The sequence below is a fragment of the Streptococcus sanguinis SK49 genome, assembly GCF_000212815.1.
GTDB classification, from domain to species: Bacteria; Bacillota; Bacilli; order Lactobacillales; family Streptococcaceae; genus Streptococcus; species Streptococcus sanguinis_C.
Window position 1 is genome coordinate 1,400,339 of record NZ_GL890985.1, and the last position, 57,671, is coordinate 1,458,009.

General features: G+C 43.0%; 46 protein-coding genes and 3 pseudogenes (1 of these 49 cut by a window edge). 11 read left to right on the forward strand and 38 right to left on the reverse strand.

From position 1 onward, the window contains the following. Positions 1-16: 16 nt before the first annotated feature. The 8 genes from rpmA to HMPREF9380_RS04160 all read right to left on the reverse strand — a co-directional run bounded on the left by rpmA (position 17) and on the right by HMPREF9380_RS04160 (position 7,218). Positions 17-310: a 50S ribosomal protein L27 gene (gene rpmA, locus HMPREF9380_RS04195; protein ID WP_002895619.1), complete on the reverse strand. Its 294-nt coding sequence runs from the start codon at positions 308-310 to the stop codon at positions 17-19. Positions 311-327: 17 nt separating this feature from the next. After that, positions 328-672 (reverse strand): ribosomal-processing cysteine protease Prp, encoded by a 345-nt coding sequence (locus HMPREF9380_RS04190; protein WP_002933908.1) that lies wholly within the window; start codon positions 670-672, stop codon positions 328-330. 15 nt (positions 673-687) lie between these two features. Continuing rightward, on the reverse strand, positions 688-1,002 hold the full coding sequence (rplU, locus tag HMPREF9380_RS04185; RefSeq protein ID WP_002895621.1) for a 50S ribosomal protein L21: 315 nt from the start codon (positions 1,000-1,002) through the stop codon (positions 688-690). A gap of 348 nt (positions 1,003-1,350) precedes the next feature. Further along, positions 1,351-2,565, reverse strand: a complete 1,215-nt coding sequence (gene thiI / locus HMPREF9380_RS04180; RefSeq protein ID WP_002933909.1) for a tRNA uracil 4-sulfurtransferase ThiI — start codon at positions 2,563-2,565, stop codon at positions 1,351-1,353. Positions 2,566-2,568: 3 nt separating this feature from the next. Next, the gene (locus HMPREF9380_RS04175) at positions 2,569-3,711 is read right to left on the reverse strand and encodes a cysteine desulfurase family protein (RefSeq protein ID WP_002933910.1); all 1,143 of its coding nucleotides are present in this window, start codon (positions 3,709-3,711) and stop codon (positions 2,569-2,571) included. Positions 3,712-3,811: 100 nt separating this feature from the next. After that, positions 3,812-5,722, reverse strand: coding sequence for a fructose-bisphosphatase class III (locus tag HMPREF9380_RS04170; protein ID WP_002933912.1), 1,911 nt, complete (start codon positions 5,720-5,722; stop codon positions 3,812-3,814). A 42-nt stretch (positions 5,723-5,764) separates the two neighbouring features. After that, positions 5,765-6,583 (reverse strand): pyruvate, water dikinase regulatory protein, encoded by an 819-nt coding sequence (locus HMPREF9380_RS04165; protein ID WP_080560665.1) that lies wholly within the window; start codon positions 6,581-6,583, stop codon positions 5,765-5,767. Positions 6,584-6,588: 5 nt separating this feature from the next. Further along, complete coding sequence (locus HMPREF9380_RS04160; protein WP_002933914.1) at positions 6,589-7,218, reverse strand: CBS domain-containing protein; 630 nt, start codon at positions 7,216-7,218, stop codon at positions 6,589-6,591. Between the two features lie 244 nt (positions 7,219-7,462). Here HMPREF9380_RS04160 and ppdK point away from each other — a divergent pair, with 244 nt between their 5' ends. Further along, positions 7,463-10,084, forward strand: coding sequence for a pyruvate, phosphate dikinase (gene ppdK / locus HMPREF9380_RS04155; protein ID WP_002933915.1), 2,622 nt, complete (start codon positions 7,463-7,465; stop codon positions 10,082-10,084). A 184-nt stretch (positions 10,085-10,268) separates the two neighbouring features. Continuing rightward, positions 10,269-10,685, forward strand: a complete 417-nt coding sequence (locus tag HMPREF9380_RS04150; protein WP_002921437.1) for a DUF6556 family protein — start codon at positions 10,269-10,271, stop codon at positions 10,683-10,685. A gap of 71 nt (positions 10,686-10,756) precedes the next feature. On the opposite strand, the gene HMPREF9380_RS04145 is transcribed toward HMPREF9380_RS04150, so the two are convergent. The 7 genes from HMPREF9380_RS04145 to HMPREF9380_RS04115 all read right to left on the reverse strand — a co-directional run bounded on the left by HMPREF9380_RS04145 (position 10,757) and on the right by HMPREF9380_RS04115 (position 18,114). Then, the gene (locus HMPREF9380_RS04145) at positions 10,757-11,827 is read right to left on the reverse strand and encodes an ABC transporter substrate-binding protein (RefSeq protein WP_002933916.1); all 1,071 of its coding nucleotides are present in this window, start codon (positions 11,825-11,827) and stop codon (positions 10,757-10,759) included. Then, positions 11,824-12,597, reverse strand: a complete 774-nt coding sequence (locus HMPREF9380_RS04140) for an ABC transporter permease (RefSeq protein WP_002900472.1) — start codon at positions 12,595-12,597, stop codon at positions 11,824-11,826. The genes HMPREF9380_RS04145 and HMPREF9380_RS04140 overlap by 4 nt, the downstream gene beginning before the upstream one ends. Then, the gene (locus tag HMPREF9380_RS04135) at positions 12,594-13,400 is read right to left on the reverse strand and encodes an ABC transporter permease (RefSeq protein ID WP_002933917.1); all 807 of its coding nucleotides are present in this window, start codon (positions 13,398-13,400) and stop codon (positions 12,594-12,596) included. The genes HMPREF9380_RS04140 and HMPREF9380_RS04135 overlap by 4 nt, the downstream gene beginning before the upstream one ends. Then, complete coding sequence (locus HMPREF9380_RS04130; RefSeq protein ID WP_002906676.1) at positions 13,381-14,538, reverse strand: ABC transporter ATP-binding protein; 1,158 nt, start codon at positions 14,536-14,538, stop codon at positions 13,381-13,383. Before HMPREF9380_RS04130 ends, HMPREF9380_RS04135 begins: the two co-directional genes overlap by 20 nt. 180 nt (positions 14,539-14,718) lie before the next feature. Beyond that, complete coding sequence (gene murB / locus HMPREF9380_RS04125) at positions 14,719-15,624, reverse strand: UDP-N-acetylmuramate dehydrogenase (protein WP_002933918.1); 906 nt, start codon at positions 15,622-15,624, stop codon at positions 14,719-14,721. A gap of 335 nt (positions 15,625-15,959) precedes the next feature. Then, a complete protein-coding gene (thrB, locus tag HMPREF9380_RS04120) occupies positions 15,960-16,826 on the reverse strand; it encodes a homoserine kinase (RefSeq protein WP_002933920.1) in 867 nt (288 codons plus the stop codon). Position 16,827: 1 nt separating this feature from the next. Next, positions 16,828-18,114, reverse strand: a complete 1,287-nt coding sequence (locus tag HMPREF9380_RS04115; protein ID WP_002933922.1) for a homoserine dehydrogenase — start codon at positions 18,112-18,114, stop codon at positions 16,828-16,830. 138 nt (positions 18,115-18,252) lie between these two features. On the opposite strand from HMPREF9380_RS04115, the gene HMPREF9380_RS04110 reads away from it, so the two are divergent. Further along, on the forward strand, positions 18,253-19,218 hold the full coding sequence (locus HMPREF9380_RS04110; RefSeq protein ID WP_002933923.1) for a polysaccharide deacetylase family protein: 966 nt from the start codon (positions 18,253-18,255) through the stop codon (positions 19,216-19,218). Between the two features lie 105 nt (positions 19,219-19,323). Here the strand turns inward: HMPREF9380_RS04110 and HMPREF9380_RS04105 are convergent, their stop codons facing one another. The 8 genes from HMPREF9380_RS04105 to HMPREF9380_RS04070 all read right to left on the reverse strand — a co-directional run bounded on the left by HMPREF9380_RS04105 (position 19,324) and on the right by HMPREF9380_RS04070 (position 27,049). Continuing rightward, positions 19,324-20,280, reverse strand: coding sequence for an ABC transporter permease (locus tag HMPREF9380_RS04105; RefSeq protein ID WP_002933925.1), 957 nt, complete (start codon positions 20,278-20,280; stop codon positions 19,324-19,326). Positions 20,281-20,282: 2 nt separating this feature from the next. Beyond that, the gene (locus HMPREF9380_RS04100; RefSeq protein WP_002906683.1) at positions 20,283-21,338 is read right to left on the reverse strand and encodes an ABC transporter permease; all 1,056 of its coding nucleotides are present in this window, start codon (positions 21,336-21,338) and stop codon (positions 20,283-20,285) included. Then, positions 21,331-22,863, reverse strand: a complete 1,533-nt coding sequence (locus tag HMPREF9380_RS04095; protein ID WP_002933927.1) for an ABC transporter ATP-binding protein — start codon at positions 22,861-22,863, stop codon at positions 21,331-21,333. Before HMPREF9380_RS04095 ends, HMPREF9380_RS04100 begins: the two co-directional genes overlap by 8 nt. Before the next feature lie 136 nt (positions 22,864-22,999). Continuing rightward, positions 23,000-24,055 (reverse strand): BMP family lipoprotein, encoded by a 1,056-nt coding sequence (locus HMPREF9380_RS04090; RefSeq protein ID WP_002906684.1) that lies wholly within the window; start codon positions 24,053-24,055, stop codon positions 23,000-23,002. Between the two features lie 71 nt (positions 24,056-24,126). Continuing rightward, positions 24,127-24,516 (reverse strand): cytidine deaminase, encoded by a 390-nt coding sequence (locus tag HMPREF9380_RS04085; RefSeq protein ID WP_002906685.1) that lies wholly within the window; start codon positions 24,514-24,516, stop codon positions 24,127-24,129. Continuing rightward, positions 24,503-25,165, reverse strand: a complete 663-nt coding sequence (deoC, locus tag HMPREF9380_RS04080; RefSeq protein ID WP_002933929.1) for a deoxyribose-phosphate aldolase — start codon at positions 25,163-25,165, stop codon at positions 24,503-24,505. The genes HMPREF9380_RS04085 and deoC overlap by 14 nt, the downstream gene beginning before the upstream one ends. Before the next feature lie 17 nt (positions 25,166-25,182). Next, positions 25,183-26,460, reverse strand: a complete 1,278-nt coding sequence (locus HMPREF9380_RS04075) for a pyrimidine-nucleoside phosphorylase (RefSeq protein ID WP_002933930.1) — start codon at positions 26,458-26,460, stop codon at positions 25,183-25,185. A 1-nt stretch (position 26,461) separates the two neighbouring features. Then, a complete protein-coding gene (locus tag HMPREF9380_RS04070; protein WP_002933931.1) occupies positions 26,462-27,049 on the reverse strand; it encodes a class I SAM-dependent methyltransferase in 588 nt (195 codons plus the stop codon). A 94-nt stretch (positions 27,050-27,143) separates the two neighbouring features. Here HMPREF9380_RS04070 and coaA point away from each other — a divergent pair, with 94 nt between their 5' ends. The 3 genes from coaA to HMPREF9380_RS04055 all read left to right on the forward strand — a co-directional run bounded on the left by coaA (position 27,144) and on the right by HMPREF9380_RS04055 (position 28,950). After that, positions 27,144-28,064, forward strand: coding sequence for a type I pantothenate kinase (coaA, locus tag HMPREF9380_RS04065; protein WP_002906691.1), 921 nt, complete (start codon positions 27,144-27,146; stop codon positions 28,062-28,064). A gap of 70 nt (positions 28,065-28,134) precedes the next feature. Then, a complete protein-coding gene (gene rpsT, locus HMPREF9380_RS04060; protein WP_002895661.1) occupies positions 28,135-28,371 on the forward strand; it encodes a 30S ribosomal protein S20 in 237 nt (78 codons plus the stop codon). 57 nt (positions 28,372-28,428) lie between these two features. Next, the gene (locus tag HMPREF9380_RS04055; RefSeq protein ID WP_002933935.1) at positions 28,429-28,950 is read left to right on the forward strand and encodes a DNA topology modulation protein; all 522 of its coding nucleotides are present in this window, start codon (positions 28,429-28,431) and stop codon (positions 28,948-28,950) included. A 14-nt stretch (positions 28,951-28,964) separates the two neighbouring features. Here HMPREF9380_RS04055 and HMPREF9380_RS04050 read toward each other — a convergent pair whose 3' ends face one another. Then, complete coding sequence (locus tag HMPREF9380_RS04050; RefSeq protein ID WP_002895666.1) at positions 28,965-29,540, reverse strand: TetR/AcrR family transcriptional regulator; 576 nt, start codon at positions 29,538-29,540, stop codon at positions 28,965-28,967. Between the two features lie 134 nt (positions 29,541-29,674). Between HMPREF9380_RS04050 and HMPREF9380_RS04045 the strand changes: the two genes are divergently transcribed. Continuing rightward, complete coding sequence (locus HMPREF9380_RS04045; RefSeq protein WP_002933937.1) at positions 29,675-30,517, forward strand: DegV family protein; 843 nt, start codon at positions 29,675-29,677, stop codon at positions 30,515-30,517. A gap of 104 nt (positions 30,518-30,621) precedes the next feature. Then, positions 30,622-31,395, forward strand: a complete 774-nt coding sequence (locus tag HMPREF9380_RS04040) for an XRE family transcriptional regulator (protein WP_002933938.1) — start codon at positions 30,622-30,624, stop codon at positions 31,393-31,395. A gap of 75 nt (positions 31,396-31,470) precedes the next feature. Here the strand turns inward: HMPREF9380_RS04040 and HMPREF9380_RS0111065 are convergent. Together HMPREF9380_RS0111065 and HMPREF9380_RS04035 are read right to left on the reverse strand one after the other, a co-directional pair. Further along, a pseudogene (locus tag HMPREF9380_RS0111065) lies at positions 31,471-33,108 on the reverse strand (hypothetical protein). Then, positions 33,098-33,841, reverse strand: coding sequence for an ABC transporter ATP-binding protein (locus HMPREF9380_RS04035; protein WP_002933943.1), 744 nt, complete (start codon positions 33,839-33,841; stop codon positions 33,098-33,100). Before HMPREF9380_RS04035 ends, HMPREF9380_RS0111065 begins: the two are co-directional and overlap by 11 nt. A 194-nt stretch (positions 33,842-34,035) precedes the next feature. On the opposite strand from HMPREF9380_RS04035, the gene HMPREF9380_RS04030 reads away from it, so the two are divergent. Then, positions 34,036-35,502, forward strand: a complete 1,467-nt coding sequence (locus tag HMPREF9380_RS04030) for an alpha-amylase (protein ID WP_002933945.1) — start codon at positions 34,036-34,038, stop codon at positions 35,500-35,502. A 161-nt stretch (positions 35,503-35,663) separates the two neighbouring features. On the opposite strand, the gene HMPREF9380_RS04025 is transcribed toward HMPREF9380_RS04030, so the two are convergent. From HMPREF9380_RS04025 to HMPREF9380_RS0111070, 6 genes and pseudogenes are all read right to left on the reverse strand, one after another. Next, the gene (locus HMPREF9380_RS04025; protein ID WP_002933946.1) at positions 35,664-36,701 is read right to left on the reverse strand and encodes a M42 family metallopeptidase; all 1,038 of its coding nucleotides are present in this window, start codon (positions 36,699-36,701) and stop codon (positions 35,664-35,666) included. Positions 36,702-36,916: 215 nt separating this feature from the next. Further along, positions 36,917-39,256 carry an SHIRT domain-containing protein gene (locus HMPREF9380_RS04020; protein ID WP_002933947.1) on the reverse strand — a complete coding sequence of 780 codons (2,340 nt, stop codon included), beginning with the start codon at positions 39,254-39,256 and terminating at the stop codon, positions 36,917-36,919. Between the two features lie 389 nt (positions 39,257-39,645). Then, positions 39,646-47,286: an SIALI-17 repeat-containing surface protein gene (locus tag HMPREF9380_RS04015; RefSeq protein ID WP_002933948.1), complete on the reverse strand. Its 7,641-nt coding sequence runs from the start codon at positions 47,284-47,286 to the stop codon at positions 39,646-39,648. Between the two features lie 178 nt (positions 47,287-47,464). Next, a complete protein-coding gene (gene galE / locus HMPREF9380_RS04010; protein ID WP_002933953.1) occupies positions 47,465-48,493 on the reverse strand; it encodes a UDP-glucose 4-epimerase GalE in 1,029 nt (342 codons plus the stop codon). 46 nt (positions 48,494-48,539) lie between these two features. Next, complete coding sequence (gene galT / locus HMPREF9380_RS04005) at positions 48,540-50,021, reverse strand: UDP-glucose--hexose-1-phosphate uridylyltransferase (protein ID WP_002933957.1); 1,482 nt, start codon at positions 50,019-50,021, stop codon at positions 48,540-48,542. A 219-nt stretch (positions 50,022-50,240) separates the two neighbouring features. Then, positions 50,241-51,419: pseudogene (locus HMPREF9380_RS0111070) on the reverse strand (galactokinase). A 204-nt stretch (positions 51,420-51,623) separates the two neighbouring features. Here HMPREF9380_RS0111070 and HMPREF9380_RS04000 point away from each other — a divergent pair. Together HMPREF9380_RS04000 and birA are read left to right on the forward strand one after the other, a co-directional pair. Further along, positions 51,624-52,616, forward strand: coding sequence for a LacI family DNA-binding transcriptional regulator (locus tag HMPREF9380_RS04000; protein ID WP_002933963.1), 993 nt, complete (start codon positions 51,624-51,626; stop codon positions 52,614-52,616). 16 nt (positions 52,617-52,632) lie between these two features. Next, positions 52,633-53,568, forward strand: a complete 936-nt coding sequence (birA, locus tag HMPREF9380_RS03995) for a bifunctional biotin--[acetyl-CoA-carboxylase] ligase/biotin operon repressor BirA (protein WP_002933964.1) — start codon at positions 52,633-52,635, stop codon at positions 53,566-53,568. Positions 53,569-53,620: 52 nt separating this feature from the next. On the opposite strand, the gene HMPREF9380_RS03990 is transcribed toward birA, so the two are convergent. The 6 genes and pseudogenes from HMPREF9380_RS03990 to HMPREF9380_RS03965 all read right to left on the reverse strand — a co-directional run. Next, positions 53,621-53,812, reverse strand: a complete 192-nt coding sequence (locus tag HMPREF9380_RS03990) for a DUF3272 domain-containing protein (RefSeq protein WP_002895701.1) — start codon at positions 53,810-53,812, stop codon at positions 53,621-53,623. Positions 53,813-53,849: 37 nt separating this feature from the next. Continuing rightward, positions 53,850-55,520, reverse strand: coding sequence for a DNA polymerase III subunit gamma/tau (gene dnaX / locus HMPREF9380_RS03985; RefSeq protein WP_002933967.1), 1,671 nt, complete (start codon positions 55,518-55,520; stop codon positions 53,850-53,852). Further along, the gene (locus HMPREF9380_RS03980; RefSeq protein ID WP_032907529.1) at positions 55,520-56,017 is read right to left on the reverse strand and encodes a GAF domain-containing protein; all 498 of its coding nucleotides are present in this window, start codon (positions 56,015-56,017) and stop codon (positions 55,520-55,522) included. Before HMPREF9380_RS03980 ends, dnaX begins: the two co-directional genes overlap by 1 nt. A 29-nt stretch (positions 56,018-56,046) precedes the next feature. Continuing rightward, complete coding sequence (locus tag HMPREF9380_RS03975; RefSeq protein WP_002933970.1) at positions 56,047-56,877, reverse strand: alpha/beta fold hydrolase; 831 nt, start codon at positions 56,875-56,877, stop codon at positions 56,047-56,049. Between the two features lie 104 nt (positions 56,878-56,981). After that, positions 56,982-57,605, reverse strand: a complete 624-nt coding sequence (locus tag HMPREF9380_RS03970) for a Type 1 glutamine amidotransferase-like domain-containing protein (RefSeq protein ID WP_002933973.1) — start codon at positions 57,603-57,605, stop codon at positions 56,982-56,984. A gap of 11 nt (positions 57,606-57,616) precedes the next feature. Next, positions 57,617-57,671 (reverse strand): annotated as a pseudogene (locus HMPREF9380_RS03965) (methyltransferase domain-containing protein); its annotated part runs 194 nt beyond the window's last position; the annotation flags it as partial.

Consider the following 57,671-nt stretch of genomic DNA (forward strand, 5'->3'; position numbering starts at 1 on the left):
GGGGATTTCTTATTAATTATTTAGCGATTGGGTAAACAGAAACTTGTTTCTTATCGCGACCTTTGCGTTCAAAGCGTACTACGCCTTCAACTTTTGCGAACAAAGTATCATCTCCGCCGCGTCCAACATTGACACCTGCATGGATATGAGTGCCGCGTTGACGGTAAAGGATAGAGCCGCCTGTTACGGTTTGACCGTCAGCTGCTTTAGCTCCCAGACGTTTCGCTTGTGAATCACGTCCGTTAGATGTGGAACCTCCACCTTTTTTGTGGGCGAATAGTTGCAAGTTAGCAAGATTCATTTTTAACATAATGTTTTTCCTCCGTGTTAGTTTTCTGTGATAACTCTGGTTTGGACGAACTCAGAAGAGTCCTCCGATAAGTTTGCCATTCCAAGGAAAAATGATTCAAAGAAAAGCTGAGTCATTTCTCTTTGGTGTGACGGTATATACTGAGGAATTTCAACCTTCAGATAGCCGCCTTCTATTTCGTTTAATTCTAAGTTTGGTTCGTAGCCTGCGAATTTCTCAACTGAATTGACAAAATTAATGGCGAGCGTCGAAACGGACGCACACACGACATCAAAGCCGTATTCACCACTCGCGGCGTGACCTGTGATTTCTGCACGCCTCAGTTCGCCATCTTCGGCTCTTTCAAAGACTGCTTGTATCATTTAATCTCCTTAAAATTAAGCGTTGATAGCGTTGATGACAACTTTTGTATATGGTTGACGGTGACCTTGTTTACGATGGCTGCCTTTTTTAGGTTTGTACTTGTAAGTAACAACCTTCTTTTGCTTGCCTTGTTTTTCAACAGTTCCGACAACAGTAGCTCCAGCAACAAGCGGAGTTCCGACAACAGTGTTTTCACCACCAACAAGAACAACTTCGTCAAAAGTAACGTCTTGACCAGCTTCAGCGTTCAACTTTTCAACGTAGATTGCTTGACCAACTTCAACTTTAACTTGTTTTCCGCCAGTTTTAATGATTGCGTATGTGCTCATTATGCACCTCCTATGATTTTTAGGGTTTCCCCGAATTTTGTGAAGACTCGCCTAGCATCGTGGGACGAACCACTTAAGAGAAGAGCTCTAAGTATAAACAAAGAATAAACAAGGAATTGAGCCGAAGGCATAACTTGTGTTAGGCAAGGCGACAATGACGAAGTTTAAATTTGTTATACGACGAGCAACGATGATCGTGCGGTTGCACAGGAATGTGCATAGTCAACTCTATAAGTATAGCACTTCTACCGCTCTTTAGCAAGCTTTTTCATCTCATGAAAACGGATTTTCAAGGATTATCTTTAGATTTTGTCCGCTGATGCACAAAGACTATTTCACCCTTGCTATTTACAACAGCCCCTCAATCAGCTCGTCAACTTCATCAGCCTCTGCTTGCGGTCTGATTTCTGTAATCATGATTCCTGCAACAGCGCGCTCCACCAAGCCTTCAACATCTAGGTAAGTTTCGTACTTCTCAGCATTCTTGATTTTCGGATTAGTTTTAGGTCGGTCTGGAGCAAAAATGGTACAGCAGTCTTCAAATGGTTGGATAGAGATTTGGAAAGTATCGATTTTTTCAGCAATGTCAATGATTTCCAGCTTGTCCATGGTCACGACAGGACGGATAACCGGTGTATTGGTTACAGCGTTGATAGCCTGCATACTCTCAATCGTTTGACTTGCCACCTGACCAAGACTTTCTCCGTTGATAATGACTTGAGCGCCCCGCTCCTCCCGAATCCGGTCCGTAATACGCATCATAAAGCGACGAGTCAGTGTCATGAGGTAAGCTTCTGGAGCCTTGGCCTTGATTTCCTCTTGGATCTCAGTAAAAGGCACTTCAATAAACTTGATATTACCGCCAAACTTGGTCAGTTTCCGTGTCAAATCCTGAGCTTTTTTCAAAGCACCTGGACTGGTATAAGGCGGACTGGCAAAGTGAACCGCCTCGATGTCTACACCGCGCTTTAGAGCCAAATAGCCCGCCACCGGTGAGTCAATTCCTCCCGACAGCATGAGCATACCCTTTCCTGAAGTACCGACTGGCAGCCCTCCAGCACCACGAATCGTTTCATACGAGATATAGGCCGCTTCTTCACGAATTTCGACCCGCAGCTCAATATCTGGTGCTTTCATCTTGACCTGAACATTGGGAATAGCCTCAAAAACAGCATCACCAAGCGTCTGGTTAAGCTCGCGGCTATCCAATTCAAAGCTATGGTCACTGCGCTTGCTGGTAATTTTAAAGGTCATGCCTTCCTGATAGACTTGCTTCATGATGGTTTGAACAGCTTCAATCAAGGCTGGTACAGACTTTTTAACCCTATAAGATGGTGAGAAATTCTGAATCCCAAAAATCTGCTTGAGTGATTCAGCGACCGGCTGATAATCGGTCCCTTGCAGATAGATATGAGTGCGGTCACGGTCAGCCTTGACATGGACCTGTGGATAGACTGACAAGACAGCTTGGATATTGCGTTTGAGTTTGTTGATAAAGCGCATGCGGTTCTTGCCCTTGGTTGAGAGCTCACCGTAGCGTACCATAATTTCTGAATAATGCATTGTTTACCTTACTTTTCTGGTTTTTTCGTAAATAATTTTAAAAGTTGTCAAAAACTGCTCCATCCGGCTCATATCATTGTCAAGATCCAAACTGATACGGACAGCAGTCTGAGCGAGAGATTTCTCAACGCCCATAGCGATTAGGGTTCCTGCTGGCTTACCGGCCTTAGAAGAGCAAGCACTAGTAGTCGAGATATAGATCTCGTAGTCTTCAAATGCATGGACGACAACTTCACCCCGCACTCCCTTGATACCAAAGGTTAGTATATGAGGTGCAAAATTTTCCAGGTCTGAGAAAATCACCACATCTGGATACTTCTGCAGCTCTTCAAGGAGAATCTTCTTCATCTGAGCCGTCCGCTGGGCAAATATTTCTTGCTTTTCCATGGACAGCCGCAAAGCTTTGGCTGTCGCTGCAATGCCTGCTAAATTTTCTGTTGTGGAGCGCTTATCCGACTCCTGGCCGCCACCAGTCAAGAGGGGACTGATTTTTTTGCCAGACTTGATATAGATAAATCCTACGCCCCGGACACCGTGAAATTTATGACTGGAAAATGTCGCAAAATCCACGCGATCCGTCAGATAAGCAGCTGTTGGAATCTTCGTAACAGCCTGTACAGCGTCCACATGAAAGGAAATAGTTGGTTTATCTGCTAGAAGTTCGGATATTTTCTGAATGGGCTGAATACTGCCGATTTCATTATTGACAGCCATGACAGAGATTAGAGTGGTATCTGGTCGAATCAACTCCGCTAGCTTGTCTACCTCAACAAAACCAGACTTATCGACTGGTGCAAAATCGACTTCAAATCCCTGACTCTGCAACCAGAGGGCTGATTCTTTAACAGCGGGATGCTCAATGTTGGATACGATGATGTGTTTTCCAAAGGGAACTTTTTCAAAAGCAACTCCCTTAAGCACCCAGTTGTCTCCTTCTGTTCCTCCAGACGTAAAAAAAATCTCCGATGAAGACTTGCCTAAAAGCTCTGCTATTTGCCTGCGTGAAGCTTCTAAGAGACGGGTTGCCTGACTGCCTAAACTGTGCAGACTGGATGGATTACCCCATATTTTAGAAGCCACCTCCGTGTAAGCGGCCAAAGTCTCAGGATAAGGCTTGGTTGTCGCTGAATTATCTAAATAAATCATGTTCTTTCCTCTAAATTTCAATACTCCTATTGTAACACGAAAGAGAAACTGGAACAAGAAAGAAAAAGCCCTAAATTCTGTTAAAACTTAGGGCTAAACTTCACCGGTCATAAAACTCATGCAATAAGCCAAAGAGTTCCTGTTGTTGAGCCATCAATATTTGACCGATACTAGTGGATTTAATCAGAGTTCGCTGTTCGACATTTTCAATAACTTTCTTTAAAGAAGTCTGGGCAAAAGGTGCTTCTACTACCTTTTGGGCATTTTGGAAGGGTTGGTGGGTTACCAGTTGAAAACCGTAAGAATTATTCAGCAAAGAATATCCTGCTGTTCCAGTCTTTTCTTGATAAGCTTCACACAAACCGCCATCAATGACGAAGAGCAAGCCGCCACCACGGATAGGCGACTCTCCCTTGCCCGTCTTAACCGGAGTATGACCGTTGACCATCCTAGACTCTTGAGAAAAGAGGCCAAATTCTTCCAAAATCAGCTGACAGACTTTCTCAGAATTACGATAAGAAAAATAAGAATTTTCTACTTCCTTGTGGGTGTCCTTATCTTCAATGAAATAGCGCTCCAAGGTGGTCATCTTTTCTTTGCCAAACAGGGGCGATAACTTACCTTTCCAGCAATACCAAATCAAATCAGTCGACAAATCATCGCCCACTTCCTTGTTCTTAGCCGCCTGCCGAATATGATACTCAAAGAAATCCAGCAATTCCTTGCCCGCATAATGGACTTGATTGAGAATGAAAGGCTGGAATTCTCCTGACGGCTCCAGAGGAATGCAGCCATGAAAAAGCAAGTGCTGGTTGTAAATCTTATACATAGAGCCCTTGTTCATCAGAAGGCTCATATGCTCCGCCATCTTAAGCGAACTTTGGAATGAGGCCAGCATACTCTCTACTGCTTGATTTTCTTCAGGTGTCAAAGCTGAAGGATTTTCCGGATTGATAGTTTGGAAGCAGGTATTAACCAGGGCATGTTTAGTATCGTCAATCGTAATGCTTTCTTCCCAATAGTCAATCTTGTCCAACATGACATGGTCCTGCATCTGGAATTCAGGCCGTCGTTTGATAAGTTGATTTTCCAGCTTGAACTGGATAATCGACAAGGCTTGGTGAACCTTTTCCAGTTGCAGAATTTCCTCTTCAGAAAACTCCTGCTCTCTGCCACCAAGAATAGGCCTAAACTTAGGATTAGACTGGTAAGTCTTGTCAGCAAAAAGAGTCAAGGAGCGCAGGTTTAAACCATAATCTTTCTCGATATCCCAGAGATAGCCATAGCGAGCTGCGATACGCAGCACATTTAGCAAGCAAGCCTTGGAGCCAAAAAATGCTCCCATCCAGATAATGTCGTGATTGCCCCACTGAATATCTAGCGAATGAAAATGCTGCAGTTCATCCATGACCTGAGCACTGCCAGCTCCTCGGTCAAAAATATCTCCAACCACATGCAGATGGTCAATCAACAACCGCCGGATACTTCGAGACAAGCCTAGGATAAAAGGCACAGCTTCCCGCAATTCAATCACATAAGTCAGGATATTCTCAAAATAGGACTTTTTATCAGCCAAAGCCCTGTCACTATAGAGCAGTTCCTCGATAATATAGGTATATTGTGGCGGCAAGGCTTTTCTGACCTTGGACCGACTGTATTTGGCACCTGCAAAAGCCAGCAAGTTCAAGAGCTGGGGAATGGTTTCCTGATACCAGTCTTTGCCTTTAGTTTCTTCCCCCAGCACAAGCTCAGGATAGGAAACCAGCGCTGACAGGCGGTCCTTATGAGCTTCTGACAAGGTGTCCCCAAAACAGTCCTTGATCTTCTCATTGAGGATACCTGCACAGCTTCTCAAAATATAGTCAAAAGCAGCAAACTCCCCGTGAATGTCACTGATATACAGCTCCGTTCCTTTGGGCAGGTTCAAAATTGCCTCTAGGTTGGTCAGCTCTGTAATGACTTTCTGGCGACTGTCAAATTCTTTCAGTAAAATACGCTTATATTGCTCCATCTTCAGCCCTCACTCTATAACCGCTCTTTGCAATCTTCTCTCTTATCTCAATTTCTTCAAATGATCTTCAATCAAGAAAGCCGTCTCTTCGATTGATTTATCAGTGATATTGATGACATGAGCCCGATACTTTTTAAAGACTTCTTTTGAGTAGTCTAGTTCTTCATATATCTTTTCCAGATCTGTATAGCTGGTTGACTGGGTCAATCCCAGAGAATTCAAGCGATTACTGCGTATCTTAGACAGTTTTTCTGGCTCACATAAGAGGCCGATAATCCGCTCCGGATCAACCTTATCCAAGACCTGAGGCAGAGGGACTTGTGGAATCAAAGGCAGGTTAGAAACCTTGTAGCCTTTATTAGCCAGATAAATACTGAGTGGCGTTTTGGATGTACGGGAGACGCCCAAGAGCACCAAATCCGAATCCAAAAATCCTTGCGGCGCCTTGCCATCATCGTATTTGACTGCAAACTCAATAGCGGAGATTTTATTAAAATACTCAGTGTCCAGCCGGTGCAAGGTACCCGGCACCTCTATAGGACTGGTGCCTGTCTTTTCTCTGATAATCTCAAAAAATGGATGCATCAAATCCAGATAAGCAAGGCCATTGGCCTGACTGAACTCCCTAGCTGCAGCAGCTAGCCTGCCATCAACTAGTGTACTGATGACAAGGGCATCATCCTTGATGGCATCACGCAGAATATCCAGCAATTCTTCTTCTTTGTTGATAAATGGAAAACGATAGCTGTTATTAAAAATAATATCTGGGTACTGGGCTGTCACCGCAGACAATAGCTTCTGCGAAGTCCCCCCTAAAGAATCTGAAATGCTGTAAACAATAATTTCTTTCTTCATGTTTATTCCTCTTATCTATTAACCTCAGCGCTTCTGGCCTCTTGAATAATGTAATCCAACAGAGCTGACTTGGTCACAGTTCCTAAAATTTTACGCTCATTATCCTTATCCACTACCGGCAGCGAATCAATCGCAAAATCCTGCAAAACTGCCGCCGCTTCCAAAATATTCATATTCTTGTAGCAAGTTTTAATATGGGGCATTCGGGTCATGCAGACCGCTACGGGTGTGCTGTCAATGTTGGTATTGAGCGAGGCCCGCAGCAGGTCCTTACGCGACAAAATCCCCAAGAGCAGCTTATGCTCATCAATGACATAGAGAACATCCGCATCATACATAAATAAGGTAATAATGGCATCTTGAATAAAAGAATCATGAGACACCAAAACAGGCGAAGTCATAATCTCCGCTACTTCCTTTCGAAAGGTATCGAAAAAGAAAAGCGTCTCTAAATCTGAGCCTGAGTACGTGTAACCAACTTTAGGCGTAGCCTTCAAAATCCCAACCAAAGTCAGAAAAGACAGGTCCGAGCGCAAGGTCGCCCGAGAAATATCGAGTAATTCTGAAATTTTCTCACCGCTGAGTGGCTGGTGTTCTTTTACAATTTCTACAATTTTCTTTTGCCGTTCACTTAATTTCAAATAAGTCTGACTCCTTCGTTCTTTATAATAGATGATTAGCCTGATTTCGATTAAAATTTAGGAATTATTGCTCATATTGCATTTTCAGACGTTTAAATAATCATCATTTTGTAACACATTATAACAAAAAAAGAAAAAATGTCAATAAAACTGAATGCTTTTTTCAGTTGACAAACATATGTGATGTATATTACAATGTATTTGTCTGCAATATGACATATATTTCATAATTTTGGAGGTAAATATGGCAAAATGGATTTACTCCTTCGAGGAAGGATGTGCAGAAGACAAAGCCCTGCTTGGCGGAAAAGGAGCCAACCTAGCTGAAATGACCAATTTGGGACTGCCTGTCCCTCCAGGTTTTACTATTACCACAGAAAGCTGTATCGAATATTTAGAAAATCCTTATTTCTTTGAATCTTCTTTAAAAGAAGATGTTTTGAAAGCGGTTACTGGATTAGAAGAAAAAACAGGTAAATATTTCAGCGGCAACGACTCAGCCTTGCTCTTAGTGTCTGTTCGAAGCGGAGCCAAGTTTTCCATGCCGGGCATGATGGACACTATTCTCAATCTAGGTCTGAACGATTTAAGAACCCAGACTCTGGCTGAGCAGACCAATGCTGACTTTGCCTACAACTGCTACCGACGTCTGTTGCAAATGTTTGCTGATGTGGTTTATGGCATTTCCAAAGACGAGTTCGATGACCTCTTGGGATATTTTGAAAAGAATGCTGGCAAACAGGCCAAGGATTTCACACTGGAAGAGCACCAAGCTTTGATTGAGCAGTATAAGCAGCTTTATCGTGAGCATCATCAAACCTTCCCCCAAAGCTCGAAAGAGCAGCTCTATGCTGCTATCAAGGCAGTCTTCAAGTCTTGGAATAATCCCCGAGCTGAGGTTTACCGCAACTTGAATGATATTCCTCATGATTTGGGAACAGCGGTAAATGTCCAAGCCATGGTTTTCGGAAATAGCGACCAAGCCAGCGGTACAGGAGTTGTCTTTACGAGAAACCCTGCCAGCGGTGAGCAGCAGCTATTTGGCGAGTTCTTGCTCAATGCACAAGGAGAGGATGTCGTAGCCGGCATTCGGACACCTGAGCCTATTGCTGCACTTGAGACAGCTCTCCCTCAGGCCTATTCAGCCTTCCAAGACTATGCTAAGATTCTCGAAAACCACTATAAAGACATGCAAGATATAGAATTTACTATTGAGAAAGGTAAACTCTATATTCTCCAAACTAGAAACGGTAAACGGACCGCCAAGTCATCTTTGAAAATCGCCTTAGATCTGGTAGACGAGGGCATTATCAGCAAAAAAGAAGCTCTCCAGCGCGTATCTCCTGCTACGATTAGCCAGCTCATCCATCCTGTATTTGAAGAAAAAGCTCTGCAAGATGCTCCTTTCTTGGCTCAAGGACTGCCAGCAAGCCCTGGTGCTGCAACTGGTGAGATTGTCTTTACAGCTGAGCGCGCCAAAGACTACCACTCCTTGGGTAAAAATGTCATCTTAGTACGGCAGGAAACTTCACCTGAAGACATTGAGGGCATGGTTGTCAGCCAGGCCATCGTAACCAGTCAGGGCGGTATGACCTCTCACGCAGCTGTCGTAGCTCGGGGAATGGGAACTTGCTGTGTGGTTGGCTGCGGTGAGCTGACCATCAGCGAGGAAAGCAAGACTGTTTCCTGCGGAAATCTTGTCTTGACCGAAGGTGACGTCATTTCAGTTGATGGCAGCTCTGGGCGCATTTATAGCGGTGAGATTCCGACCGTCCTTGTCGAAAATGACCAAGAACTCCAACGACTGCTTTCATGGGCAGACGAAGTCGCACAGCTCAAAGTCCGTGCCAACGCAGAGACCGTTCAAGATCTAAAAACAGCTATTAAGTTTGGGGCAAAGGGCATCGGTCTGGCTCGTACCGAACACATGTTCTTTGGCCAAGAGCGGATTCTGGAAATGCGGCGCCTGATTCTGGCCGACAACGAATTGGAAACCAGGTCCGCCCTCAAAAAACTGCTAGAGTTCCAAGAAAATGACTTCTATCAAATGTTCCAAGCAGTTCAGGACAAACCTATGATTATCCGTCTTTTGGATCCGCCGATGCATGAATTTCTACCTAAAGATTCACAGGAAATCAAGGCTTTGGCTGACAAGCTGCACAAGTCACCAGAAAAGCTGACTCGCCGCATTGAACAGCTGCAAGAAAGCAATCCTATGCTGGGCCACCGCGGCTGCCGTCTGGGGATTACGCAACCAGAGATTTACAAGATGCAGGTCGAAGCCGTCTTCAAAAGTGCTATCAAGCTGAGTCAAGAAGGATTGACTGTCAAGCCAGAAATCATGATTCCGCTGATTGCAGACAAAGCCGAGCTGGACTCTGTCAAAGCCTTTCTCACCCAACATATCAACAAACTCTTTAGGCATCAAGGTCTGGAGCTTTTCCCTTATGAAATTGGCACCATGATTGAACTTCCGCGCGCCTGTCTAGTTGCAGACCAGCTGGCTCAGGAAGCAGACTTCTTCAGCTTTGGTACTAACGATTTGACCCAGATGACCTACGGTTTCTCACGGGACGATATTGGAAAATTCATCGGCCACTACAAAGAGAAAGAAATCCTTCCTTTTGATCCTTTCCAAAGTATTGACCAGGACGGCGTTGGTGAATTGATGCGCATAGCTATCAGCAAAGGGCGTCAAGTCAAGCCTGAACTTCCTATCGGCATTTGTGGCGAGGTCGGTGGCGATCCTGCTTCCATCCCCTTCTTCCAAGAAATTGGCGTCACCTATGTCTCCTGCTCTCCTTATCGAGTTCCAGCAGCTAGGCTGGCTGTCGCTCAAGCGGCACTCCAAGATGAGAAGGCATGATTACTTTGCTATTCTAGCTCAAGAAGCTGCTCAACCAAAACTTGAGCAGCTTCTTTTCTTAACAGCAATCTTCTGTGTGCGTTTTCATAGATAAAAATTTGATTTTTTTAAGACATTTTCAGATAAAAAACGTATAATGAGAGATAAGAAATCATTGAAATTTTAAAAGGAGATTCTTTCGAGCATGGAAAACTATTCTCGCAGTAATAAAAACAAGACAAAATCATCTAAAAAACCTACTAAACAGCATATTAAAACAGGTCTTTCAGCCTTCCAAAAGACTATTGCAACGGTTGCCAGTATCTTGTCTATCATCATTGCCAGCATCACGATTATGAATCTGACTGGCCAAAAGGATGAAAAATCAAAAACTGATACCAGCAGCTCTACTGCAACGACTACCATTATCAAGGAAATCGAAAAAGAAACAAGCAGCCCTGCTTCAACAACTGCAACTGATACAACTGCTTCTAGCAGCGATACAGCAGCGGTTGAGACTAGTGTATCTAGCTCTGCGGCAGATACAGCAGCAGGCGACACTACCGCTTCTAGCCAGAGCCAAGACACGGCAACCAACACTCAGACAGAAGCTTCAAACTAAGAAAGCAGAAAACGCCCGGCTCAATGAGCCGGGCTTTTTTCTTGTATTCATCAAGTAACCTTGTTTGACTATTATTTCCGATACATCTTGACTTGAAGATAGAGGTCATTGTAGGTTCCCAACCATTTAGGGCCCAACTGCTCATAGACTTCCAGATGTTTCATCGTTTCTTCTGTCGGATAAAAAGCCTCATCTTCCTGAACTTCCTTAGGCAACATGGCCTTGGCAGGAAGATTTGGTGTCGAATAACCAACATAAAGGGCGTTTTTATAAGCATTTTCCGGTCTCAGCATAAAGTTAATAAACTGATAGGCTGCTTTTTTATTTTTGACGGTTTTGGGAATGACAATATTGTCAAACCAAAGATTGCTGGCTTCTGTTGGTACGACATAGCGCAGGTCTTCATTGGCCTCCAGCATCTGCCGAGCCTCGCCAGAAAAGGTCACACCGATAGCTGCATTGTTCTGAATCATGTATCCCTTCATCTCATCAGCCACAATGGCCTTGATATTTGGCGTCAGAGTATAGAGCTTATCGACAGCCTCCTGCAGCTGATTATCATCTTTGGAGTTGAGACTATGACCGTCTGAGTTCAGACCAATTCCCATGACTTCACGAGCTCCATCAATCATCATGATGGAGTTTTTGTATTCAGGACGCCAGAGGTCATTCCAATGCTCAGGAGCTTTATCAACCATTTTTTCATTATAGACAATACCCAGCGTTCCCCAAAAATAAGGAATTGAGTATTGATTTCCAGGATCAAAAGGCTGGTTTAAAAAATCAGATCCGATATTTTCCAAACCTTTAATCTGGCTATGATCTAGCTTCTCCACCAAGCCTTCCTTCATCATCTTGGCAATCATATATTCACTAGGAATGGCAATGTCGTAGGTTGTGCCGCCTTGCTTCACTTTCGTATACATGGCTTCATTGGAATCAAATGTATCGTACTGGATTTGGACACCAGTTTCCTTAGTAAACTCAGTCAGGAGCTCAGGATCGATATAGTCACCCCAATTGTAAATGACCAGCTTATCGCTCTCCTTGCTCTGCGTCCGACTTTCAATCTGGTAACTAACACCCCATAAGACTACGATAATCAGCAGAATCCCCGCTAAAAATGAATAGAGCTTTCTCATACAGTCTCCTCCTTCTCACGGGTGATAAAGTAATACCCAATTACCAAAGCAATGCTGAAGAGAAAGACCAAGGCTGATAGGGCATTGATTTCCAAAGAAATTCCCTGACGAGCACGGGAGTAAATCTCAACAGATAATGTAGAAAAACCATTCCCTGTAACGAAGAAGGTCACAGCAAAATCATCTAGCGAGTAGGTAAAAGCCATAAAGTATCCAGCGATGATGGCTGGAGTCAGATAAGGCAGCATGATTTCCTTCAGCATTTGCAATTGGCTGGCACCTAAATCATAGGCAGCCTTAATCATATCATCATTCATTTCTTTCAGACGCGGAAGAATCATCAACACCACAATCGGAATAGAAAAGGCCACATGGCTAGCCAGCACAGACAGGAAGCCCAGCTGGAATTTTGCAGTAGTAAAGAGAATCAGAAAACTTGCCCCAATCATGACATCCGGTGCCACCATGAGGATATTGTTGATAGACAGAAAGGCATCCTGATATTTCTTGCGGGCTTGATAAATATAGATGGCTCCAAAAGTCCCAATCAGAGTCGCAATCAATGAAGACAGGAAAGCTAGGAAGAAGGTCTGAACCAAAATCAAAATCAGACGCGAATCCTCAAAGAGATTTTGAAAATGACTGAGACTGAATCCTGTAAAACGATTCATGTCTTCCCCTGCATTAAAGGCATAAGCAATCAGGTAAAAGATGGGGATATAGAGCACCAAAAAGACAAAGGCCAGATAGAGATTTGCAATTTTTTTCATCGCCCTCTCCTTTCCTTGGTTGCCCACATGGTAAAGAGCATGGCAACAATCAGTACCACTCCGATAGTAGAGCCCATGCCCCAGTTTTGAGTAGTCAGGAAGTGCTGCTCAATGGCAGTTCCTAGAGTAATTACTCGATTACCACCGATTAAACGAGTCAGCATGAAGAGACTAAGACTAGGGATAAAGACTGACTGCACTCCACTTCTGACACCATTCAAAGACAAAGGGAAAACAACCCGACGGAAAGTCTCCCAGCGATTAGCTCCCAAGTCATAGCTGGCATTGATAAGATTAGGATCCAAATCATCCAGAACGTTGAAAATGGGCAGAATCATAAAAGGCAGCTCGATGTAGCTGGCTACAAAGATAAATGAAAAGTCCGTAAAGAGAATCTGCTGCGGTCCTACTCCGATAAAAGTCAAAAATTGATTAATTGAACCATTCTGACCAAAAATACCAATGAAAGCATAAGCTTTGAGCAGAAGATTGATCCAAGTTGGCAGGACAATCAGCATGAGCCAAAGCTGCTTGTGCTTGAGCTGAGTCAAAAAGAATGCGGTCGGATAGGAAATCAGCAGGGTTACGACAGTAATAATCCCTGCATAAAGAACCGAATTCAGGCTCATCTTGAGATAGGTCCAGTTCTGCGATGTGAAGTAGGCCTGATAATTTTCCAGCGTAAACTGACCTTCGATGTTAAAGAAGGATTTCCAGATAATCATGACAACAGGTGCTAGGACAAAAAGGAAAATCCAGAGCAGGTAAGGCAAGAGAAAGAGATTAGAGGTTGTTTTCTTCATCGCGTTCCTCCTCAATGGCATTGATCAGACCCGCTTCCTGCTCTTCTACTTCTACATATTCTTCGATACGGGCATCGAATTCTTCTTCAGTTTCATTGAGACGCATGATGTGGATATCTTCAGGCTCGAAATGCAGGCCAATTTCTTCACCAACAATGGCCTTGCGAGTTGAGTGAATCATCCATTCATTGCCCAGTTCATCATAAGCGATAATCTCATAGTGAACGCCACGGAAAAGCTGGGTGTCAACTTTAACCTGCAGCTTGCCTTCTTCTGGCAGAGTAATCCGCAAATCCTCCGGCCGAATCACCACCTCGACAGCTTCATTTGGGCGCATCCCACCATCCACTGCTTCAAAGCGCTTGCCGTTAAACTCAACCAGATAGTCTTCAATCATCTTACCTGGCAGAATATTGGACTCGCCAATGAAGGTTGCAACAAAATGATTAATAGGCTCGTCATAAATATCGACAGGCGTCCCCGACTGAACAATCTCACCGTCATTCATAACGAAAATCCAGTCACTCATAGCCAGGGCTTCCTCTTGGTCGTGCGTGACAAATACAAAGGTAATACCTAGACGCTGCTGCAATTCCCGCAGCTCATACTGCATATCTGTACGCAGCTTCAAATCCAGAGCAGACAGGGGCTCATCCAGCAAAACAACCCGCGGCTGATTAATGATTGCCCGCGCGATGGCTACACGCTGGCGCTGACCGCCCGACAGTTTGCGAATAGAACGGCGCTCAAAACCTTCTAGCTGAACCATTTTCAGCACTTCTGCAACTCGCTCTTGAATTTCTTTTTTATCAACCTTGCGTAGACGCAGCGGGAAGGCAACATTTTCAAAAACATTCATATGCGGAAACAGTGCATAGGACTGAAAAACCGTGTGAACGTCTCTTTTATTAGTCGGAATATCATTGATGCGGACGCCATCAAGAAAAATATCCCCGTCCGTCGCATCCAAAAGTCCAGCAATGATGTTCAGAATCGTTGATTTTCCAGAACCAGAAGACCCCAGCAAAGTATAGAACTTTCCTTCTTCCAGCTCGAAATTAATATCTTTCAGAACGACAGTGTTATTATCTTCAAAAACTTTTGAAACGTTTTTAAACTCGATGATTGGTTTTTTCAATTGTCATAAATTCCTTCTTTCTCGTATTAACAGATTAAGGGTTCTGTCAGACCGCTGCTACCTCGTGAGGGCTGTAAAGGCCCTTTATAAATTCCGTGTCGATAGGCTTTCACCCCCTTACTAAGTTGCAGCCAGCTGCAGTTCCTTATCCAGCATACTTCTACTGGAAATCAATCTGTCTTACAGAGATTCACCAATGATGCGGACTTCGCGCTCCAGAGTAATACCTGAATTTTCCCGCACCCTTTCAATCACATGAGCGATAAGATTTTCATAATCTTGAGCCGTTCCTTTATCAACGTTAATCATAAAGCCGGCATGTTTCTCAGATACCTCTACACCACCGATACGATGCCCCTTAAGGCCTGCCTCACTAATGAGCTGACCAGCAAAGTGACCCAAAGGACGCTTGAAAACAGATCCACAAGATGGATATTCCAAAGGCTGCTTGAGCTCCCGCAGATGGGTTAAGCGCTCCATTTCCTGACGAATCGTTCTGTGAACACCAGGTGAAAGAGCAAACTTAGCAGAAATAACGATATCGCCCGTTTCCTGAACCAGTGAATGACGATAGCCAAACTTCATATCCCGAACGTCCAGCGTTTTGACTTCCCCCTGAGGAGTCAGTACCTTGCAAGATACCAAAACATGAGCAATCTCGCCGCCATAAGCCCCAGCGTTCATAAAGACAGCTCCGCCGACACTGCCCGGAATACCACAGGCAAACTCAAAGCCTGTCAGACTATTCTGCAAGGCGATATGGGTTGTCTGAATCAGATTAGCTCCAGCCTCTGCCTCAATCATATAGCCATCTACTGCTACATTGTTGAGCTTGTCAAACATAATCACGAAACCTCGGATACCACCATCTCGCACAATGATATTACTGGCATTTCCCAGCACCATCCAAGGAATGTCTTCTTGATTAGCAAAATTGACAATACGAGCCAACTCATAACGATTGCGGGGAAAAACTAAGAAATCGGCTGCGCCCCCGACCTTTGTGTAGGTGTATTGACTCAAAGGCTCATTGAAGCGAATGTCGATTCCCTCTAATTCAGATTTTAATTTCTCTAGTTTTTGCATGATTTTCTCTCTTTTATGTAAACAAAATACACTCTATTATATCAAAAATCTATGGCATTTACGATAGATTACAAAGAAAAAGCTGAGAAAGGTCAGCTTTTTAATGCTTATAATTGTCTAGTAGTAAAACGCTGTGTTTGACTAGAAAGAGCATTCCTGATGGCGCCGAAATCTCCAGCTCACTCGCCAGAGCCTGTAATTCTAAATGATCCATAAAGTGAATTATCCTCCTTTAAGTTAGACCCATTATAGCACAGTTAGGTATAAAAAGATAGGGATATCAAATCCTTATTTTACAAAAAGAAAAAGAGGCTCATGGTGAACCTCTTGATGATTTATTTTTCTACTCGCACACCCTCTGTGTCTACCTGAAGCCGGAAGATTTTCCCTTTGAAATTCTGTTTTTGCAGAAGCTGATAAATCGTCTCCGTCTTGTGCTTAGGTGATAAGACCATAACAGTCGGCCCCGCTCCTGAGATATAGGTTGCATAAGAACCGTTTTTTCTGGCCAAGAACTTAATATCTGAAAATTCCTTGATCAAAGGCTGACGGTATTTCTCGTGGAACAAATCTGACTCGATAGCCCGACCAGCGATTTTCATATCACCTTTTAAAAGAGCAGCAATCGCAACATTGGCAATGGAGCTGGCCGCAACAGCTTCCTTGTAAGAAAGCCGATTTGGTAAGACTTGGCGGCTCTCAACCGTCCGAAGCTCATAGTCTGGGATATAGGCGATGAAGTCTGCGTCCGGAAAGTCCGCTACCACAGCAGATACCTGATTCCTAGACGAGCTAGATACGACCAAATTACCATAAATCGCCGGCGCAACATTGTCAGGATGTCCTTCAATCTTGGTAGCGATTTTCAGTTTCTGATAATCCGACAAATTAAGATGAGCCAGCTGGTTGGCTAATTCAATCCCAGCCACAATGACCGAACTAGAAGACCCAAGTCCACGAGCTAATGGAATGTCACTGGTCATTTTCAAACGGCGTGGCTGAATAGCTGGAGCCAACTGCAGGGCAATCTTAACCAGTAAATTGCGTCGGTCCTTAGGAATTCTAGGATTGAGGTCATGCTCAATCACCCACTCCTGACTTTCTTCCAAGACTTCAATATCCAGATATTTTGACAGGGCTACCCCAACAGAGTCAAAGCCAGGACCGATATTGGCACTGGTCGCTGGTACAATAATTTTCATCTTAATCTCCTAATACTTTGAAGGTATTGAGCAAGTCGAACTCAGGAACTTCTTTGAGCTTAGCAGTGACATTTTCCAGCTGTGTCTTGCTGACAGCATGGGTAATAATCACCACGCGAGCCTTCTCGCCGTCAGTACCTTCCTGCAGAATCTGCTTAAAGGAAATATCCTCAGCATTGAAAATCTCAGCCAAGTGCAGAACTTGACCTTTAGAGTCAGGTGCCAAGATAGAGAAGTAATAGCTGCTCTTCACATCTTCTGGCTTAGCCAGCACAAGCTCACGACTAAATTCATTAAAAGCCTTGCCAACTGTTCCTTCATTCAAACGTCGACTAATACGAACAATATCCGCCACGACACTAGTTGCAGTTGGTTTTTGACCAGCTCCCGGTCCGTAATACATGGATTCTCCGATGCCGATGGACTCAACAAAGACGGCGTTCATTACCCCATTGACACTAGCCAAAGGATGCGCTTTAGGCAGAAATGTTGGAGCTACTTCTGCTGCGATTCCTGACGGCGTTTCTTCGATAGAACCAACCAGCTTGACTACATATCCCAAATCTTGAGCAACAGTCACATCTTCTGGTGTGATATGACGAATTCCCTGATGCCCTACATCTTCAAATTTAACATTCATACCAAAGGCGAACTGGCTAAGAATCACCATCTTGTAAGCCGCATCAATGCCATCTACGTCATTGGTTGGGTCGCTTTCAGCAAAACCAAGACGCTGTGCTTCAGCAAGAGCATCTTCATAAGACCAACCCTCTTCCACCATCTTGGTCATCATAAAGTTAGAGGTTCCATTGACCACACCCAAGATACGGGTGATTTTGTCAGAAGCCAGTGAATTAACCAAGGTACGGAGGATTGGAATTCCGCCGGCAACAGCTGCTTCATAGTAGAGAGCCACATTTTGCTTTTGAGCAATTTCCAGCAACTCCGCTCCGTGAACAGCCAGTAAGTCCTTATTAGCTGTGACCACATGTTTGCCAGCTTCAAGAGCACGAGTGATGAACGTTTTCGCTGGCTCAATCCGTCCCATCAATTCTACAACGATAGTAATCTCAGAATCGTTCAGAATTTCTTCAACATTTGTAACAAAATTAAAGTCATTTCCAGCTGCTAAAAGACGATCTTTTTCGGCATCATCTTTGACCAAGACTTTAGCAACCTCAATCTCTGAATGAGCCGCTTGAACGATTTTTTCTCTATTTTCTTTCAGCAAAAAAGGCACACCGCTGGCCACTGTTCCAAAACCAAGTAAAGCAATTTTAATAGACATGAAGCACTCCTTGAAAATTTCTTGTATAAAAGATATTATAACAAAATTATAAAAAAATGCCTACAAAACTACTTCTTTATTTGTTATAATAGATGTAAATTTCCGCAAGGAATTGTATTTTTTTTAAAAGGAGATATTATGACAGCAAAACACCGAGGAAATCGCATGCAGCAACGCAAAGCTAGGAAAAGAGCTATTTTACTTTCTCTGACAAGTTTATTACTTTTTCTCGTCCTGATTGTAGGTGGCTTTTCTTTACTAGCCAAGCTGCAAAACTCGCACAACCAAAAAGAAGTTAATAATGTGTCAACGAACCAGGTCGATACTTCATCTAAAACTTCGTCAGCACCGACTCGGGAAAAAAAGACGGCTTCGGATGACAGCAGTAAAGACAAGGTCAAATGGGTCAAACAAGACCAGCCAGTTCAAGTTCCTATCTTGATGTATCATGCCATTCATGTCATGGATCCATCAGAAGCAGCTAATGCTGGTTTGATTGTAGATCCAGCTACATTTGAAAGCCATCTGAAAGCCTTGAAAGACGCAGGCTACTATCCACTAACACCAGAAGAAGCATACAAGGTACTGACGGAGAATGTCTTGCCAGAAAACAAAAAAGTCGTCTGGCTGACCTTCGATGATAGTTTAAGGGATTTCTATACTAATGCCTTTCCACTTCTCCAGAAATATGACATGAAAGCAACCAATAATGTCATTACTGGATTTGTTCAAGCGGGTCGTGAAGATATGCTGACGCTAGATGAGATAAAGGAAATGAAGGACAAAGGCATGTCTTTTGAAGACCATACCGTCAACCATCCCGACCTTTCAGCGACTGCAGAAGACCAACAAAAAATTGAGTTAAAAGATTCTAAGTCTTACTTAGATAAAGAATTGTCTCAAACCACAACCACCGTTGCCTATCCATCTGGACGATACAGTGATGCAACCTTGCAGATTGCTGAAAGCCTTGGCTACAAGATGGGACTGACAACCAATAACGGACTAGCTTCCCTATCAAATGGCTTGCTCTCACTCAACCGCGTACGAATTAACCCAACCACCACTGCAGAAGACCTGCTAAATGAAATTGCAACCAACTAATCTTAAAAAGCCCGCTTCACTTGAAGCAGGCTTTTTCTATTACTATGATTATAACTTCTTTCAAACTCCCAAAAAACACCAGCTCCAAAGAACTGGTGTAAAGGTTTATTTAGACTTGATATAGTTGATACCATCCGCTTTTGGAGCAACTGATTTACCAAAGAAAGCGGCTAAAACAATGATTGTCAACGCATAAGGCGCGATACGAAGATAAACCGCAGGTATATGAGCAAGGAAAGGAATCTGAGTAGAAACAACAGCTAGGGCTTGGGAAAGTCCAAAGAAAAGACTTGAAAGCATAGCACCTATTGGATTCCATTTACCAAAAATCATAGCAGCTAAAGCGATAAATCCAGGGCCGACAATCGTCGTAGCAGAGAAATTAACCGAAGCAGATTGAGCATATAAAGCTCCACCTACTCCTCCCAAAAATCCTGAAATCAACACTCCGTAGTAACGCATGAGATAAACGTTAATCCCTAATGTATCAGCAGCTTGAGGATGTTCACCTACTGAGCGTAAGCGAAGCCCAAATTTCGTCTTAAACATGATGAACCAAGCTAAAAATGAGAATCCAACAGCTATGTAACCCATCAAGCTAGTATTCTTAAAGAAAATATCTCCAAAAACAGGAATGTTAGACAAAATCGGAAAATCAAATTTACCAAAAGATAAATCAATATTATTAGTTTGTCCTTTTCCATAAATAGCCTTGACAAGAAAGACAGCTAAAGCTGGCGCCAGCAAGTTCAGTACAGTACCGCTGACAACATGATCAGCACGAAAATTAATGGTTGCTACTGCATGAATCGCAGAAAAAATGAGACCAACTAAACCACCTGCGAGAAGAGAAAGCCAAATAGTCATTCCTCCTAAGCTTTCAGCGAAAGTCAGGTTAAAAACAACTCCTGTAAAAGCTCCCATGACCATGATGCCTTCCAAGCCAACATTAACAACACCAGCATGCTCAGAGTAAGCACCTCCAATACTGGTGAAAATGAGAGGAGCGGCATAGACCAGCATATTTGATACAAGTATTGTTAGAATAGCAACAATATTCATCTTTACTCTACTCCTTTCATTCGTTTTTTAGGTTTGATATATTTTTCAATAATGTAGTGAGCACTTACAAAGAAGATAATGGAAGCTGTTACAATATTGACAAGTTCTGGAGGAATAGTAGCCGTTGTCATACCAGGCGCACCAGTTTGCAATGTCCCAAGTAGAAACGCAGCAAAAATGATTCCGATAGGAGAGTTGCTAGCAAGAAGAGCAACTGCCATACCATTAAATCCAACAGCCAGAGATCCTGCTTGAACATAAACGTTCTGGAAAGTACCTATACCCTCAACTGCTCCTCCAATACCACAAAGAGCTCCAGAAATCACCATTGAAAGAATAATAGTACGTTTCGCCGACATCCCTGCATAATCTGAAGCATTTGGATTGAGACCTACTGAGCGAATTTCAAATCCAAGTGTGGTTTTCTTTATGATAAACCAAATTACAGCAACAGCAATCAAAGCAATGAAAATTCCAATATTCATACGTGACTTAGTAAGCTCTGTAAGAAAGTCTAGACGATAGCTAGCGTTTGCCGAAACAGGAATACTCGATTCGGAATCAACCATTAGTTTTTTAGGAAAATTCCGAATAATTTCATTTCCAGCAAAAAGAACAATATAGTTCATCATAATGGTAACAATAACTTCGCTTGTACCTAAAAATGCTCTTAACAAACCCGGAATTAAACCGATTAAACCACCGGCAACTGCTGCTACAAGGACAGTCAGCGGTAACATTGCAAAACGAGGAATGGTTGGAAAAGATAGGGCAAACCAAACAGCTGCAATCCAACCTGCCAAAGCTTGACCAGGTAAACCAACATTGAAAAAACCAGCACGACTAGCCACTGCAAACCCAAGAGCAATCAAAATTAGAGGTCCCATGGTTCGGAAAATTTCTCCAATATTTTTAATGGAACCAAAAGCTGTTTTGAACAACTCTTCATAACCCCACAAGGCATCATAACCAAAAATCCACATGATGATGGCGCCAAGTAAGATTCCTAAAAGAACTGAAATAAAAGGAATAGCAATTTGCTGTGTTTTTTTATCCATTAGAACCCTCCTTGATTTTTCCACCAGCCATGAGAATACCAAGTTCTTGCTTATTAGTTTCAGATGGCTTTACAATTCCTTGAATCTTTCCATCATGAATAACAGCAATACGGTCTGATAAATTAAGAATTTCATCTAATTCAAAGCTGACAACAAGAACGGCTTTCCCTTTATCACGTTCAGAAATTAAGCGCTTATGAATATACTCAATCGCACCAACATCCAATCCGCGAGTAGGTTGACTGACAATTAATAGATCTGGATTACGATCAACTTCTCGAGCAATAATAGCTTTTTGTTGATTTCCCCCTGACAAAGCACCTGCTGGAACAAGTTCACTAGCTGCTCTAACGTCAAATTCTTCCATCAATTTACGGGCATATGAATTAATTTGATTATAATTCAAAACACCTTTGTTACTGAGCGGTTCTTTATAGTAAGTCTGGAGAGCAATATTTTCAGAAAGCATCATTTCAAGTACCAAACCATCACGATGACGATCCTCAGGTACATGACTTACTTGCATTTCTGTAATCTTTCGTGGAGAAAGTCCTACAACTTCCCTTCCTTTGATTTTAATACTTCCTGATTTTACTTTTCGAAGTCCTGTAATAGCCTGAATCAACTCACTCTGACCGTTACCGTCAATCCCAGCAACTCCTACGATTTCACCTGCATGAACATCAAGAGAAAGCTCTTTAACAGCTGGTACACCACGATTCTCATTCACTATCAAATCAGAAATTTGAAGTACAACGTCTTTCGGTTTAGCTTCTTCCTTTTCAGTAACAAAAGAAACCGAACGTCCAACCATCATTTCAGCCAAATCTTTATTTGAAACGCCCTCAATGCTAACAGTTTCAATTGATTTTCCACGGCGAATAACTGTGACACGATCCGCTACTGCTCGAATTTCATCTAGTTTATGAGTAATCAGGATAATAGATTTCCCTTCTTTAACAAGAGTTTTCATAATATCCATTAATTCCAAAATTTCAGCAGGGGTCAATACTGCCGTTGGCTCATCAAAGATCAAAATTTCGGCACCACGATAGAGGGTCTTCAGGATTTCTACACGTTGTTGGGCACCAACAGAAATATCTTCAACCTTAGCTGTTGGGTCAACAGCTAAGCCATAGCGTTCTGATAATTCAAGGATATCTGCATTAGCTTTTTTCAAATCTAATACACCTTTATTTGTTATTTCGCTACCAAGAATAATGTTTTCAACAACAGTAAATGCTTCAACCAACATAAAGTGCTGATGAACCATTCCTATTCCGAGAGCTGCAGCCCTAGAAGGAGAATCCAATTTTTCCAATTTTCCGTTGACAAAAATTTCTCCACTAGTTGGCTCTAAAAGACCAGCCAACATATTCATCAAGGTAGATTTCCCAGCTCCATTTTCACCAAGAAGTGCATGAATCTCACCTTTACGCAGTTGTAGGTTGATTTTGTCATTTGCGACAAATTCACCAAAAACTTTGGTTATCTCACGCATCTCAATGACATTTTCATGTGCCATTAGAGTATTCCTTTCTAGAAAATTATATTTTATTTCAGTAGAGCCTACTAATCAAGTTAGTAGGTTCTATTGAGACAAAATGTCTCAATACCCTAAAAAAGCAACCCAAGAAGGTTGGGTCGCTTCTGGATCTTTATTATTTTTCAGGTGCTTTTACACTACCATCAATAATCTGTTTCTTAGCATCTTCTACAGCTTTTTTAGCATCTTCAGATAGGTTAGAAGTTGTCAATTCAACTCCACCATCTTTCAAACCAAATGTAATTACTTTCCCACCCGGGAATTTACCATCAGCTGTTTGAGTAGCAATCTCTTGAACAGTTTTGCCAACTTGTTTTAAGCTGGAAGCAAGTACAAAGTTAGATTCCTTGCCATCTTTAGACTTGTATTTACCTTCTTCAGCTTGATCACGATCGACACCGATTACCCAAACTTTTTCATCTTCATTTTTCTTCTCATTCAAGTCTTTTGCTTCTTTAAAGACACCTGCTCCAGTACCACCTGCAGCTTGATAAACTACATCAGCTCCTGCGGCATATTGGGTTGCAGCAATAGTTCTTCCTTTTTCAGGATTATTAAAGTCTTCGGCATATTGAATATCAACTGAAATATCTTTGTTAACAGACTTCACTCCTGCTTCAAAGCCTTTTTCAAAACGAGTGATAACCTCGCCACGTGCCCCTCCAATAAAACCAACTTTGTTAGTCTTCGTAGTTTTTGCAGCAGCAACACCTGCAAGATAAGCAGCTTCATTATCAGCAAAAACAGCAGATGCTACATTCTTCTTGTCTTTGATAACAGAATCAATAATAACATAATTAATATCAGCATTTTCATCAGCAGCAGCTGTAACAGCAGGTGCTAATTTATAACCAACGCCATAAACTAATTTATAGCCATTTGTAGCTGCTTGACTGAAGTTATTCGCAAAATCCGCTTCACTTGTAGACTGGTAGTAAGTAAAGCCGTTATCTTTAGAAAGACCGTTTTCTTTACCCCAAGCTTGCAAGCCTTCCCATGCAGACTGGTTAAATGACTTATCATCAACACCGCCAGTATCAGTTACGATAGCAGCTTTCAAATCAGTTTTCGCGTTTGAAGAATCTGAGCGAGAAGCACGGTTTCCACATGCAGCAAGTCCGAATGCTGCGACAGTTACTAGACCAAGACCTAGCCATTGTTTTTTGTTCATTTCTGAACCTCCTAAATAAGATGTGCAACACAGTTGCAAGTTTGAGTTTGGTCAGATGACCGATAACAGACTTATGTTAAATCTGTAAAAGAATATGGAAGTAATTCCTTGACCGTCATCACGACCGTCGATTTATCTTTAGCGACCAAGGTCACTTTTAGATCCTCAGCAAAAAATTCTGCCATTACTTGGCGGCAGGCACCACAGGGCGATATGGGTTTTTCCGTCTCACCATAGACAATCAGCTCCTCGAAGTCTAAAGCTCCTTCTGAAACCGCCTTAAATATAGCTGTCCGCTCTCCGCAGTTGGTCAGACCAAAACTGGCATTTTCAACATTAACGCCGGTAAATACCCGTCCGTCTTTAGCGACTAAAACCGCTCCAATAGGGAAATGAGAATAGGGAACATAAGCATTTTTGCTTGCTTGGACAGCCAAGTCAATCAACTCAGTAGTCGCCACTAGTTTCTTCTCCCTTCATAATCGCCACACCGGCTGAAGTTCCGATACGAGTCGCACCTGCTTCAATAAAGGCTAGCGCATCTTCATAAGAACGAGCACCGCCAGAAGCCTTGACGCCCATGTCAGGACCAACTGTTTTTCTCATGAGGGCGACATCTTCGACTGTCGCACCGCCAGTTGAAAATCCTGTAGAGGTCTTAACAAAATCAGCTCCAGCTTTCTGAGCCAGTTGGCAGGCCTTAGCCTTCTCCTCATCTGTCAGCAGGCAAGTTTCCAGAATCACCTTGACCAAGGTACCGTTAGCAGCTTCTACAACCGCACGGATGTCTCGCTCTACCAAATCATAATCTTTAGACTTCAGAGCACCGACATTGATGACCATATCCACTTCGCCAGCACCCTTTTGGATGGCGTCTTTCGTTTCAAAGGCCTTTACATCGGAAGTGTTGGCTCCTAAAGGAAAACCAATTGGCACACAAACCTTGACATCTGAGCCTTTCAGCTGCTCCGCAGCAAACTCTATCCAGGTTGGATTAACACAGATACTGGCAAAATCATAAACTTTTGCTTCTTCAATTAACTTCAGAATCTGCTCTTCTGACGCTTCTGGTTTTAAAAGCGTATGGTCTATGTATTTGTTTAATTTCATGTTGACTTCTCCTAGAATTAAGCAATAACCTCGATAATTTCGCTTACTGCAACGCTTTCATCACCTATTTTAACATTTTTTTGAAAATCTGTAACTAGTTCTTGAGAAATTTTTTCATTTGAATAAATTTTTGCGAAAACTTCTCCAATTTCAACCTTGTCTCCGACTTTCTTTTCGAAAACAATTCCTGTTTCATAATCTAAGTCGTCAGATTTAACTGCGCGTCCTGCTCCAAGTCTCATGGCAAAGAGTCCAAACTCCATAGCAGGCAGTTCAGTGATATAGCCTGCCTGTTCTGCTTTCACATCTACAATATGAGCTGCACTTGATGGACGATAGAGGTCTTCCAAGTCACCACCTTGAGCAGCAATCATAGCTTCAAATTTCTTCAAAGCAGCGCCATTAGTCAACTGTTCTCTTACTTCTTCCACCGTTTTCTCAACGTCTGCCAGTCCGAGCATAATCTGAGCCAACTCACAAATGAAAGTTGTGATGTCTTCACGACCCCTGCCCTGCAAGATATCCAAAGCTTCTAAGATTTCCAGACGATTGCCAATGCTGGTTCCCAGAGGCTGACTCATATCTGTCAAAACAGCTACCGTTTTTCTACCAACTGCCTTGCCCAAATCTACCATAGTGCGTGCTAGTACACGAGCGTCATCAATATTTTTCATAAAGGCGCCTTCACCAACAGTCACATCCAGAAGTATACTGTCTGCACCAGCAGCAATTTTCTTACTCATAACAGAGCTCGCTATCAGCGGAATTGTATCAACAGTTGCTGTTACATCTCGCAGGGCATAGAGTAATTTATCCGCTAGCACCAACTGATCAGACTGACCGATAACGGACAAACCGATTTCCTGCACCTGCTTGATAAAGTCTTCCTGACTGCGCTCTACCTGAAATCCTTTAATGGATTCCAATTTATCAATGGTTCCTCCAGTATGGCCCAGCCCGCGGCCGCTCATTTTAGCAACAGGCACACCGAAACTAGCTACCAATGGTACCAAGACCAGAGTTACTTTATCACCAACACCGCCAGTAGAATGTTTATCTACTTTTATTCCCGCGATTTCTGACAAGTCAAACTGCTCTCCAGTTCCAACCATGGTCATGGTTAAATCCGAAATTTCCCGAGTCGTCATGCCCTTAAAATAGACAGCCATCGCAAAGGCTGCCATCTGATAATCAGGCACCGTCCCGTCCACATAACCCTCAATCAGCCACTGGATTTCCTGACTGGTCAGTTCCAGACCGTCTCTCTTCTTTTGGATAATATCTACAGCACGCATCCTATTTTTCGCTCCTTAGTATATAGTAGCCTTTGTCCTTCTTAACAATCTCACAATTACCGAAGATAGCTTCCATCTTCGACTTGGCGCTGGGTGCTCCTTGCTTCTTCTGAATCACAAGGGTCAAATCACCGCCTTCTGTCAAATGCTCATAGCTTCCGCTGATAACCTCATGTACAACCTGCTTACCAGCACGGATAGGTGGATTACTGATAATATGGTCGAAAATGCCGTTGACTTTTTCATAAACATTTGACTGGAAGATCTCAGCTGAAATCTGGTTTCTCTCAGCATTCTTCTGAGCCAAGTCCAAGGCTCGCTGGTTGATATCCACCATGGTCGCAGTCACTCCTTGCGCTTTGGCTAAGGTCAAACCTAGAGGCCCATAGCCACAGCCAACATCCAGCACCCGTTCTCCAGCTTCAAAGTCCAAGACAGACAAAAGAACCCGACTGCCATAATCAATCATTTTTTTACTGAAAACACCAGCATCAGTCAAAAAAGTCAGCCGCTGTCCTAACAGTTCTACATTTAATTCATGAATATCATGTTTGGCGTCAGGATTTTCTGCAAAATACATTTTAGTCATACAACCATTTTATCATAATTTTCCTAGATTTGTAAATCGTTTTCATTTCTCCAAAAAGTATGTTATACTAAAGTCCATCATACAGGAGTAACTTATGACTAACGAATTTCTTCATTTTGAAAAAATCAGCCGCCATACATGGCAAAATCTGCATCGTAAAACAACTCCGCCTCTGACCCAGGCCGAGCTTAACTCTATCAAGAGTTTCAATGACAAGATTAGCCTGCAGGACGTGACGGACATTTATTTACCCTTGACCAATCTCATTCAGATTTATAAACGTTCTAAGGAAGACTTGGCTTTTTCCAAGGGGATTTTTCTACAAAAAGAGAGCCGGAAACAGCCCTTTATCATCGGAGTTTCTGGCAGTGTGGCCGTTGGGAAATCCACCACCAGCCGGTTGCTGCAGATTCTGCTTTCTCGGACTTTTTCAAATGCGACAGTCGAGCTAGTTACCACAGATGGTTTTTTGTTTCCTAATCAAATTTTAGAAGCTAACGGCATTTTAAACCGCAAGGGTTTCCCAGAAAGCTATAATATGGAGTTGCTTCTTTCCTTTCTAGATAGCATAAAAAACGGTCAGGATTTCCAAATTCCTGTCTACTCGCATGAGACATACGATATCGTTCCTCAAGAAATGCAAGAGGTAAAAGCTGCTGACTTTGTTATCGTCGAAGGGATCAATGTTTTCCAGAATCCACAGAACGAGCGCCTCTATATGACAGACTTTTTTGACTTTTCTATCTATGTCGATGCAGAAGTCGAAAATATTGAAAACTGGTATCTGGATCGCTTTAAAAAAATGCTGACGCTGGCTGAAAACGACCCCAAAAACTACTACCACCGCTTCACCACGCAATCAGAAGAGGAAGTGGTGGCTTTCGCCCATAATGTCTGGAAAAGCATTAACCTTGTCAACCTGCTAGACTACATTGAGCCAACCCGCAATCGGGCAGAAATTATTCTGCACAAAGCTGGAAATCATGAAATTGATGAAATTTACTTAAAAAAATAAAAAAGCTTGTCAAATCCTAACTTTTCATATATAATTAGATAGTTAGTATTTTCAATGGAGGTGAAACAACTTGGCAAACATTAAATCAGCTATCAAACGCGCTGAATTGAACGTGAAACATAACGAAAAAAACTCAGCTCAAAAGTCAGCTATGCGTACTGCAATCAAAGCATTTGAAGCAAACCCATCTGAAGAACTTTTCCGTGCTGCTAGCTCAGCTATCGATAAAGCAGAAACAAAAGGTTTGATCCACAAAAACAAAGCAAGCCGCGATAAAGCACGCCTTTCAGCTAAACTTGCTAAATAATGCATACAAAGGGAGCTCTCAGGAGCTTTTTTTGTTTCTCACACAAAGGAGGTAGGGATGAAAATAGCAATTATTGGTTATTCCGGTTCTGGCAAATCCACTCTAGCAGCACAACTGTCCAACCACTACTCCATTCCCAAACTTCACATGGATACATTGCAGTTCCAACCTGGCTGGAAGGATAGCGACCGTGATTGGATGAGTAAACAGATAGATAATTTTTTGTCAAAAAATACCGACTGGATTATTGATGGCAACTACTCTTGGTGTTTTTATGAACGTCGGATGGCAGAAGCCGACCAAATCATCTTTCTGAACTTCTCTCGCTGGAACTGCCTCTATCGAGCTTTCAAACGCTATCTAAAATACCGAAATCGGACCAGAGAAAGCATGGCTCCCGGCTGCCCCGAAAAGTTTGACTGGGAGTTTATCTGCTGGGTTCTTTGGAAAGGACGACGTCAGACAGCACTGGAAAGATATAAGAGAATCCGTCAAACCTTTCCTCAGAAATTCTACGAATTAAGAAATCAAAAAGAACTGACCAGCTTCTTACAGAACCTAAAAACAAGCGAGCCCTAATGACTCACTTGTTTTTATTTGATTTTCTTTTTCTGGGGAAAGAGGGGCAGACCTAAAGAAGCTATTTTTTCAGCTGGAACCTTCATGCCGTCCTTAATCCACTTGGAAAGAACGGAAACAACTGCCGAACTCCAGAAGGAATTCATGTAAGAGTTAGTCGTTTTCTTAGCATTGCGATTGCGCTTTTCCAAAAAGTCAAACACGGCCTGAGTCAGCAGCTTTTCAAAATTATAGTCAATGGCTAGACTGATAACCCGAGCTTCTTTCTTGGCTTCCTTAAAAAGAAAAAGCCAAATTTGGTACATCTCAGTTTTAAAGTTAAACTCTTCCAATTTATCCGTAATACCTTGAACAGTGTTTTTAAAAATCTCTTCCAGAATCTGCTCTTTAGAGCTATAATTGCGGTAAAAAGCAGCGCGGGAAACCCCTGCCCGCTCAACCAGCTCTGAAATCGTAATTTTTTTGAGTTCTTTCTTCTCCAGCAGCTGCATGAGAGAAATTTCCAGAGACTCTCTCGTGATTTGATTGGATTCCTGATTGTATTTCTTTAAATTCGCGAGTGATTTTTCCGATATTTTCTTTTCCGACATAACAATTTCTTCCCTCTTGTCTCAGCTGACAGTTTCCGCTTTCTAGTAAGCATCCTTCATGTTATAATTTTAAAAAAAGACAGGTTTTTTGTCAATTTTTTTATTGTACATACTTGACAAAAAAGGAGAAAAATATGACTTGGAAAATTATAGCTGACTCTGGCTGTGACTTTCGTGAAATGGCAAACTTGGCTAAAGACACCCAGTTTGAAAGTGTTCCCTTGACCATTCAAGTGGAAAATGAGATTTTTATAGATGATAAGCAGCTTGATATTGACCTGATGATGGAAAAGATGTATGCTTCTACTGCTGCTTCAAAGTCAGCCTGCCCTAGTCCAGATGACTATCTCAAAAGCTTTGAGGGAGTCGACAAGATTTTTGTGGTGACTATCACTGGAACTCTCTCTGGCAGCAATAATAGTGCACAGGTTGCTAAGAAAATCTTTTTGGAAGAACATCCTGATGCTCAGATTCATGTCATTGATAGTCTTTCTGCTGGTGGCGAAGTAGACTTGCTTGTAACCAAGCTTAATGAACTCATTCAGCAAGATCTCAGCTTTGATGAAGTTGTTGAAGTCATTAGTCGCTATCAGGAGAAAACCAAGCTTCTCTTCGTTTTGGCAAAGGTAGATAACTTGGTCAAAAACGGTAGACTGAGTAAACTTCTGGGAACCGTGGTCGGCTTGCTTAATATACGTATGGTCGGTGAAGCTAGCCAGACTGGCACGCTAGAGCTTCTGCAAAAGGCACGCGGTCCAAAAAAGGCCCTTGCTTCTGCAATCGAAGAGCTACTCAAAGCCGGTTACAAGGGTGGCCGACTCATCATCGCTCACCGCAATAACGAAAAATTCTGCCAGCAATTTAGTCAACTGGTACAAGAAAAGTATCCTCAAGCTCAAATCGAAACGGTACCGACTTCAGGTCTCTGCAGTTTCTACGCTGAGGAAGGTGGAATCTTAATGGGCTACGAAATTTAATAAGGTATCTAAAAAAGTAAAGGATTAGGCTAAGATAATTGACCTAATCCTTTACTTTTTCGATTTAATTCGCTATAATAAAATCAAGTAAAGGAGTTGATATTATGGCCAGAGGAAGAGGCGCCGCAAGCCCCCAAGATAAGGAAGCAAGTCTTCTCATTTCTAAAAAGCTCAAAGAGCTTCTCAAGGAAACAGGTAAAAAACAAGTTGAGCTATCTCGTGAAACAGGCATTCCCGCTAGTACACTGACTGGCTATATCAAAGGGACATCTCTGCCTATTGCAGCCAATCTAGAAAAAATTGCAAGATTTTTTGAGGTAGAGGTCGAAGAAATCGACCCTCGTTACCGACTAATTGCAGATATCCCTCAACAATTTCCCGATTTAAATCATATTTATCAGCAACTTGATCAAGACAGACAGGAGAAAGGATTAAAGCTACTGGAAGCTAGCCTGACTGAGCAAGAAACACAAGCCAGCTTAAAGGATGACTACTTCCCCTACTTGGTCTATGAGAATTACTATCTCTCTCAGCATAAGCCTGAACAAGCTGATTTAGTCTGGCTGGACAGAGAAATTGACTACGATATTGCACTTTGGGTGCGAACTGACTCGCTAGAGCCTAAGTATCCGAGAGATTCCGTAGCGCTAATCAAGCAGACTCATTTCGAGCTTGCCGGCGCTATCTATGCTATCGACTATGACGGCCAAACCATTATAAAAAGAGTCTTCAACGATCCATCCGGTATTCGTCTAATTTCCCTTAATAAAAAATACAGTGATAAGTTTATCCCGCATGAGGAAGAGCCCAAACTCATCGGTCGAGTTATGGCGACTTTCATGCCACTGGATGTAGAAAAAATAAAGAAAAACAAATAACAGTTCTGCAATTGTACAGAGCTGTTATTTTTACAGTCAAAAAATCAGAAAGTCTTTCGACTTCCTGATGCTTGTTTAATAAAATACTGCTAGCTCTTCATTCAGCTTTTTCATGTAGTGTTTGTGGACTATGTAAGACAACACAGCTAAGCCTGCTAAAACTAGAGCGACTATCACATAAATTACCAGAGGCGCAAGAACATTGGATATAAAGAAGAGAAGAGTAATGACAATCAACATTCCTAAAATCAGAGCGATAGCTAAGAGAGTTTTCACCATATTATTATCTCGGCTCATCAATTCTGTGACATTGGACCAATTGGTCACGAGATGCTTATAGTCTCGGTAGTAACCCCAAGAACTCCACATTAGACTAATCAAGGCCCAAACAATCACCATGCCCAAGAAAGTCACTGGATGCATACCGGAAACAAGGCTAGTTATCAAAAGCAAGGTCAGAGGCAGGATAGACTGAACGGCAAAGAGCTGCCAAAACTTCAGATGAATATACTGCTTCAAATCAAAGGGGAGAACCTTGAGATAATCAAAATTTTCCCTTTCCAGAGAAATCCCAATAGCCGTAAGGTTGCTGCCGCCTGAGTTTAGCGTTGCAATCAAAACAGCCAGAGCCATCATTGGCAAGAGAAAGCGCGGTCCCAGATAAGAAGTCAAAGACAGGCCGCCTTGTATCATCCCCATTCCCATACTGAAAATGACAATGTAAGGGAGAAAGGCCGACATAAAGATGGCCTGCATAATGACAGAGCCCTCACTCAAGAGCCGGATATTGTAACGCTAGACAAACTTTTTAAGATTTTTTGCTTCCGTAATATTGATATCATGCACGCGCTCCCGCTTTCCTACTGAAGAGCCCGTCATGAGAGCGGCCTCATAAAATTCTGGAATCACCTTGGTCTTTACGATGAAAAATAGAAGAGCCGCAACTGCCACCCATCCCAAAAATCCCAGCAAGGAAGCTGTATGAAAAGGATGAAGAATAAAATCATAAAAGGCTTGAACTGGCGGGAAGAAAGCTTTAACCTCTGTACGATTTACAACGCTTCTGCTGTTCATTTGATTAATCATAAAATAGAGGAAAAAGGATCCAACGGAAACAAGAGCCAGAATGACATTGGACAGGATGGTCTTGTACTTCCTGAAAAAGGCTGTCTTGGTAATGAAATGGACGGCAATCAGAATCAGAAAGGTGATGACTGAACTTAAAATCAGAATAGCAAGCAGAGCTAAGGGCAGGCCCAAGAAAGGATTACCACCTTGGAAAGCCAGAACCAAGAAATAACTGAACATAGGCAAAATGGCAATCAGCAAGGTCAGAATAACTGAAATGCTTTTGCCGACGATGATTTCTGCTTCGCTAAAAGCGTAGGGACGATAAGACTGCAAGTCCTTGCTTTCATAAAAGACATTGTAAAAAACCAGAAAGCCCTGAGACATAGAAAAGAGAGCAAAAGCAGAAACCAAATTGGCAAAGAGACCAGGATTGCCAACCAGTTGGTTCAGGGAGCCCATCAAGCCGAAAAGAAAGAGATAGACCAGTCCTAAGATCAGATACATGCGGATAGCCTTCAGCGATACATTGACCTTGCGCTCAGGATTCTTAGCTTGCATCTTGCGGTACTGCTGCAGCTGAGACGGCTGAATAGCGTAGAGGATGTTGATATCAACGAGTTTTTTTATAGCTTTAATGCGCATCAGGACTCACCTCTTCTCTGCGGCCAGCTAGACCAAGATAAATGGTTTCAAGAGACTGTTCTGGATGTTGTCCTTTTAGTTCTTCAATCGTTCCATAGAAAATCAATTTCCCTTTTTTGAGAATGGCCACCTTATCACAGAGCTGCTCTGCCACTTCCAAGACGTGGGTTGAAAAGAGAACTGTATTTCCTTTATCTGCATGCTCCCGCATCATCTGCTTGAGGTCAAAAGCTGCCTGCGGATCAAGACCCGTCAGCGGCTCATCCAGCACCCAAATATCCGGGTCAGACAAAAGCGCAGCTATGACAAAAACTTTTTGCCGCATCCCATGAGAAAATGAATCAATGACCTCATACCGATGAGAGCCAAAGTCGAAAAGATGGAGTAGATTTCCCAATCGCTCTTCTACTTCAGCATTTGTCATATCGTAAGAAGTCGCTACAAGTTCCCAGAATTCATTGGCAGTCAGACGCAAAAATAGATCTGGTGAGTCAGCTACATAGCCGATTTTTTTCTTGATTTCCAAGCGATTAGCGGACAATTCTTTCCCATCAACAAAAATCTGTCCACTGCTAGGATTAATAACGCTGACCAATGACTTAATGGTAGTAGATTTGCCGGCGCCATTGTGACCAATCAGACCGACGATTTCTCCGCTCTGCAAGGTCAGATTCAGCTGATTGAGAGCTACCGTTCCTTCATAAACTTTAGTGACATCTTTAAATTCAATCATAAGAGAGCTCCTTTACCGATTTCTATACAGATTAGTATACTCTTTTTGCGGCTTTTTGTCTCAGCTAAAAATGTTTCATTTTCAATTTTAAAAAGATTTTTCAAATTATAAAAGAGCTAAGTGTTTATGATAGTGAAAAAGCAAACGATTGCGCCTTTCTGCTTCTTTTGGTACAATAAAGCCAATCAGTGAGAATGAAGAGGAAAATTTATATGGAAAATCAAACCTTAATGCAGTATTTTGAATGGTATCTGCCAGATGATGGTCAGCATTGGAATCGCTTGGCGGAAGATGCACCAAACTTAGCAGCGAAAGGAATTCGCAAAGTCTGGATGCCGCCAGCTTTCAAAGGAACTGGCTCTAATGACGTTGGCTATGGTGTATACGACCTTTTTGATTTGGGAGAATTCGACCAAAAAGGGACCGTCCGCACCAAGTATGGATTGAAAGAAGAATACCTCCGAGCGATTGAAGCACTTAGCCAGAACGGTATCGAAGCTATTGCTGATGTGGTTCTCAATCACAAGGCCGCAGCAGACTATAAAGAGCGCTTTACCGTTGTTGAAGTTGATCCTAACGACCGCACAAAGGTCTTGTCAGAACCTTTCGAAATCAAAGGCTGGACTAAGTTTGTCTTCCCAGGCCGCAAAAAAGCCTATAATGACTTTGAATGGCACTGGTACCACTTCACCGGTACTGACTATGATGCCAAAAACAACAAGTCAGGTATTTTTCTCATCCAAGGGGACAATAAAGGTTGGGCAGATGATGAGCTGGTGGACAACGAGAATGGTAACTACGACTATCTGATGTATGCGGATATTGATTTCAAGCACCCTGAAGTCATCCAAAATCTATACGACTGGGCTCATTGGTTCATTGAAAGCACTGGTGTACATGGATTTCGCTTAGATGCTGTCAAGCACATCGATTCTTTCTTTATGAAGAATTTCATCCGCGATATTACTGAAAAATACGGTGAAGATTTCTATGTCTTTGGGGAATTTTGGAATAGCGATGAGAAGGCCAATAACGATTATCTAGAAAATATTGACTACCGCTTTGATCTAGTCGATGTTAAACTTCATCATAATTTATTTGATGCCAGCAAATCTGGAGCAGACTATGACCTACGAACTATTTTTGACCAAACACTTGCAAAAAATCACCCCGAATCAGCTGTGACCTTTGTAGACAATCACGATACTCAGAGAGGTCAGGCTTTAGAGTCTACAGTTGAAGAATGGTTCAAACCAGCTGCCTATGCTCTTATACTTTTGCGAGAGGCTGGATTGCCCTGCGTCTTTTACGGAGACTACTATGGCATTAGCGGAGAATTTGCTCAAGAAAGTTTTCAGGATGTGCTAGATAAGCTCCTAGACATCCGCCTCAATCTTGCCTATGGCGAGCAAACCGACTACTTGGACGATGCCAACTGTATCGGCTGGACCCGCCAAGGTATGGACGATGGTCTGCCAATCGCTGTCCTTATCAGTAATGACCAAGCAGCCAGCAAATCCATGCTTGTCGGTCCAGAATGGGCTGGCAGAGAATTCAGCGACTATCTAGGCAACAGCTCCCAAATCGTAACTATTGACGACCAAGGCTGGGGAGAATTTCCTGTGGAGGAAAAATCAGTAAGTGTCTGGAGTGTTAGGTAATCAATTTTCTTACATATAACAAACTAAAAACCGATTCGCAGTGCACTGACGAATCGGTTTTTAAGTTTCTAGCCTTTGAGATTAGCTGAGGAAGAGCTCCTATTTTCTATAGAATTGACATTACATAAAAATCCTCGCCAATAAGATAGAATGAAGTTCACCTACTCAACTAAGCCACTCCTTAGATATGCATCCACCATACGTTCTGTCGCAACAACTGAATCAATATGGGTACGTTCATAAGAGTGGCTGGATTCGATGCCGGCACCTAGCAGAGCATGCTTGACTTCTGCTCCTGCACTCATAGCTGCAGAGGCGTCTGACCCGTAAAATGGATAGATGTCCAGTTTATAAGGAATGTCTTGCTCCTTGGCCAAATTTACTAAATGCTGGCGGAAGCCATAGTGATAAGGTCCTGATGCATCCTTGACACAGATGGAAACCGTATACTCATCTGTCTGCTGGTCGTCGCCCATAGCTCCCATATCAACTGCTAAATACTCTACCGCTTGCGCCGGCAGGCTGGAGTTAGCCCCATGACCGACTTCCTCAAAAACACTGAAAGCAAAATGAGTCGTCACTGGTAGCTGAATATTTTCCTCTTTATAAACGCGCAAAAGATTGAGCAAAATAGCTGCGCTGACCTTGTCATCCAGAAAGCGAGACTTGATAAAGCCTGACTCGGTAACTGTAGTACGAGGATCAAAAGAAATAAAATCACCGACTTCGATTCCTAAATCTCGCGTTTCTTTCTCACTTGTCACCTTTTCATCCAAGCGGACTTCCATATTGTCCTGAGTACGCTCAACCGTCCCAGCATCCTTATAGACATGGCAAGATGTCTGGTGAACCAAAATAGTCCCACTGATAGTCTTACCGCTACTTGCCACATGGACTAAACAGTTTTCGCCTTCAATCATGTTCCAAGGGAAACCGCCAATCCGATCCAGCTTGAGACGACCGTCAGACTTAATAGCCCGAACAATAGCTCCCAGTGTATCCACAAGCGCAGTCACTACCCGATGCTGGGTATCATTTTCACCCTTAACCACAACATGGACGCCACCTTTATTGGTCAGGACAGGCTCATAGCCCATTTTTTCCAGTGTTTTCACTAGATAGTCTGTCACCTCAGCAGTAAAGCCTGTTGGGGAAGGAATAGCCGTTAATTCTTGCAAATATTGAACAGTTTGATTCATGAATGTCTCCTCATCGTTTTTCTTTATTATAGCATAAAGAAAGATAGAGCTAGTAGTTTTTCAGCAGGCTTTTAATGATTTTGAGAAATGATGATATCTCTACTTCTATTATTTCGTTTCTATTCTTCCTCGTAAAAAAGCTAAAATCAACTAGGTACAAATAAAAGAAAAGAAAAAATCATCTCAGCAAGCTGAGATGATTCGTCTGGCTAATATTAATTAGCTTTTTTGAAACGATAGACAAGAGCTGATAAAAGAATCAGTGCAAATCCTGCTGCCATCGCAAAGTTAGAAGTTTCACTACCAGTTTTCGGTAAAACTTTTTTGCTAGTTGACGGTATAGGAACATCTTTTGAACTTGAGGGACTCGGAGTCTTATCCGGATCTTTAGGACGATTCGCTTCAAATGTCCATGTGCCTGTAAATTTGACATCTGAGCCTGCAATAGTTTTACTATCTGCGTCATATTTGAGGAATTTCCAAGTACCATCAGTTGCTTCAACAGTTTTCTTGGCTGGCTGAACCGCTTGAACAGCAGTACCATCTGTGTATTCATTGGCATCGGTCGGCAACCATTCTGTTACCTCTGCTGGTAAGGTGCGATTCGGATCTGCGCTTACAAATTCATACGTCACCTTATATTTCGGCGCTGGAGTGAAATTCCATTTACCGGTAAATTTAAGGTCCTTATCCGCAACTGTCTGTGCATTCGTTTCTGCATAGCCTTCGAAAGTCCATGTGCCTTCAGTAACTGTCACACTTATTTTAGCAGGCTGCTTAGCGTCTACATTAGTACCACTAGTGTAGCGATTAGTATCTGCTGGAAGCAAATCCGTCACTTCTTTTGGCAGGTTTGGATAGGCTGGGTTAGAGCTGAGAAACTCATAGCTGACACCATAGTCTTTATAACTGTTGGTGAATGTTGGATTGTTGTCTGTAACAGCAGCTTCCAATTTAGCGTTGTTTTCAGTCACTGTGACAGTCACAGTATGTTCTGTACTGTCGTATGTCACTCCAGCTTCACTTCCAGCTACTTCTTTCAGCTTGTAGGTATAAGTCCCCTCTTTATCATAGTTGATTTCAGGAAAATTGATATTACCATTGGCGTCATTTGTTGTTTGATGTTCCACGTTATTTCCGCCAACCTCAGTCAGCTTGAAAGTGTACTTACCAGCTTCAAGTGCTTTACCATCCAGAACTTTCTTAGCGGTAATTGCTGCAGTCGCTGGCTCTAACTTGTATGTATTGGTGAAAGCATCACGGTCATAGGCAACAGTTGCTGTCTTAACGCCCTTGTTGTCTGTTACAGTAACAGTAACATTGATGTCTGAATTGACATCGTTTGTCACACCTGGCAGATTGCTTGCTCTTTCACGAATGACATAGTTAAAGGTTCCCTCACTTTTGAAACGAAGTTTATTAAAGGTTACGGCACCGTCTTTGTTTGTTACTGTTTGAATAACTTTGTCGTTGTCATCCTTATTGATCAAATCAAAAGTAAATTCACCATCTGCCAAATTGCGACCAGTCAATTCCTTTTTGACTTTGAAGATAACTTCATCAGAACGACTACCTTCACCAACACCATCAAGAGTTGTCAAAGGTGCAAATGGACGTGATACTAATTCCGGCATCTTTTGTCCATTAGACGTAACGGTTACATCGTTAAAGGCTTTTTTGGTCACCTTATCAACTGGCTTCGTCAAACGAGTCCGATAAATAACATAAATACCTCTTCCATTCAATTCCCCAGCATTAACTGAGAAATGATTAGAATCTGTAATTGTCACAACATCACTTGGGTTAAAGGATTGACGTGTGCCGGAAACACCTTCCCACTCAGTAAAGTAGTAACCTGTAATCCCTGTATCTTCATCCAACTCTTGGTCTTCTGGAATAGCGTCCTCAATGACAACTTGACCAAAATTTTGGACATCACGATTGACACGGATACGCCAGTTGACATAGTTAGGATCCTTAGAATCCTGAACTCCCCATTTGGAATACCCCTGAGGCTCTTCATCAACTTTGATGCGCTTCAGCCTGTAGGTTCTAGCACCCGGAAAGTTTACTTCTCTCTCTTGGTCATAAGGCATATCATCAGCCCAAACCACTGTGAAAGAGGATTGAATACGCTTGGCATCAGGCATTTTCGCATAATACTCAGCATTTGTGACAGTAATATTTGCTGTATTGGAAACAGGATCTGTCACCAACTTAGCAACAACAGTGCCATCCGGTGCGCTTATGTTTTCCTCCAAAGTTCGCTCAATTTTGAACTGTGATGGAACATGGTAAACCAAAGTATCACCATTATTTAATACTTTGCTATCCGCAAATGTATAGGTCGGAGCAATGTAAAATTTACCTTCACCGTAGCCTGTATCCTTTAAAGGATTAGTATTAATAGTGACATCTGTAGTTAGCTGATAATCACTTTCACCTAACTCTGCAGCAGAAACCCTAGGACTTGAGCTTAACAAGGGAAGAAAGGTTGATACCAAAAGCAGTAAAGTCATCAGAGCATGAGACACTTTATGATAAGTTTGTTTCACCTTGAATGCGGTCCTCCTTCTTTTTATATTTTATTTTAGACAAATGCTGGCAGGCACACCATCACCTGTCTACCCCCTCATTTTCACCCGATTCTAAATCAAGATTTATTACCAAACTAAAAATGATAGCACTCGTATATGATAAGCAAATGTGACATATACATATCAATTATAACACAAAATATTATACTTGACTCCTTGTAAACTATTATTTATACTAGAATTTTCTATTCTTTGTCTACTATCGTTACAAAAAAGTCACAAAAAATTGTTTTATTCAGACTCGGATGGATTTTTATTGATATATTAGAAATAAATGGCAGAAAAAATACCTAGACTTTTTATAGTCTAGATATTTTTAAATGTATTTCTGAAAAACATTTTGTCTCTTACTTATTAAAGATTGATTGTCTGAAGTCGTCTGTCTCACGAAGATAAGCATTATAAATCTTCTTCTTGAGCAGGTTGACCCAGCTAGCATCAACACGGCTAGTTGCATTGGTAATGTTGCGTACATCCTCTGCTACTGCGTCGTCCATCAGCTTCTGCATCTCTTCATAAGAGCGAATGGTTACTTTCTGAGTACTGTTTGGATTTCTAAGCTCGTACTCAATGGTGATTGGTTTAAGCTTGGTCAGCTGATCAATCCGCTCTTGGTACATGGCCTTCTTGAAGGCTACCCAGGAGTCATATTCACCCTTGAATACATTTTCCAAGACTTTCTGGTCAGTCACGAGACCAACATCTCTTCCGGACCATCCATCCCAAGTTTTCTTACCTTCATCGAAGGCTTCCTTAGAGTACTTACCAGAAACATGAGGGATAAATCCTTCATGGTAACCCTTGGCTGCCAGCAACTCATAAGCTGTACGACGGAACATAACATCGCCTGGCGCTCCATTTGGATTGCTCAAGGCTGAGTAGATTGGTGAGAAGAGGCTGAGACTGAGGTAGCCATTTCGGCCATATTTCCCACTATCCTTGTTCTCCCGACGAGTGATAACATCATTTTCAATCAGGGAGTTAAAGGTTTTCAGCTGCTTGATTTCCTCAGCAGTAAAGCTTCGTGTCTGGTTACCAGCGTGGGTTTCCTTACCATACTTATCAGTAACGTAGTAATTCTCCATCTTCCTGAACCACTGGAGCTTAGCGTCATCACTTTGTTTGAGCATAGAAGTACCTTCTAGGTAATCTAGCGTGTAGATCATGTCAAACATACCATGGACATAGTGCTGTAGATCTTCTGCATTTTGAACGCGTTCCTTGAAGTTATATGTGTGTAGGCGCGTTTTAGAATCCTTGTCAACCTTGAATAGGGTATTGAGCGTAATAGTTGCCTCATCAGCACTTGGAGTAGACTGCAAGAGTCCGCGAGCATAAAGCTCAGCTCCCAGACCTTCGCGACGGCCATTGCCTTCAAAGTAGATACCACCGTCAGAATTATGGGTCATCTCATGCGTGTAGACAGAGTTACCATAGTCTTCTAACAAGCGAGCAGCATCAAAGTGGGTTACACTTCCTGTAGCGTATGCATTGTAGCCCTTACTTGGATACCACTTGCCAGCTGGTCCAAAGAACTCCTGCATAGCCAGTGATTTCTTGTCATTAGCTGGAGCCCAATATCTTTTACCATCCTTGTCAACCAATGAGAATCCATCGTAAACCAGAACAGAACGGAAGAGCTTGTCCTTGCTTTCATCGTTTAGAATCTTATACCAGAAGTCATAATGATCGCGCTGGTATTCAGCTGTTTTTCTCACTCGGTCTTCGACATATTCAGCTAGCTCTGCATCTGTCCGAACCCTGCCATTGGCATCAAGGCGATAGCGATCATAAGCTCCCATAGAGATGGTAGACATATTGGAAATAGCATAGACACCCTTCTCAGTCATGGTCAAGAGCGGCAGGAGCATGCCCTTGTGTTCCCAATTATCAGCAGTAATCTTATCATAAACGCCGACAGAATACTTGCTCTTGCCCTCGGCTGCATCCTGAAGCTGTCTCGCTTCTGGCACATCCGACTTGGCCTCAACGATGTAGGCTTTTGTATTGGTCTTGAGCCATTCATTATTGCTCTTGTCCGGCAGGAAGAGCTGACGATAGCCTTCCAGGTAGTTAAAGAGCCCTCGTTTACCAGTCGCTTCAGAGAGCGAGGTATCATAAGCCATATAGTTGTTCTTGGCTTTAAGATTATTAAAGCCTGACTGACCTAGTGAAATAATGGTATCTAGCGTTGAAGCGTTATGATTTCCAAAGAAGTCAAACTTATAGGCCGACAAATCCTTGACATTGATATTGTCATAGTTGATATTATACCAACGGTTAAGATAGGTCAGACCGAGCAGGAAGGCTTCCTTATTGGCTGTAATCTTCTGAGCTACATAGTCAGCCACGACATCGCCTTCAGTATTGATGGACTTGTCCATAGCCAGAACTTTGCGCAACTCTTCTGACAGCTTGGTCTTGACTTGGTCAAAGGCTGTATCCAGATAGAGATCATCCAGAGAAGTGTCAGCATTCACGCCTAAAACAGTTCGCATAGCGGGGGAGTCAAGGACAACCTTGTTCAACTCTGGCAGCACTTGATTGAGAATCCTGCTGTAGTCTGATAGGAAAGCTTCTGGCGTATAAAGGAGGTCTAAGCCGTTTACACTGTACTCTGCAATTGCCTTATATTTGAAATCTCCCTTATAGGTCAGATCCAGGTAGTCAACCGTATTATCCTCAAAGTGCAGCATCAGACGGTTAATTCCGGTCTTGTTGCTATTGATATCAGTGATAATCTGGTCACCTTTCATTGGAACAGCATCCAGTAAGTACTCCGTATTGAGCTTGTGATTATCTGGAAGTTTATTTCCATAGGCAACGATGGTCTCCTTATTGTAGAATGGAAGGAGTTTTTCCATGTTAGCATAAGCTATCAGACGGTCTTCTCGAGCATTCTTTTCCTGGGCATAGTTGACAGAATAAAGGTTGAGATTCGTGTCTTCTAGCGTGGTCGTAATGTCTAGGTCAGCCAGCTTCTCTTCTGCCTCGTTCAGAGTTAATGTTGAAGTGACAAACTTGTCATTTTCCAGTGTTTTATTTCCTTCAACGGCATAAGCTTCTGTGATACGGTTGTTCTCATATCCCTGATCGCCAGAAATACTGTAAACATTTGTACCACTGACGTTACTGATAACATTATCAATCAAGCCATTGAAGTAATTGGAACCAACCACACCACCAATCTGACCGTTCTTAGTAGAGTTTTGAATCTTTCCAGCTACATAAGAGCGGCTGATGCGGGCATTGCTTTCCAAACGGCCAACCAGACCACCGAAGCGTTGGTTGTTGACTCTAGCACCAGCTAGAATGGTCACATCTGCCCTGCTTTGACTAATCAAGGAGTTTCCTCCCTTAAGATTGGCAACCAAACCACCGACATTGTATTCTTTGCCCTGTTTATCATTTGACACGATAGTTCCAGTAAAGGAGCTATTGGTAATTTGGGTATTGTTAGCAATAACGACCAAACCTGCTACCTGTGAAGCATTTTCTTTCACTTCTACTCTACCTTGGACAGAAAGGTCTGTAATTCGAGCATTTTCTGCATTGCGGGCCAGGGCAGCTGAATCATAGGTGCCTACAATATTGACCTCTTTCAGGTCCAGATTAGAAACAGAGGAACCACTCTTGAGATTTTCAAATAAAGGCTTGGCTAGATTATAAATCGCGTACTGCTTGCCATTATGGTTACCTGTCAGACTGCCTGTGAAGTTCCCTTTGAGGTAGACATAGTCCGCAGGTGCCAGACTAACTTCGCTTGCATCCAAATCTGCTCCCAGAACATAGTTGCCAGCCATATTTTGCTTCATGGCATCTATCAAACCAGCAAAGCTAGTGTAGACATTTTGTTGACTAGGGACTGCCTTACTGATATAGAAGTCATAGCCAGACTTATAGCCTGTCTCACCTTCTTGGACCAGCTCAGGCAGAGAAACGGTCACCTTATAGACGTCCCTGCCATCCTTATGACTTTCCGCTATGCTGTGAACCGGCAGGAGCATTTCCTTAGATTCACTTGATTTGACTTTGACGAAGTAGGTAGACAGATCCGTAGGCATAGAGTTCATGGACACGACGCGCTTAAACTGGTCGTTTTCTTTTCTGTAAAACTCGGCCGAATCAATATCTCGGAAGGCAATCTTCTTGTATTCTAATTCAAAATTGCGGCTGTCCGTTTCAAGATCTGTGAAGCTGCCATTATCCAGTTCATAAGTAAGCTTGGTTTTCAGGGTATAGCCTGTATAGTAGTCTAAGTCGCCAATCTTCAGACTTCCTGCGAAATTGGTAATCGGAAGAGTTCGGACGAGCTGATCTCCCTGGTACAATTCAGCAGTCGCTGAGCGGAAGGACTGGGTCTGGTCTTCTAATCTATATTGGACTGTAACCGACTTGTCATCTGCATTTTCTGTCAGACTTAGAATGGAAACCGTTGGCTTGACTTTAGGCACTCCATTTAGAGCATCTTTAGCTGCTGTCAGGCTAGCAAAAGCTTGATTGACCTGCACTTGAGTAGCAGTTTGATTGCTCAGAACTCCTTCTGCCTTAGTCAATTCGTCAGTATAAGCTGTCTGCTTATCTGAATCTGCATTCTTATATTTAGCAGTTGTTTTAATGGTTGGATTTAAATCGTATTCATTTTGAAGAGCCGTTTTTACAACCTCAAGGCCGCTTAACTGAGCTTTAGCTTGATTGATTTGCCCCACCAGTTGGTTAACTTCTGCTTGGCTAGCGTTTGATTGACTTAGAAGCGCTTGACCTGCTGTCAAAGCAGTATCATAGCTAGATTGATGGCTCTGACTATCGTTGAAATAACGTGCCTGAGCTTTAATCTGATCCGCTTCCGCTAATAGATTATGCAGTGGAATTAAATCGAATTCTTCTAAAGCTTCTGCTTTCGGTGCTTCACTTGGCACCATGCTTGGCTTAGCCGTACCGACTTTGACAACTTGCGTTACTGGAACTAGAGTCTCCTCATTCGATAACTCCTGGCGGTCAACTTCTTGACCATTGGAGCTGTATACACGAGTCTTGATTGTTCGCTCGCCTTGCACTCCTGGAGTCGCAATTTGGCGAGCATCTCGAACAAGTTCGTCCGTTTCTTCTTCACGAATTGTGAAGTTTATTTTCTCCACTCGAGTTTCATCCGTGTAAGTTAGCGGATACTCTGGCAATGCGTCTGCTTTTGGTGCATCGCTTGGCACCATATTTGGCTTAGCCGTGCCGACTTTAACAATTTGTGTTACTGGCGCTAGAGTCTCTTTATTAGATAGTTCTTTACGATCGATTTCCTGACCGTTGGAGCTATAGACACGAGTCTTGATGGTCCGTTCGCCTTGGACACCCGGGGTTGCGATTTGACGGGCGTCTCGTACAAGCACGTCCGTTTCTTCTTCACGAATAGAGAAGTTAATCTTCTCAACACGCGTTTCATCCGTGTAAGTCAGTGGATACTCTGGCAAAGCATCTGCTTTTGGTGCATCACCTGGTACCATGTTCGGCTTAGCAGTACCAACTTTTACAACTTGCGTTACTGGCGCTAGAGTCTCTTCATTAGATAGTTCTTGACGATCGATTTCCTGACCGTTGGAGCTATAGACACGAGTCTTGATGGTTCGCTCACCTTGAACTCCCGGAGTTGCGATTTGACGGGCGTCCTGTGGCAACTCATCGGTATATTGTTCCTCGATGTTGAAAGCTACTTTCTCTACGCGAGTTTCATCGGCATAAGTCAACGGGTATTCTGGCAATGCCTCTGCTTTCGGTGCATCGTTCGGTACCATGTTCGGCTTAGCCGTGCCAACTTTGACAATTTGTGTTACTGGAGTGAGAGTTTCCTCATTGGACAACTCTTGACGGTCAACTTCTTGACCGTTGGAACTGTAGATACGGGTCTTGATGGTTCGCTCGCCTTGGACACCCGGTGTTGCGATTTGGCGAGCATCTCGAACAAGTTCGTCCGTTTCTTCTTCTCGAATGCTGAAGTTGATTTTTTCTACGCGGGTTTCGTCTGTGTAAGTCAGCGGATACTCTGGCAAAGTGTCTGCTTTTGGCGCATCGTTCGGTACCATATGCGACTTAGCTGTTCCGACTTTGACAACTTGCGTCACTGGAGCGAGAGTCTCCTCATTCGATAACTCCTGGCGGCCAACTTCTTGACCATTGGAGCTGTAAACACGAGTCTTGATGGTCCGCTCGCCTTGAACTCCCGGTGTTGCGATTTGACGGGCGTCCTGTGGCAACTCATCGGTATATTGTTCCTCGATGTTGAAAGCTACTTTCTCTACGCGAGTTTCATCGGCATAAGTCAACTGGTACTCTGGCAAAGCGTCTGCTTTTGGCGCATCATCTGGTACCATGGTTGGCTTAGCAGTTCCGACTTTAACAACTTGTGTTACTGGAGCCAAGGTTTCTTCATTGGACAACTCTTGGCGGTCGATTTCTTGTCCGTTGGAACTATAGACACGAGTCTTGATTGTTCGCTCACCCTGGACTCCTGGAGTTGCGATTTGACGGTTGCCTTCTGGAATTTCGTCTGTATACTGTTCTTCGGTGGAAAAATCTATTTTTTCCCTTCTTATTTCATTCGCCGTAGTCAGTTCTAATTCTGGTACTTCATGCACTGGTGCCGTGTCTGGAGTAGTGCCGTAATTAGTTGATTCTGGTACTTCATGCACTGGTGCTGTGTCTGGAGTAGTGCCGTAGTTAGTTGATTCTGGTACTTCATGCACTGGTGCTGTGTCTGGAGTAGTACCGTAGTTAGTTGATTCTGGTACTTCATGCACCGGTGCCGTGTCTGGAGTAGTACCGTAGTTAGTTGATTCTGGTACTTCATGTACCGGTGCCGTGTCTGGAGTAGTGCCATAGTTACTTGCTTCTGGTACTTCATGCACTGGTGCTATTTGAGTAGTTTGAGAAACGACTTGATCCTTTTGTACATTTTTTTGAACTTTACCAGTTCCAACTAAGACAATCTCATCAACAGGTTTTATTAACAGTTGATCTGAAATTACTTCACTTTTAAAAAGATCCTGAGTATTTTTATTGTTTCTATAGTAATTTCTAGTTACTACTTTTCTACTTCCCGCTACTCCTGTTTGAAAAACCTTTGTTTGCCCCTCCAATAATTCATCTGTTTCTTGATAGAGAGTTTGGTAAGCAACTACTTCAGTCCCAATTGTATCTGAGATTTGAACATCAAAACCATTTTCGCCGTCATCGTTACGACTTATATCATCTTGTGATTTTTCTAGATTTCTACCTGTTTTCTGGCTAGTAATTGCTGGCTTTAGAGCTCTATCTTTTGGTTGCAAGCTCAAATTATTATTAGTGAATTTTAGGTTTAAATGATCTTCAAAAAGACGTGAACCGCCCATTGTCTGGGGAAGAATGCGATTATTTTTTAAATACCCAATATATTCAAACCCTTCAATAGACAAAGGACTTGGTAAATGATTACCGATTCCTAGATTAAGACTTTGATTATAAGAAGCCAACTGAATATTAGTAACAGCAAGAACCGTTGGAGCTAACAAAGATGTACCAAAACTAGTTATCATAAGTAGAGCAGCTAAATGATGCTTACCTAAACGTTTTTTTCGAATAACAAGAATGACCAATGCTACTCCAGAAACGGACAGAACAGTTTCCAAATCTCCTGAAAAACCTGTGTGAGGCAATACTCCAATATTATGAGTTTTTGGTCGGTAGACCAAATAATAAGTATCAGAGTTTTCCTCAACAAATCTTGGCACTTCTTTAATTACTGATTCTTGTTCTTCACGAGTCAATTCCGATTCTGTTACATATTTGTACTGAATTTGAATAGATTCATCTTTAGCAAAATCCTGTGCATGGACAGACTGAATACCATTACCTGCTGAGAATAGCAAAAAAAGGCAACCGATTGCAGCTGAAACTAGACCAATCGATAGCTTACGAAATGAAAAGCGATAAATATCGCGTCCCCAAAAATCTTTTTTCATAAAATCCCTTTACATTATATTTTCTAACCTCTTTATAATACTGAAAGTCTTAAGATTTTTCAAAATTTTTGCTCAAAAATAAATATATTTTTTACAAATTGTCAACCCGTTCAAAACTAACACAACTTAAGCAATAGATACAATCTAGAAAGGTAAAGACATAAAATGAAAGCGAAACTTACTTAACAAATAAAGAAAGTAACATATCTTTATTATCATCATAGCCATTTGGATGACTGAAATGCCATTTCCAAGCGGTTTCGATAATGGTTTCGATATTGTCAAATTTCGGCTGCCAACCCAGAACATTTCTTGCTTTCTCAGAGGAAGCAATCAGCGTATCCGGATCCCCTGGGCGCCGCTCTGCTATTTCCAAAGGAATAGGATGTCCGGTCACCTTTCGGGCGGCTTCTACAATCTGAAGGTTGGAAAAACCAGTCGAAGAGCCAAGGTTAAAGGCATCTGAAGGCTGTCCAGCACGCAGATGCTCAACAGCCAAAATATGGGCGTCAGCCAAGTCGAAAGGGTAGACATAATCGCGGACATTGGTGCCGTCTGGAGTATCGTAATCATCGCCAAAGACAGCAATCTTCTCACGTTTGCCCTGAGCCACTTGAAGCACAATGGGCAGCAGATGGGTTTCAGGTCCGTGGTCCTCGCCGATTGAGCCGTCGGGCTTGGCACCGGCCACATTGAAATAACGCAGGGCTACAAACTTGATGCCGTAGGCCTGGTCTGCCCAGCGCATAATAGTCTCCATCATAAGCTTGCTCTCACCATAAGGATTAATCGGCTTTTGAGGAGTCGTTTCCAGAATCGGCACTTCCTCAGGAATGCCATAAGTCGCCGCAGTCGAAGAAAAGACGATGTTTTTAACGCCGCATTCCTGCATGACCTCCAAAAGAGAAACCATGCCGGCCGTGTTATTGTCAAAATACTTGAGCGGGTCCGCCATTGACTCTGCGACCAGTGAAAAGGCGGCAAAGTGAATGACTGCATCGATGGATGGATGTTTGGCAAAAACGCCACGCATAAAGTCCTTATCCGCCAAATCCCCCTCATAAAAGACTGCTTGCGGATGGACGGCTGCCCGATGGCCAGTCACCAAATTATCAACGACGACTACCTCTTCCTTGCCTGCTGCTACCAGACGGTCTACCATGTGCGAGCCGATATAGCCAGCCCCACCTAATACTAAAATTGCCATAAAACCTTCCTTTCCCTGTTACGATAGTTTCATTATAACACATTTCCTAGGGCTGGATGCCGACGGATTGGACGAAGCGCATGAAAGCCTCCTGCCCTTCCTCTGTTCGCTTGTAAACTCCCGCATCTTCCAGTACTCGGCTGAAAATTTGTCCAACCGAGGCCTGAACTACTCCTTCCACCATCTCAGCGGAAACATCTAGATTCTGGTCTTTGAGTTGATTGGCCCACTCCTGATGATAGGCCGCGACCTGACAGTCTTCTCCCAGCAGAAACAGTTCCACCTGCTTGAGTTCTTCCTTGAGCCGAGGCGGCAGAATAGCCAGTCCCATAACCTCAATCAGACCGATATTTTCTTTCTTAATATGCTGCACATCCCTATGAGGGTGATAAATACCGTCCGGATGTTCTGGGGATGTTTGATTGTCCCGCAAGACCAAGTCCAGCTCAAAAGATCCATCTTTCCTGCGGGCAATCGGTGTGATGGTATGGTGCAGCTCACCCTCAGACTCTGCCAATACCTGCACACTCGGGTCAGAATAAGTCCGCCAAACTTGCAAGATCTTGTCAGCCAACTCAATCAAGAGTTCTTTCTTCTCAGACCTCAGACGAATGACAGACATGGGCCACTTGACAATACCTGCTTCCACCTCTTCAAATCCGCTAAAAGTAAAGCTGCAATCCAGCTCTGCCATTTCCATAGGGAAGGTATGACGTCCGCCCTGATAGTGGTCGTGGGTCAGGATAGAGCCGCCGACAATAGGCAGGTCGGCGTTAGAACCTGCGAAATAGCCTGGAAAGGTCTCAACGATGTCCAGCAGGCGCTCAAAGGTCAGCCGGCTAATCGCCATAGGAAGGTGCTGACTGTGCAGAAATATGCAATGTTCATTAAAGTAGGCATAGGGCGAATACTGAAAACCCCACTCCTGTCCAGCCAAGTCAAAGCGGATAATCCGATGATTGGCGCGAGCTGGGTGGTCCAAGCGACCTTGGTAGCCTTCGTTTTCCATGCAGAGTTGGCAGGCTGGATAATTGCTGTTTTTTGCCTTTTTAGCTGCCGCAATTTCCTTGGGATCCTTTTCTGGCTTAGAGAGATTGATGGTGATTTCCAAATCTCCATATTCAGTTGGCGATTTGAAAGCAATGTTTTTAGCAATAGCCTTGACCTTGATATAGTCATTCTTTTGACTAAGCTGGTAAAAATCAGCCACAGCTTGCTGAGGACTTGAGGTATAAGTCGTCCAGAAGTCCCGATTGAGCTGGCTAGGAGCTGGTGTAATCAAGTCCATGAGCTCAGCTCCCAGTATATCCTGCTCAGCCAGAGTATCACCAATCTTCCCATTCTTCACAGCTACGGCTACCAAGTCATCCTTAAGGTCAATTAGCTGCTCAGCCTCTGTTTCCTGCTCTGCCACTGCCTCTCCGACTAAAGCCATGACACGATTGCTCAGATAGATGGTGTCCATTTCCTCAAAAGTGCTATTGTTAATCACTGCTGATACAAAAGCATCCAGTAACTTCTTGGACATAGATCTTCCTTTCTTTTGCTAGTAAAGAGAGTGGGACAGAAATCGGTAATTCGTTAGAATTCGATTTCGTCGTCCCACCTCCGCACAGTTGATTAGGGCTGTAAAAGCTGATGAAATCAGCGTAATAGAGCCCACTCAACCACTGCGTCTTGCTCGACAATCCAAAGACAATTGAGAGGCTAGGACTTTTGTCCCAGACCCAAGTTCCTTTTCTCTGATTTAGTCCAGCACTCGGCTTCCGCCAGCTACTTCTGCAATGTAAAAGCTAGGGGCATAGCCGACAACTTCTTGATACTTGCGGCCGACATTTTCTTTGAAAAATTCCACCGCATCCTTAGCAACTAAAGCAATGGCGCAGCCGCCGAAGCCTGCTCCGGTCATACGAGCCCCCAGAACACCTTCTTGCTCCCAGGCTGTGTGAACCAAGGTGTCCAGCTCTAGACCAGTCACTTCATAGTCATGCTCTAAAGAAACATGGGACGCATTCATGAGACGGCCGAATTTGTCAAGATCGCCTGCCTGCAAAGCTGCTCGCGCTTGCAAAGTGCGTTGATTTTCTAAAACAGCATGGCGAGCCCGTTTGAGACGGTTTTCGTCCTCAATCAGATAGCTATACTCATCAAAGGCCCACTCGTCCAACTCACCCAAGGTAGCGATAGACAGCTTGCGATTGAGCTCTTCAACAGCTTTTTCGCACTCCGCCCGACGCTCATTGTATTTAGAGTCCGCCAACTCACGTCGCTTATTGGTATTCATAATCACTACGACATTGTCCTTGAGATCAAGCGGCACCAAGTCATATTCAAGAGTATTGGTGTCTAGGTAAATAGCCCGCTGGTCAGCTCCCATTCCGATAGCAAACTGGTCCATAATGCCAGAATTAACCCCAATAAATTCATTCTCAGTTAATTTACCGATTTTCACTAGGTCCAAACGTTCCAACTGCAAATCAAAGAGTTTCTCAGCAATGACACCCGTCAAAAGCTCCAGCGATGCAGAAGAAGACAAGCCCGAGCCGTTGGGAATATTTCCATAAACATAGACATCCATGCCTCAATCGATCGTATGCCCCGCCTCCTGCAGAAAATGCAGAACTCCTTTCGGATAGTTGGTCCAGTTATGCTCAGGCTCAAAGTGCAGGTTTTCCAGCGGCACTTCAATAATCCCTTTTTCTTCAAAATTCCCTGAGAAGAATCTCAAGAGCTGATCGTCCCGCTTGCGAGCCGCTCCATAAGTTCCTAGAGAAATTGCCGCAGGAAAAACATGGCCGCCGTTATAGTCCGTATGCTCACCAATCAGATTAATCCGACCGGGTGAAAAGAAAGTGTGGTCCGCTTCTACTCCAAAAACCTTGGCAAAATCTGCGCGGACTTGCTCCGCTGAAATTAGGTTTGACATAAGCTAAACTCCTTTAAAATGAATGATCGACATTGTAATCGTTTTCTTATCTTTATTATAACTATTTTCAAGTAAAACTTCAATAAATTTAGTAAAATTTTACTTAAAAAATATAGGACAAGTATTTACTAAATTCTTCTTTGTTATTTACTAATTTTTGAGTTATAATTTATGTAGACAGTAAATTGAAAAGGATCAAATCAAATGGCTACTATCAAAGATATCGCTCAGGCTGCTGGTGTTTCTCCCGCAACTGTTTCGCGGGTTTTGAATTATGACAAGTCCATGTCTGTCAGCGATGAGACGCGTAGGAAGATTTTCGATATCGCTGAACAGCTCAACTACAAAAAAAGCAACAGACAGAAAAAGACTTTGCCTCAGACCCATCGCATCGCTATCGTTGAATGGTACACAGAGCTGGATGATCTTTACTACTACTCCATCCGCTTAGGTATTGAAAAGAAAGCCCATGAACTGAGCTATGATATCGTGCGTATTTTCAACAACGACTCTCTAAACCAGCTAGAACAGATTGACGGCATCATTGCCATCGGAAAATTCAGCAGCAAGCAAGTCAAGGAGCTGGAGCAATACAGTCCTGCCCTGGTTTTCGTGGACAGCGATACGCTCGACCAAGGCCACAGCTGTGTGACAACGGACTTTGAGCATGCCGTTATTCATGTTCTTGACCATTTTCTTCAGCAGAGCATTCGAGAAATAGGGATGATTGCTGGACGTGAAGAGACCGCAGACGGAACGATAAGTCTTGATGACCCGCGCTTGGCCTGCTTCTGCCATTACCTTAGTGAAAAAGGTCTTTATCAGCCGGCCTATGTCAAGGTCGGCAAGTTCTCCTCAGAGTCTGGCTACCAGCTGATGAAAGAATTGATTGACCACCAAAAAGAACAGATGCCCAAAGCATTCTTCATAGCCAGCGATGCTCTGGCAGTCGGTGCCCTCCGTGCTCTTCAGGAAGCAGGAATAGCTGTTCCCCAAGATGTCCAAATTATTTCCTTTAATGATACATCTATTGCCAAATACGTCTATCCACCTCTCAGCACTGTGACAGTCTTTACAAAGGAAATGGGCAAGCAAGCTCTGCAGATGCTGGATCAGGTGATTAAAACCGATGAAAGTCCCATCCCTTACATGATCAAGCTCTCTACCAAGCTGACACTAAGAGAAAGCAGCCATTAAGTTAGAAAGACCGCCTATGAAAACCTATGAAAAAATCTTTGACATCCTCAGCCAGGCTGACGACTATGTCAACGGTGAAAAAATAGCTCAAGAATTGGGCATTTCACGAACTTCCATTTGGAAGGCCATTCAAAAACTGGAGAAAGAAGGCATCCAAATCGAATCCGTCAAGAACCGGGGCTATCGATTGACAGCGGGTGACTTACTGATTCCTGATTGGATTGAAGCGCACTCACCTGTTCAGGTCTTCTTCAATCCTGACTGCCAGTCCACTCAGATGGATGCCAAGGCTGGCATGGAGGCCGGACGCCCTGCCGACACTCTCTATCTGGCCGCTGCCCAATCTGCTGGCCGTGGCCGTTTCGGTCGTACCTTCTTCTGCCCCAGCCAGGGCGGCTTTTACATGTCTCTCCACCTCAAGCCCAACCTCCCCTTCGACCAGCTCCCCTCCTATACTATCTTGACCGCAGGAGCTATTTACAAGGCAGTGAAAAATCTAACTCTTATGGAAGTTGATATCAAGTGGGTCAATGACATTTACTATCGAAACAAGAAAATTTCCGGCATCCTGACCGAGGCCACAACTTCTATCGAGACAGGTCTCGTCACTGATGTTATCATTGGTGTTGGCTTTAATTTTTTCATTAAAGAATTTCCAGCTGAGATTAAAGAAAAAGCTGGCTCCCTCTTTGAAGAGAAACCAGCCATTAGTCGCAATGAGCTCATTGCCGAGATTTGGAAATGCTTCTACGAAAGTGACCCAGAAGAGCTCATCTATCTCTACAAGCAGCGCTCCTTGGTGCTAGGACGACAAGTGACCTTTAGTCAAAAAGGCGTAGACTACCAAGGTTTGGCCAAGGATATCTCAGACATCGGGCAACTTTTAGTCCAGCTGACAGATGGTCAGGAAATATGGCTCAATAGCGGCGAAGTCTCGTTGACCAGTTGGTAATCAAAAATTTCATTTCAAAAGGACTGAGTCTCATAGCTCAGTCCTGTTTTCATTATTTCGGTCCTAGATGTTTATCAATTTCATCCACAATCCGCCCCATGACATAGGAAATCTGCAGATTGCGCAGCACTAAAACTGCCCAGAAAGCAGCCATAAAATAGCGCCCTGCCATGATAGATTCATTGAAAAAATAGGTTTCTAAGGCCGTAAAAACAGCCATCACAATAAATTGTCGTCTGTTCATAGATTTATTATAACATGAAAGCTTAGAAAAATCTTTTTTAATCCTCTTGAATGGTAATTTTTTCTGCTAAAAAGTCAAATCCCTCTGGAATCAAGCTTTCCTCTTCCTTCTCTTCAGCCTCTGCCTTGCCATTGCGGCTGCGAGCTGAAAAGTCCGCCCGAATCTTGGTCCACTCTTCTAAGGAAATAGCCAAAATCTCTGGTGAAAATCCTGCCGCATTGCTGAGGATATTACCAAACATAGTATTGAGATTGTACCGCTTCATGGTCTGCTCAGCGTTGAAGTTAGACTCAAAAGCTAAGATAGCGTGGCTTTCGTTGGCGGCCACTGGCTGCGAGCCTGCCAGCAAGGCCCTATCAGCTCCAGCAAGACTTTCGATAATCTCACCCCAAGCATTCTGTAGCTTGGTCAGATTGCTGCGAGCCAGGCTTGGATTGTCAACAGCCTCTTCTAGGATGGCATTGACCTTATTGCGGTCTGCTCGGTAGCCCTTAGACTTCTGCGGCCGAATATCCGAAGTTTTGACAGCTGCTGCAGGTTTCCCATTGCCATTAGCCAGCTGCTGCTTGAGACTATCTATCTCTTGTCTCAATCCCTTAAGTTCATCAGCTAGATTATCCGGAATCGCTGGCGCTGTAGGAAGGCTGCTAGTCTCTGCCAGTCGAATGGTCATCATTTCTGTATAAATCTTGGGCTGCAGGCTGTTCTTGATGTCTGCCAAACTCTTGGTCGCCATATCTATCATGGCAAAGAGAGTGTCCTGCGGTGTCTTGAGATTTTCCAAAAAGAGCTCGCTGGCATGATGATTTTCCCCGCCAGTTTTGACAATAATCAAGTCACGCAGATATTGCAGGAGGTCCGTCACAAAACGGGCCATGTTTTTGCCACTGTCAAAAATCAGATTGAGATTATCCAAGGCTGCTACTGCATCATGAGCAATCAAGGCTGCTACATAGGCATCCAAGGCTCCTAAGCTGATAGAGCCAGTGATTTCTTCGGCAATGTCTGTAGTCAAACGATTTTCCTGAGTTAAGCTAAGAGCCTGGTCAAGTATAGATAGGGCATCCCGCATACCGCCTTCAGCTCGGCGAGCAATAATCTGCACACCTTCCTGCTCAAAGTCAATGCCTTCCTGATCTAAAATCCACTCAATATGACCAATAATGTCCTGCGTCTTGATAGACTTAAACTCAAAACGCTGGACGCGGGAAAGAATGGTCGCCGGAATCTTATGCAGCTCTGTCGTCGCTAGGATAAAGACCACATTTTCTGTCGGTTCTTCCAAGGTCTTGAGCAAGGCGTTAAAAGCCCCAGTCGAGAGCATGTGGACCTCGTCAATGATATAGACCTTGTGCTTAGCGAGACTAGGCGCATAGGTAGATTTGTCCCGAATATCACGAATCTCATCTACCCCATTATTTGAAGCAGCGTCGATTTCGATAACATCTTCAAGGCTTCCCTCAGTAATGGCCTTACAAATATAGCAGTCATTACAGGGCTCACCGTCCTTTTGATTCGGACAATTCATAGCCTTGGCAAAAATCTTGGCAACACTGGTTTTTCCTGTTCCACGTGGACCAGAAAAGAGATAGGCATGGCTGATTTTTCCTTGCTCCACAGCCTGACGCAGAGTGGTAGCCACTACTTGCTGTCCCACCAGCTGACCAAAGGTCTGACTGCGATATTTCCGATATAAAGCTTGATACATTAGGCTTTTTCTCCAAACATTTCAAAATTCCAAATCGTTTTTTCAAGCAAAATCTGGACAAACTTTTCCAGATATTCCTGATCTACCTTATCATAATCACCCGTCAAGGCTGAGTCCAAATCTAGCACTCCAAGCAGGCGACCATCTTTTACCATGGGCACCACAATTTCGCTCTTAGCCCGGCTATCACAAGAGATATAATTGGCATGCTGGGTCACATCATCTACGATAATCGTCTCTTTTTTCTCAGCAGATTCCCCACATACACCCTTGCCTAAGGCAATATGGACACAGGAAACACCGCCCTGAAAAGGCCCCAAAATTAGCTCATTACCATCAAAAAGATAGAAACCAGTAAAAACCGAATTAGGCAGCGCTTGATTGAGAAGTGCGCTAGCGTTCGACAAATTTGCCAAAGCATTGGTCTCACCCTCTAACAAGGCTTCCAGCTGAGCCAGTAAAAGTTGATAACTTGAAATTTTTTCTTTTGTATTCATAGAGTCTATTATATCAAAAAGCCGGTCTTTCAACCAAGCTTTTCTTTAATTTTGTTATTCAAAAATTCATCAATCAGTCTATTTACAATATCGGGTTGGTCGGTATTAGAATTGTGCCCCGCCTTATCAATCCATTGAACAGACTTCCCAGTATTTCTTTCATAGGCCTTCAAATATCGTATACAAGACCCTGCACGATCTTCTTTTCCACATATAACCAATTGTGGACATTTTACTTCATAGGAAAGTTTGTTCTCCACTGCTTCTGAAAATATCTTATATCCGTATCCCGCAAGACGAGCATACCTTTCTTGATCGCCATCATAAATCATCATATCATACATCAGTTTTCTTCCATAGTCTGTTGTTGATACGCTTTTAGGGCCTGATTTCAAAAGAGATTTCCATGGATAGATTCTATAAATTGCCTCCATATTTTTTAAGAGCCACAATTCCATAGCTGTATAATACTTCCTTTGAAGGGATGGTGAATCAATCGTAACAAGACCTTTTAATTTCTCAGGAAAAAGTTGAGCATAAACCTGTCCTACATATCCTCCCATTGACTGACCAATTACTATTGGATTTTCTATTCTCTCTTTGATAAATATTTCATCCAGCCAACTTGCTAAATCAAATAAAGTAAAATCGAGACGAAATGGATAGGATGAAGCATGTCCAGGTGCGTCCCAAACCAAGACTCTATATGTATCTTTAAAATATTCTATTTGTTTTTCAAATAACCTATGGTCAGCAGTTAGCCCAGGTAAAAAGATAAGAGCACTTTGGGATGATTCAACAGCATCATTTGTCCAATAATGAATTATTCCACTTGGTGTTTCATATATTTTTTCAATCAAAGTTCAACACTCGCATTCTAATTTGTTTAATCTAGTTTATCTCAATTGCACTCAGTCCTCTTATTAGAGTTTCTCAAGTAGGTCAACTAGAACATATATTCTGCTTACTTATCCTCCTCCAAAACCCTCACTTCTTCACCCTCCACAAGCACAGCTTGGCGATTATTGAGGGGAAACAGATTCAGCTGGTCGCTGTATGTATCCAGAGTCGCTTGGGCACTTTCGACAAAGGGTTCTTCGCCAAGATGAGGCAGGACATAAAAATCCACCTCGTTTAGTGCCTCTGTATCATTCAGTTCTGCTGCAACCGACTTATCGTCCATAATCTTATTATAGTCAATGTCCTTGGCTGTGATGATAGCACCCGCAGATTCGCCCACATAAACCATTCCATCTGCAATCTGCTCTTTTATCAAGGATAGAAGCTGCTTTTTCTTTAGTTCTTGCAGAAGGTAAAAAGTATTGCCACCAGAGACATAGAGGAGTTTGCTTTGGAAAATTTTGGCCTGAGCTGTCTCTCTATCACAAGCTGAAATATCTAAAATTTCTACTTGAAATCCCAAGTCCGCAAAGGTCTGCTGGGCTTCGTCAATATAACCCCTGTAGTCTTCTACATTTCCAGCCGTCGGGATAAAAAGCACATGTTTGCCCAATTGCTTTTCAGATACATATTGTCTGAACAAGTTCTTGACTCCCCCAAAATATGAACATAAAAATAATTGTTTCATAGGATACCTCCTTATTTTTTTCTAATTTCATAAAGAATCCATTGGCCCTTTTTTTGACTATCGATG

Bases quoted from the DNA above. Each gene is read 5' to 3' on its own strand.
- HMPREF9380_RS04025 (WP_002933946.1), bottom strand. From the start codon at position 36,701: ATGAATCAAACTGTTCAATATTTGCAAGAATTAACGGCTATTCCTTCC.
- HMPREF9380_RS04050 (WP_002895666.1), bottom strand. From the start codon at position 29,540: ATGTCGGAAAAGAAAATATCGGAAAAATCACTCGCGAATTTAAAGAAA.
- rplU (WP_002895621.1), bottom strand. From the start codon at position 1,002: ATGAGCACATACGCAATCATTAAAACTGGCGGAAAACAAGTTAAAGTT.
- HMPREF9380_RS04090 (WP_002906684.1), bottom strand. From the start codon at position 24,055: ATGAACAAAAAACAATGGCTAGGTCTTGGTCTAGTAACTGTCGCAGCA.
- HMPREF9380_RS04070 (WP_002933931.1), bottom strand. From the start codon at position 27,049: ATGACTAAAATGTATTTTGCAGAAAATCCTGACGCCAAACATGATATT.
- thrB (WP_002933920.1), bottom strand. From the start codon at position 16,826: ATGAAAATTATTGTACCAGCGACCAGTGCCAATATCGGTCCTGGCTTT.
- HMPREF9380_RS03970 (WP_002933973.1), bottom strand. From the start codon at position 57,605: ATGAAACAATTATTTTTATGTTCATATTTTGGGGGAGTCAAGAACTTG.
- HMPREF9380_RS04045 (WP_002933937.1), top strand. From the start codon at position 29,675: ATGACTTGGAAAATTATAGCTGACTCTGGCTGTGACTTTCGTGAAATG.
- galE (WP_002933953.1), bottom strand. From the start codon at position 48,493: ATGGCAATTTTAGTATTAGGTGGGGCTGGCTATATCGGCTCGCACATG.
- HMPREF9380_RS04135 (WP_002933917.1), bottom strand. From the start codon at position 13,400: ATGAAGAAAACAACCTCTAATCTCTTTCTCTTGCCTTACCTGCTCTGG.
- HMPREF9380_RS03980 (WP_032907529.1), bottom strand. From the start codon at position 56,017: ATGAATACAAAAGAAAAAATTTCAAGTTATCAACTTTTACTGGCTCAG.
- HMPREF9380_RS04190 (WP_002933908.1), bottom strand. From the start codon at position 672: ATGATACAAGCAGTCTTTGAAAGAGCCGAAGATGGCGAACTGAGGCGT.
- thiI (WP_002933909.1), bottom strand. From the start codon at position 2,565: ATGCATTATTCAGAAATTATGGTACGCTACGGTGAGCTCTCAACCAAG.
- HMPREF9380_RS04000 (WP_002933963.1), top strand. From the start codon at position 51,624: ATGGCTACTATCAAAGATATCGCTCAGGCTGCTGGTGTTTCTCCCGCA.
- dnaX (WP_002933967.1), bottom strand. From the start codon at position 55,520: ATGTATCAAGCTTTATATCGGAAATATCGCAGTCAGACCTTTGGTCAG.
- HMPREF9380_RS04145 (WP_002933916.1), bottom strand. From the start codon at position 11,827: ATGAGAAAGCTCTATTCATTTTTAGCGGGGATTCTGCTGATTATCGTA.
- HMPREF9380_RS04035 (WP_002933943.1), bottom strand. From the start codon at position 33,841: ATGATTGAATTTAAAGATGTCACTAAAGTTTATGAAGGAACGGTAGCT.
- HMPREF9380_RS04095 (WP_002933927.1), bottom strand. From the start codon at position 22,863: ATGGCACATGAAAATGTCATTGAGATGCGTGAGATAACCAAAGTTTTT.
- galT (WP_002933957.1), bottom strand. From the start codon at position 50,021: ATGTCCAAGAAGTTACTGGATGCTTTTGTATCAGCAGTGATTAACAAT.
- HMPREF9380_RS04115 (WP_002933922.1), bottom strand. From the start codon at position 18,114: ATGTCTATTAAAATTGCTTTACTTGGTTTTGGAACAGTGGCCAGCGGT.
- HMPREF9380_RS04140 (WP_002900472.1), bottom strand. From the start codon at position 12,597: ATGAAAAAAATTGCAAATCTCTATCTGGCCTTTGTCTTTTTGGTGCTC.
- HMPREF9380_RS04075 (WP_002933930.1), bottom strand. From the start codon at position 26,460: ATGCGTGCTGTAGATATTATCCAAAAGAAGAGAGACGGTCTGGAACTG.
- HMPREF9380_RS04110 (WP_002933923.1), top strand. From the start codon at position 18,253: ATGACAGCAAAACACCGAGGAAATCGCATGCAGCAACGCAAAGCTAGG.
- HMPREF9380_RS04100 (WP_002906683.1), bottom strand. From the start codon at position 21,338: ATGGATAAAAAAACACAGCAAATTGCTATTCCTTTTATTTCAGTTCTT.
- deoC (WP_002933929.1), bottom strand. From the start codon at position 25,165: ATGAAATTAAACAAATACATAGACCATACGCTTTTAAAACCAGAAGCG.
- HMPREF9380_RS04055 (WP_002933935.1), top strand. From the start codon at position 28,429: ATGAAAATAGCAATTATTGGTTATTCCGGTTCTGGCAAATCCACTCTA.
- HMPREF9380_RS04105 (WP_002933925.1), bottom strand. From the start codon at position 20,280: ATGAATATTGTTGCTATTCTAACAATACTTGTATCAAATATGCTGGTC.
- HMPREF9380_RS04150 (WP_002921437.1), top strand. From the start codon at position 10,269: ATGGAAAACTATTCTCGCAGTAATAAAAACAAGACAAAATCATCTAAA.
- birA (WP_002933964.1), top strand. From the start codon at position 52,633: ATGAAAACCTATGAAAAAATCTTTGACATCCTCAGCCAGGCTGACGAC.
- rpmA (WP_002895619.1), bottom strand. From the start codon at position 310: ATGTTAAAAATGAATCTTGCTAACTTGCAACTATTCGCCCACAAAAAA.
- HMPREF9380_RS03990 (WP_002895701.1), bottom strand. From the start codon at position 53,812: ATGAACAGACGACAATTTATTGTGATGGCTGTTTTTACGGCCTTAGAA.
- HMPREF9380_RS04015 (WP_002933948.1), bottom strand. From the start codon at position 47,286: ATGAAAAAAGATTTTTGGGGACGCGATATTTATCGCTTTTCATTTCGT.
- murB (WP_002933918.1), bottom strand. From the start codon at position 15,624: ATGCAAAAACTAGAGAAATTAAAATCTGAATTAGAGGGAATCGACATT.
- HMPREF9380_RS04030 (WP_002933945.1), top strand. From the start codon at position 34,036: ATGAAGAGGAAAATTTATATGGAAAATCAAACCTTAATGCAGTATTTT.
- HMPREF9380_RS04175 (WP_002933910.1), bottom strand. From the start codon at position 3,711: ATGATTTATTTAGATAATTCAGCGACAACCAAGCCTTATCCTGAGACT.
- coaA (WP_002906691.1), top strand. From the start codon at position 27,144: ATGACTAACGAATTTCTTCATTTTGAAAAAATCAGCCGCCATACATGG.
- HMPREF9380_RS04040 (WP_002933938.1), top strand. From the start codon at position 30,622: ATGGCCAGAGGAAGAGGCGCCGCAAGCCCCCAAGATAAGGAAGCAAGT.
- ppdK (WP_002933915.1), top strand. From the start codon at position 7,463: ATGGCAAAATGGATTTACTCCTTCGAGGAAGGATGTGCAGAAGACAAA.
- HMPREF9380_RS04170 (WP_002933912.1), bottom strand. From the start codon at position 5,722: ATGGAGCAATATAAGCGTATTTTACTGAAAGAATTTGACAGTCGCCAG.